The sequence below is a fragment of the Propionivibrio dicarboxylicus genome (assembly GCF_900099695.1).
GTDB classification, from domain to species: Bacteria; Pseudomonadota; Gammaproteobacteria; order Burkholderiales; family Rhodocyclaceae; genus Propionivibrio; species Propionivibrio dicarboxylicus.
In genome coordinates this window covers 1-57,671 of record NZ_FNCY01000019.1, presented here as the reverse complement: position 1 = coordinate 57,671, position 57,671 = coordinate 1, and the positions used below count along the sequence as shown (strand labels likewise).

Here is a 57,671-nt window from a genome sequence, read left to right as displayed (position 1 = left end):
CGCTTTTTCGAAGGCCTTGTCATTGGAGAGGATCAGGCTGCGGATCGAACGCGCCATGATCAGCAGGTTTTCACGAATTTCCGACGACATTTCGATCTTCGGCATGCGGTCGTCGACGATGTCGACGGTGTCTTTGTTGATGGTACTGATGCGTTCGATCGAGAGACTCGACAGCACGACCAGCAGGAGCAGGACGACGCCGAAGCCAAGGCCGAGCCGGAGGCCGATTTTAAGATTCTTGAACATGGTTTATCTCCCCGATGGAATCGCAGTGGAATTGGTGGAAGAGGACGCGAGCGCGAGCGTGTGCCGGTGTGGCAGCAGACGCTCTTCCTCGGCGCGGGTGACGAGATTGACGAGGGCGCCGACATCGAGGATGAGGGCGACCTCGCCGCTGCCCAGGATGGTCGAGCCGCCGATGCCACGCAGGTGCGCGAACATGCGCCCGAGCGGCTTGATCACCGTCTGGAATTCGCCCATCAGGTGATCGACGACGATGCCGGCACGGCGTCCGTTGGACTGGACGACGACGATGCTTTCGCGGGCCGGTGCCTCGCCCGGGATTTCAAAGATATCGCGCAGGCGTATGAAGGGCAGCGCCTCGCCGCGCAGGTTGAGGAAGTTGCGGTCGCCGGTCAGGTTCTTCTGTTCGATGCATTCGACGACCGAGTCGAGCGGGATGACGTAGGCGGCTTTTTCGATGCCGACGAGGAAGCCGTCGATGATGGCGAGCGTCAGCGGTAGCCGGATGGTGAAGGTCGAACCCTGGCCTTCGACCGATTCGACATCGACGGTGCCGCGCAGCGCCAGGATGTTGCGCCGCACGACGTCCATGCCGACGCCGCGTCCGGAGAGATTCGAGACCTTGTCGACGGTCGAGAAGCCGGGTTCGAAGATGAGGTTGATGATTTCCTTGTCGCCAAGGTTGTCGCCCGGCTGGATCAGCTCGCGTTCGATCGCCTTGGCCCGGATTTTCTCGCGGTTGAGTCCGCCGCCGTCGTCCGAGACCTGGATGACGATGATGCCGGAATCATGGTAAGCGTTGAGCGAGACACGGCCGCAGGCGCGTTTGCCGCGTTCGAGACGGACAGCGACCGGTTCGATGCCGTGATCGAGCGAGTTGCGCACGAGGTGCATGAGCGGGTCGCCGATCTTCTCGACGACGGTCTTGTCGAGTTCGGTGTCGGCACCGCTGATCGACAGTTCGATTTCCTTGCCGAGTTCCTTCGAGACGTCGCGGACGACGCGATTGAAACGGTTGAAGGTGTCGCCGATCTGCACCATGCGGAGTTGCAGCGCCGAATCGCGGATGCTTTCGACGAGGCGCGAGAGGATCGAAGTGGCTTCGACGAGGTCCGACTGGTTGCTCTTGAGCGCCAGCAGGTTGGCCGAGGCGCCGGCAATGACGAGCTCGCCGACGAGGTCGATGAGTTGGTCGAGCTTGTCGGCATGGACGCGGACAAGCTGGGCTTCGCGCGCTTTCTTGTCGACGATCTGCGTCTGGCGATTGACGGCGGCATCGACGATTTCCTTGTGCACCATGCGGCTTTCGACGAGGATCTCGCCGAGCGGCGGCGCCGTCGCTTCGGCCGCCGGCGTGTCTTCGGCGGCATGCTGGGCCTTGAGACCGGCGTCGACTTCGGCCTGCGTCAGCGCGCCGCAGCGCACCAGCATTTCGCCCAGCCGCAGGTTGTCTTCAGGCAGTTCGTTGATCAGGCGGATGTAGTCGGTGACCGTGCTTTGCGGCGGCAGGATGCGCAGGTCGCAGTCGTCGCGGACGAAATCGAAGACGCGTTCGATCTCGGATTTCGAGGCGCGCGTCTGCAGGCGGATCTCGAAGCCCATGTAGCAGGATTCCGGATCCATGTCGGCGGCGGCCGGCATCGCGTCGGTGATGGTTTCGGTGCCGATGATCTCGCCGAGATTGCCGAGATAGCGCAGGAAGGAGAGCGGGTCCATGCCGCCGCGCATGACGTTGCGACCGAAGCGCACCGAGATGTGCCAGCTGTCGGTATTGACGACGCCGTTGCCGAGGTTCTCGACTTCGACCGTGTCGTCGGTCACGGTCAGGCTCGACGAGCCGCCCCGGCCCGGTTCGGCGGCGATGATGTCCTTCAGGCGTCCGGTCAGTGCCTCGCCGTCGGCGCAGAGGGTCGGGTCGGGCTCGGGGGTGCCGGCAGCGAGCGTGTCGACCAGGTGTCCCATATGATCGCAGCATTCAAGCAGCAGCGTCGTGATGGCACTCGACAGTTCGATTTCGTCATTGCGCAGCGCGTCGAGGAGATTCTCGACGAGGTGGGTGAAGTGCTCGATGAAGTGGCATTCGATGACGCCGGAGCCGCCCTTGATGGTGTGGGCGGCGCGGAACACGGCGTTGATCGTGTCGCGGTCGTCGGGCGTCTGCTCGAGCCGCAGCAGGCCGGCTTCCATCTCGGCCAGCTGTTCCCGGCTTTCCTGCACATACACGCTGGTCAGTTCGTCCATGGTGTTCTCCGAAGTCGTTTTCCGCTATGCCGCCTGCGCTGCCGGAATGAGCAGCGGGTCGCCGAGTTCGGCGGCCAGGTTGCAGAAGTCGATGACCGATTGCACCGCCTGGCTGTGCGCGACGATCGCCACGCGCTTGCCGGTGCGCTGCGCCTCTTTCTTCAACATGATGAGCAGTTGCAGGCCGGCGGTGTCGATGTCGCCGACCTGCAGCAGATCGAGTTCGAGCACGTCGCAGGTCAGGAGCGCGTCGAGCAGCAGGTTTTTCTGGTCGAGCGCATGGTAGATCGTCATCTCTTCGGTCACGCTCAGTCGTTGTGTCATTGGCATGGCGCTTGTCTCCTAGAACAACTCGATCCGGCTATTTGCCGGAGCGTCCTGACGACGCGGTGTGGCGCGGCCGAGCGCCCGGTCGTGAATGTCACGCTGGTTTTCCATGACGTAGCTCGCATACAGCGCGTCCATCCGCTGCTTGAGCGACGGCAGTTCGCTCGGCGGGCGGTCGCAGGCACCGGGCGCGCAGGCGTCGGCGACGGCGCCGGTATGCGTGCCGACGGCCTTGAGCCCTTCGATGACGTGCTCGATCTGTTGTCGGGTGACGTCCTGGAATTGCACGCTGGCCAGCGCGCTGACGAACATCTGCGCGAGCTCTTCGCCGCTCTCGGCGATGCGGGCGATGACATCGTGCTCCTTGTCGACCATCTGCCGGTAGTTCTGGTCGAGCGATTCGAGCTGTTGCGCGAAGGCTTCGAGCGTCTTCTGCTCTTCGTCGATGCGCTGGTGGCTGACCTTTGTCCGGTGCTGGCTTTCGATGATCGTCGAGACGGCGCCGATGCCTTCGTTGATCTTGTCGACGGCGGTATCGGTGTTTTCGGACAACTGGCGGACCTCGTCGGCGACGACGGCGAAGCCGCGTCCGGTTTCGCCGGCGCGTGCCGCCTCGATGGCGGCGTTGAGCGCGAGCAGCTTGGTTTGCGCCGAAATGGCGCGGACAAGCTCGACGAGCTTCTTGAGCGATTCGGTGCGGGTGATGACGTCCTTGCTTTCGGCGGCTTCGCGCTGCGTGTCGTCAAGACGCTGGTGGATGAAGTTCTTCAGGCGCTCGATCAGTTGCTGGTTCTGCGTCGACCGGCTTTCCGAGCTCTGCGCGATACCGATCGTTTCGACGCTGGCGGCGGTGACGACCTTCTGCAGCTCGCCGATGACGGCGTCAACGGCGTGCAGGCGTTCGGTGATGTCGAAGGCGGCTTTTTCGGTCTGCGCAACGACGTTGTGCAGCTGGTCGATGAGCAGATTGTTGACCGGCGCGATCTCGCGCAGCTCTGGGACGATCATGCGGTCGCACAGGCGATCGGTGTTGCAGCGCGGGCGCGGATCCTCGATCGTCTCGCGCAAGCCGAAATAGGCGTCGTTGAAATATAGCGTCGAGATGACGCGCTGCAGCGCGATGAAGAAGAGCACGACGCCGAGCGTGCCGAGCGTGTCGATGAGCTGCGCCCCGAGGCCGAGCAAGGGGGCCAGGGTGCCGTGGAACCAGCCGTGCAGCGCATAGACCAGCGCGGCGACCAGAACAGCCGCCGAAATCTGTACCGCCAGTGTACGGGCGGCAATCTGCCGGCGCGGCGAACTCGCCAACGGCGTCATCTCACATCCTTATTTGAGGACCAGCTTGATGGTGTTGAGCAGCTCGTCGGCGGTCGCCGGTTTGACGATCCAGCCCGAAGCCCCGGCTTCCTTGGCTTCGAGTTTGCGGCTCTGCTGCGATTCCGTCGTCAGGAAGAGGATCGGCATGAACTTGTAGGCCGGTAGCTTACGGACCTCGCGGATCAGTTCGATGCCGTTCATTCCCGGCATGTTGAGGTCGGTGATGAGCAGGTCGACCTTGACGCCGGCGGTGAATTTCTGCAGCGCCAGTTCGGCGTTGGCCGCCTTTTCGACACCATAGCCGGCTTTGCTCAGAATGCTCGAAATGCTCAGCAGAATGGTGGCGGAGTCATCCACCAGCATGATTGTGCGCATGTTGTTCCTTTTTCAATGTTGCCGACGGCGGTGCGGCTCCGTCGTTGCAGATCGCGTGGTCTGCGGGTTTCGCCATGACCGGTAGATGCTCTCAAATGCCGATCGGTTTGTGCATCCGTGGAAACCGCAAGAATTTGCGGGAACTACGTAGTATTACGGGTCTCCTGCGTCAGGCCAGCGCCTGGCGCAGGGACTGCACTTCGTCGGCCGATTCGGCCAGAATCGACGTTAGTGTTTCGTCATTGATGAGGAGTTCGAGTTCGACCGGCATCCCCTTGCGGCTCATGCTTTCAAGGGCGTCGAGCGGCGACTCGACCGGCGCCAGTTCGTTGGCGAGCAGCAGGGTGTCGCCGAGCGAGGACGGCGGCATGGCGAGATAGCCGCCCCAGAGCACCTCCATGGCGTCGGCGACCGATGCCGGCGCGTCGAGCGCCTTGAGCACGGCGCGTCCGACCAGCGCCTCGCCGTCGCCGCACCAGGCTTCCAGCGTGTGGTCGCCTTCGAGCAGGCCGGGGTAGGCGGCGGCGCGCGAGATCAGGTAGAAGCTGCCGACTTCATGCACGATGCCGGCAAAAAAGGCGGCGTCCGGGTTCTGCCGGGTGACGCGGCGGGCCAGCAGGCGGGCGAGCGAGGCGACGTGCGTGGTGTGCTCCCAGAGGCGGGCGGCGATGGCGCGGTGCGCCGGATTGCCCGACATGCCCTGCATCTGACGGACGACGATCGAGGCGGTCAGCGCGCGCAGGGCGGCGTAACCGATGCGCGCGATAGCGTTCTTGAGGTCGGCGATGCTGCGGCCGCCCGGATTGTAGGCGGTCGAGTTGGCGAGCGAGAGCACGCGCGCCGAGAGCAGCGGTTCGGCTGCCAGCAGCTTGACGAGCGATTCGCTGCTGCAGTCGGGATCGTCGAGCTGGCGCTGTACGCGCAAGGCGATGTCGGTGTGGGTCGGGAAGACGATGTCGCCGCGCGCCGCGTCGGCAGCGATCCGTTCCAGGGCAGACGGGGCGTCCATCAGCTGTCTCCTTTGAGATGGCGGGCCGAGTGGCCGATGATCGCGGCCGGGATCTGGTCGAGCGGGATGACCTGGTCGACGGCACCGAGCTTGATCGCTTCCTTCGGCATGCCGAAGACGACGCAGCTGGCTTCGTCCTGGGCGATGGTGCGTGCGCCGGCGTCATGCATTTCGCGCATGCCGCGCGCGCCGTCGTCGCCCATGCCGGTCATGATGATGCCAAGCGCATTGGCACCGGCGATCTTGGCGACCGAGCGGAAGAGCACGTCGACCGAAGGCTTGTGCCGGTTGATGAGCGGCCCGTCGGCGACGTCGACGACGTATTGGGCGCCGTTGCGACGCAGCGTCATATGCTTTCCGCCTGGGGCGATCAGGGCGCGGCCGGGGATGACGCGGTCGCCGTGGCGGGCTTCGCGCACTTCGATCTGGCAGAGGTCGTTGAGGCGTTCGGAGAACATCGCGGTGAACATCGCCGGCATGTGCTGGACGATGACGATGCCGAGCGTGGTGGCGGGGAGTTGGGTGAGCACCGATTCGAGTGCGATGGTGCCGCCGGTCGAGGTGCCGATGGCGATCACCTGGTCGGTGGTGCGCTCGAGCGCAAGGTTGCGCTCGGAGGGCGCTGCCGCTACCGCGACCGGTTTGCGCACTGCGCTCAGAACGCGCGGATTGGCGCGGGCGGCGCTGCGCACGGCCTGGACGATGTCATTGGCCGAGTCTTCGAGAAAGCTCTTGAGACCGAGCTTCGGCTTGGTGATGACCGAGACCGCGCCGGCTTCGAGCGCGGCAAAGGTGGCGCTGGCGCCGCGTTCGGCGAGCGAGGAGCAGATGATTGTCGGCGTCGGACGTTCGGCCATGAGCTTCTTGAGGAAGGTGATGCCGTCCATGCGCGGCATCTCGATGTCGAGGATGATCACGTCGGGCCAGACAGTCTGCATCCGGCTCATTGCGAAGACCGGGTCGGACGCGGCGCCGACGACCTCGATGCCCGAGTCGGCGGCGAGTGCCTGGGTCACCACCTGGCGGACGACGGCCGAGTCGTCGATGATCATGACCTTGATGCGTTCAGCCATGGTCGCGCTTGCCTCGATGCGTGTGGACGTGGGCGCCTTCGCCTTCCGGGAAGGCCAGCCAGACGTCGCCGGTCCAGAGGTCGAAATGGAGCTTGCGCCGGCCGCTGCCGCCGACATGGGAGGAAATCAGCGGAATGTTGTGGTCGGCGAGGAACTGCTTGCCGCATTCGATGTTGCGGGCGCCGATTTCCGGGCTCTTGCCGCGTTCTGCGTTGAACATGTTGCCGCCGCCGAAGAGCTTGGCCTGGTAGTCGCCGGGTTGCGTGGCGGTGCGGGTGATGTGCTGCAGGAACATCAGGAAGGCTTCGCTGCCGTAGCGGCCGTCGAGCGTTTCGTCGCTGGGGCGCGGGCGCGCTTCCATCATGTAGTGGCACATGCCGCCGATGCGCAGGCGCGGGTGCCACAAGGCGATCGAGACGCAGGAGCCGAGCAGGGTCGAGATGCGCGTGCGTCCGCCACCGAAGTAGAAATCGCCGGCGTGCAGGACGACGGTCTCGAAATCGGCGTTGGGAATCGTCTTCATGGTTTTCGGTAAATCGTCGGTTCGACGCTCTGGACCCGGTCGGTGATGCCGTTGAGTGTTTCGGAATGGCCGATGAACAGGTAACCGCCCGACTTGAGCCGCGGTAGCAGGTTATGCACGACCCGCGTCTTCGTATCCGGATCGAAGTAGATCATAACATTGCGCAGGAATATGACGTCGAATTCGCCGATGTCGGCGTCGACGTGCAGCGTCAGGTTGATCTGGTGGAAGCTGACACGCTGGCGGAGTTCCGGGGCGATGAGCAGCGTGCCTTCGTTGGCGCGCACGCCGCGCAGGCAATAGCGCTTGAGAAATTCGCTCGGGATACCTTCGGTGCGGGCCAGAGAGTAGTGGCCGGCGGCGGCCCGGCGCAGCACTTGCGTGCTGATGTCGGAGCCGACGATCTCCCAGTTCTTGCCCTGCATCGAATCGGCCAGCGTCATGGCGATCGAGTAGGCTTCCTCGCCGCTCGAGCTGGCGGCGCTCCAGACCCGGAAGGTCGTCGGGCTGTTGCGTCGGGCGACGATCTCGTCGCGCAGGAACTCGAAGTGCTTGGGTTCGCGGAAGAAATAGGTCTCGTTGGTGGTGAGCAGGTCCACCATGGTCTGCAGTTCTTCCGGCTGCTCGCCGCTTTGCAGCAGGCGGTAGTACTGGCTGAAGGTCTCGAGTCCGTGGTGCTTGAGACGACGCGTCAGCCGGCCGACGAGCAACACGCGCTTGGCATCGCTCAGGCTGATCCCGGCGATCTTGTAGATAAGGCGCTGGAACAGCGCGAATTCCTGGGCAGTGATGGGGGCGTCGGACATCAGAATAGCTCGATCTTCTTGTCGGTGGCGGCAGGCTTCTGCAGCAGCGTCTGCGCGTAGGCCTTTTCTTCGCGGGCAATGACCTCGGCTGTGGCCATGTTGGTTACCATCCGCTTGCAGAAGGCGTCGCCGGTAGTCGGAAGAAAAATGATCTTGCGCGACCAGGGGCCGAGGAAATCAGAAGATGTCAGCGGAATGCTCTCGCGTTCGAGCCATTCCTTGGCGAAATTGGCGTTGCGCATGCCGATGCTGAGCGAACCGCCGTCGGTATCGATGATGGTGCCGCCGCCGAAGGCCTTGGCCTGCAGCCGGACCTTCTTGGCGCCCTTGCCGAGCAGGGCGTTGAGCAAGGCTTCCATGGCGAAGTTGCCGGACAGCAGGCTATCGACGTCGCCGTGCCGGCTGCGGGCGAGGTCGGGCAGCATGAAATGGTTGATGCCGCCGACCCGGAGCAGCGGATCGTAGAGGCAGACGGCGACGCAGGAACCGAGCAGCGTCGCCAGCGGCTGCGACGAATCGATGGTCCAGGCGCCCGGATGCACGTTGCGCGCAAGGCGCTCGATTTCCCGGGCCGGCATTTTCGCGTAGTCCATCCGCGTCTCCACGCGTCACTGACCGCGCAGTTCCCCCAGCTTCGCCAGCAGGCGCTGCAGCGTTTCGCGCGTCTCGACCCCGCTGTTGAGTTGAGCCGCCATGCGCGCCATGAATTCGCCGACGAGTTCCTGCAGGAATTTTTCCTGGTTGTCGGTCAGACCGAGGCGGTAGAAGGAGTCGATCAAGGTCTTCTGCAGTTCGACGATCAGGGACGAACTGGTCGTCGACTTGACGTCCTCGGCCGCCTGCAACTCGCGCAGGCTCTCGCCGATGCTGTCGAGCGCGCCGAGCAGCGCTATTTGTGCCCGTCGGCTGCTTTGCTCTGCCTGCATGGCCTTGAGGCGCGAATCGGCGCCCTGGGCGGCGACCGAAAGGTGGTCGCGCAGGCGTCCGCAATAGTCCGGATCCTCGATCGGCAGGTTGTTGATCATCAGGGTGACGCGTTCGAAGTTGTGCACGCTGCGGCGGCGGAATTCGAAAATGCGCCCCTGGTCGCGCACATGCTCGATGATCGAGACTTCGAGCGGCATGTTCTTGCCGCTGCTGCTGAGTGTTTCCGTGACACCGTCGAAGCGGGTCTGGACGACGCCGTCGAGCCGGTAGCGGCGCAGCAGTTCGAGCAGTTCGCCGGCGATTTCCTCGCAGCTTTCCATGCCGATCAGCTTGCTCATGAACTGGAGCAGGATGCCCGTCTCATCCATGCTGGCCATGATCAGCGAGGACAGCATCTCGGCTTCCTCGATCTGGCCGGCAAGCGCCTTGTGGTCGGCGATCAGGGCTTGCGCCACCTTGACCTTGCGCCGCAGTTCCTCGGGGGCGAAGGGCTTGACGATGAAATCCTCGCCGCCGGCGTCGTAGCCCTGCAGGCGCTCCTCGATGGTGTCCTTCGAGGAGACGAAGATGACCGGGATCCGGTGCGTCGGGAAGTCGTCCTTGAGCGCGCGGCAGAAGGTGTAGCCGTCGAGGCCGGGCAAATTGACGTCGAGCAGGAAGAGATCCGGCTTTTCGTCGGCCAGCTTCACCTGGCAGTCTTCGACGCTGGTAAAGGTGCTGATGCGGCAGTCGTCCTTCAGGATGGTACCAATGACCTCGAGCACGACTGGGTCATCATCGACGACGTAGACGGAAAAGGATGTGGGCATAGTGTCGGGAAGGCCTTCTGCGTTGATCGGTTCGGGTCAGCGCCCCGGTCCGAGTGCCGTCGTGATCTGCGCGCGCATTTCGTCGACGGCGGTTTCCAGTTCTTCCAGCCACATCAGGGGCGGGTCGCCGCTGCGCAAGGCCAGTTCGAGCGTCTGGCAGATGGCGTGCAATTCGCCCATGCCGAGCATGCCGGTCCGGCCCTTGAGCGCGTGGGCAAGCTTGGTCGCGGCGTCGATGGTGCCGTTGGTGATTGCCTGCCGGATCTGCGCCGCGGCATTCGGGCCATGCTCGGTGAATTCGATCAGCCAGTGGATGTAGCGTTCCTGGTCGCCACCGAAACGGGCAAGCGCCTCGTCGATACGAATCCGGCGCAGCGATGCCAGCGCGGATGATGTCGATGTCGTGCCGGCGCTCTCCTGCTGCCGGACGGCGGCGTCCTGTTTGACTTCGTTCATTTCATTCTCCAGCGATGCGTGCAAAAAGGATGTTGCGACGGTGTCGCGCGTATGCGCAGAGCACCCGTGCCTCCCCGCACGTTTTGATCCTCTCCCGACATGCTCCCAGAGTCGCCGTTCCCTGTGCATCCGTAATTTCTGCAACTTTTTGCGGAAACTACGTAGTTGGCCCGCCAAAGCAGTTGACTCCTGACGCTCCTTGCATAAAGTAGGCGTTTTGATTAAATGATGACGTGATGATTCGATGCCCGCTGCCCTGGCCTTTCCCAACCGGTCCCGTGCGGTGAGCGGCTGATGGACTCGACAGCCGTTCTCATCGTCGATGACAACAGCGACAATCTTGTCCTGCTGCAGTCCATCCTGGAACAGGACGGCTTTCGGGTCTGGAGCGCGCAATCCGGTCCGGCCGCGCTGGAGATCGTGGCGCGGGAAACGCTCGATCTCATCATGCTCGACGTATATATGCCGGTCATGGACGGCTATGAGGTCTGCCGGCGGCTCAAGGCCGACCCAAAGACCGGCGACATACCGGTGATCTTTGTCAGTGCGTCCGACAGTCAGGCCGATCGCATTGCCGCGTTCGATGCCGGCGGTGTGGACTATGTCGGCAAGCCATTTTTCGTCGGCGAGGTGCTTGGCCGGGCGCGTGCCCACGCCAATCTGTTCCGCATTCGCCGCCATCTCGAACAGCGGGTCGCCCAGCGGACGCGCGAACTTGAGGCGAGCGAAGCGCATCTGCGCCGCCTGTCGGAGTTCCTGTTGCGCGTGCGCGAGGAAGACCGGCGCCGCTTCGCCCGCGAATTGCACGACGAACTGGGCCAGAGCCTGACGGCGCTGCGCATCGATTTCAACGCGCTGACGACCAGTTTGTCCACGCGCGATCCGATGATCGCCGAACGCCTGGCGACGATCGACACGATGCTCAACACGACGGTCGATTCGGTGCGGCGCATCTGCGAGGACCTGCGGCCCGGCATGCTCGACGATCTCGGCCTCGAGGCGGCGTTGGCGAGCTATGCGCGGCGCTTCTCGCGGCAGTTCGGGATCCTCTGCGATCTGTCCCTGTCGTGTGAGGATTTCGGCCTCGACGAGCCGATGTCGACGGCGATCTTCCGCATCGTGCAGGAGGCGCTGACCAATATCGCCCGCCATGCCGAGGCGAGTCACGCGATGGTCGCGCTCGACGAGCGCGACGGCGATCTCCTCGTGACGATTGCCGATGACGGGCGCGGGCTGCCGCCGGAACCGACCGAGACGCGCCAGTCGTTCGGCATCGTCGGCATCCGCGAACGCGTCAGCCTGCTGCGCGGGACGGTGACGATCGACAGCGCGCCGGGACGCGGCACGCATATCGAGGTGCGTCTCCCGAGGTCGGGCGGGGGGGCGGCATGATCCGGATCCTGATTGCCGATGACCACACGCTTGTGCGCGAGGGGCTGAAGCAGATTCTCGCGGCCAGCCGCGACATGGCGGTGAAAGGCGAGGCGGGCGACGGTTTCGAGACGCTGGCGCGGGTGCGCGAAGGCGGCTGGGACATCCTGCTGCTCGACATGTCGATGCCGGGACGCAGCGGCGTCGATCTGATCCGGCAGATTCGCGCCGAGGCGCCGCGACTGCCGATCCTCATCCTCAGCATGTACAAGGAAGACGAGTATGCGATCCGCACGATTCGCGCCGGTGCGGCGGGCTATCTGTGCAAGGACAGCGCCTCGGCCCAATTGATCAGCGCCATCCGCAAGGTCGCCGCCGGCGGCCATTTCATCAGCCCGGAAGTGGCCGGCGAACTGGCCTACGGCCTCATCGTCAAGGATGACCGGGCGCCGCACGAAAGCTTGTCCGACCGCGAGTTCCAGATCTTTCGCCAGCTGGCGGCCGGTGACGGCGTCGTCGAGATCGCCCAGCGCCTCAACCTGAGCCCGAAAACGGTGAGCACCTACAAGACGCGCCTGTTTCAGAAGATGGGCATGACCAGCGTCGCCGAACTGGTGCGCTACGGTGTCCGCCACGCGCTCTTCGAGGATGTGCCGCCAGGCTGAACCCCGGCCGGTTCCCGTGCTGTAGTCCGATTCCTACACGCCGGCCGGCGGGGGCCGACAGGCGCTGTCGCCGCCGGCCGGTTTCGTCGCGTGCGCTCGCCCGGCACACTGCTCCCATCGTGTCGAAAGGTGTTGGCGGGTGCAAGCATGAAACTCTTACTTGTCGAGGATTCGAGACTGCTCCGGGAGCGGCTGCGTGGCATGATCCGCGCCATCCCGGGCTGTGAGATCGTGGCTGAGGCCGATACGGAGCTTGATGCCCGTTTGCGCGTCGATCAGCAGCGTCCGGATGTCGTCGTGCTGGACCTGCGCTTGCGCGGCGGCAGCGGTCTGTCAGTTCTGGATTACGTCAAGGCGCGGCTGCCCGATGTGATCATCATCGTTCTCACCAATTACGGCGATGCCGAATATCGCGCCCGTTGCCTGGACCTGGGCGCCGATTATTTCTTCGATAAATCGCGCGATATCGATACCTTTCTCGGGGTGCTGGGTGAGCTTCAGCTGCGCCTGTTCGCGCCGGCCGAGGAAGCCGCCGGCGCGACGCGGACGACGATCGGTGCGGCCGAAGAACGGGAGGCGACATGAACGAGCCTGAATCGCTGTTGAAGCGGGTGCGCTGGGGGTCGATGGCCGTCGCGGTGGCAGGCGGCGGCCTGCTGGTGTGGAGCCAGGCGTCCTTGACGCTCGGCCTGGCGCTCGCCGCCGGGCTCGTCGGCGCCATGGCCGTGGTGTCGGTGCTGGAGCATCGCCCGACGCAGGCGGCGGCGCCGGAGGCCGGCACGCCGGGCGATGCTCCCGATCTGCTGCCGTATGTCAGCAGCTTGCACGCGGCGTCGGAAGCGTCGATGGTGCGCTGGGCCAAACACGTCGATATCGCCCGCCTGCAGACTGAAACGGCCGGTAGCGAACTGACGCAGGGCTTCGGTGCGATCCTGGCGGAACTGCGCCAGATGCTCGACCGGCACCAGACCGAGTCCGAGCAGGGCGTGGTCGGTGTGCTCGACGGCGCCCGCGGCGAACTCGTGCATATGCTCGAACGTCTGGAGCAGGCCTTCGCGGCGCAAAAGCCGATGTTCGACCAGTTCAACGCGCTGTCGGGCGTCAATGAGGATCTCAAGCGCATGGCCGAAGGCGTCGCCGACATCGCCAAGCAGACCAATCTGCTGGCGCTCAACGCCGCCATCGAAGCGGCGCGCGCCGGTGAGGCCGGGCGGGGGTTCGCGGTGGTGGCCGATGAGGTGCGCAAGCTGTCGAGCCAGTCCGGGAAGCTCGGGCAGGAAATCCAGGTCAAGGTCAATGCCGTCAGCCAGGCGACGCTGGCGGCGCTGACCACGGCGTCGAACTTGTCGGCACAGAACACCGCGCTGATGAACGATTCCGGCACGACGATCCACTCGGTACTCGAACGCATCGGCGGTCTGGTCCGTCAGCTCAGCGAGGATGCCGAACGGATGAGTGCCGGTAGCCTGCAAGTACGCGAGCATATCGAGGCGGTGATGGTGCATCTGCAGTTCCAGGATCGCGTCAGCCAGATTCTTCATGCCGTCGTCTCCGGTATTCACCGGCTCCGGGAACGGGTCGAGCGCGACGAAGCGAGCGTGTCCGCTGCCGGTGTTCCGGTGCCGATCGACGTGTCGGCGTGGATTGCCGAGATCGAGCGCATGTACACCACGATCGAGCAGCACGACCACGCCCATCCGGGTGCGCATGGCGCAGTCGCCGAGTCCGAAGTCACATTCTTCTGATTGATGGAATTTTTAGCAGGGGGGAACACGCATGAACAAGACCATTCTGATTGTCGATGACTCGACCTCGATGCGGCAGGTCGTCAGCATGGCGCTGAAGGGCAACAGCTACGACGTGATCGAAGCCGTCGATGGCAAGGATGCCCTGGCCAAGCTCGATGGACGCAAGATTCATCTCGTCATCAGCGACGTCAATATGCCGAATATGGACGGCATCACCTTCGTCCGGGAAATGAAGAAACTGCCGGCCTACAAGTTCGTGCCGGTGGTCATGCTGACGACCGAAGGGGCCGAGGAAAAGAAGAAGGCCGGGCAGGAGGCCGGCGCCAAGGCCTGGGTCGTCAAGCCCTTCCAGCCGCAGCAGATGCTGGCGGTGGTCTCCAAACTGTTGATGTGAGGCGATCATGGGACTCGAGTTTCAGAGGGATGGGACACAGTCGTCGGCCAGGCTGACGGGCGAACTGACGATCTATACCGTCGGCGAACTCAAGACGGCGCTGGCCAGCGAACTGGTCGCGGTCGATGCACTGGAAATCGATCTGACCGGGGTCACCGAGATGGATACGGCCGGGCTGCAACTGATGTTGATTGCCAAGCGCTATCCGGGCAAGACGGTGCAGTTCGTCAATCATCCGCCGGCGGTGCTGCGGCTTGTCGATCTCGCCAATCTTGGCAGCGCGCTCGGCGATCCGCTGTACCTCGCTGCCGTCGAATCCTGAGGAGAACGCCATGGCGGATTCCAGCATTGACCTGTCGCAAGCGCTCGGCGCCTTCATGGAGGAGGCGCGGGAACTGCTCGATCAGATGGAGGCGATCCTGCTGCGGGCCGAGGAGGCTGCCTGCGACGAGGAAGACCTCAACGCGCTGTTCCGTTGTGCCCATACGATCAAGGGCTCGGGCGGCCTGTTCGGACTCGACGAGGTGGTCCGCTTCACCCACGTCGTCGAGAACGTGCTCGACCGCCTGCGCAAGGGCAGCCTGCAGTTCGACAGCGCCCTGATCACCTTGCTGCTCGAATGCCAGGACCATATCTCGAACCTGATCGTGGCGGTCGCCGAGCACAGCGAGATGCCGGTGGCGCGCAGCGACGCCCTGATCGTCGAATTGCAGGGCGTGCTGGGCCAGGCACCTGGCGGCCCGGCGCCCGGCGGCCCGGTGGCGACGACGCCGGCGCCGGCGCAGGAGACTGCGGCCGAACCGGAGCGGGACGAGGACGGCAGCGCCGTGATGGCCGCCGATCACTGGCACCTGTCCCTGCGTTTCGGCGAGGGCGTGTTGCAGGATGGCATGGACCCGCTGGCCTTCATCAATTACCTCAACCAGTACGGCAAGATCGCCCATATCGAGACGATCACCGACCAGTTGCCCGATTTCGACGGCGCCGATCCGGAGATCTGTTATCTCGGCTTCGAGGTGTCGCTGATCAGTTCGGCGAGCAAGGCCGAGATCGAGGGTGTCTTCGAGTTCGTCCAGGACAATTCGCAGATTCTCATCCTGCCGCCGCAGAGTCGCATCGCCGAATTCCTCAACCAGATCGAGGCCCTGCACGGCGACGTTTCGCGCATCGGCGAAATTCTCGTGGCCTGCGGGTCGGTTACCGCCAAGGAGCTCGAACAGGCGCTGGCCGAGCAGCGGCGCGCCGAGACGCCGGCGCGTATCGGCGAAATCCTGGTCGAACAGGGTGCCGTGCCGCCGACGGTGGTCGAGGCGGCCGTCAAGAAGCAGATCCACGCCGAGGAACGGCGCAATGTCGAGTCGAAGAGCGTCAAGGTCCCGGCCGAACGTCTCGACGCGCTGATCGACCGCGTCGGCGAGCTGGTCATCGCCGGCGTTGGCACGCACGCCCAGATCGGCCGGCTCGACAAGCCCGACCTGCTCGAATCGGCCGATCTCCTGCTCTCGCTCGTCGAGGATATTCGCGACATGGCGCTGCGCCTGCGCATGGTCGCGATCGGCGAGGTGTTCTCGCGCTTCCCGCGCGTCGTCCGCGATGTCTCGAAGGAACTGGGCAAACAGATCGAGCTGCGCATCCACGGCGCCGAGGCCGAACTCGACAAGTCGATGGTCGAGAAGATCGGCGATCCGCTCATGCATCTGGTGCGCAATTCGATGGATCACGGCATCGAGTCGGCCGAGGTCCGCCGCGCCCGCGGCAAGCCCGAGGTCGGCACGGTCGAACTCAACGCCTACCACGAGTCCGGCAGCATCAACATTGAAGTCAAGGACGACGGCGGCGGGCTCGACCGCGAGCGCATCTTCAAGAAGGCGGTGGAGCAGGGATTGATCTCGCCCGAGGCGATTCTCTCCGATCAGGATGTCTATCGGCTGATCCTGGCGCCGGGATTCTCGACGGCAGAAAAGATCACCAACCTGTCGGGGCGGGGCGTCGGCATGGACGTCGTGCGCAGCAACATCGAGGCGCTGCGCGGCACGCTCGATATCGAGTCGGTGCCCGGCCAGAGCACGACGATGCGCCTGTGCCTGCCGCTGACGCTGGCGATCATCGATGGCTTCCATGTCGGCGTCGGCAGTTCGCACTTCATCATCCCGCTCGACATGGTCGTCGAGTGCATCGAACTGCCGCCCGACATCGGCGATTCAGCCTACTTCGAGCAGCGCGGCGAGCCTCTGCCCTTCATCCGCCTGCGCGATGTCTTCGGCGAGGAAGGCCCGGCGCATCCGCGTCCGCGCATCATCGTCGTGCGTTTCGGCAGTCGGCGCGCCGGGCTCGTCGTCGATCGCATCTACGGCAAGTGCCAGACGGTCATCAAGCCGCTCGGGCCCTTGTTCGCGGAGGTGCCGGCGGTGTCGGGGTCGACGATCATCGGCAACGGCGATGTCGGCATGATTCTCGACATTCCGGCGCTGATCCGGCACTGCAGCGATATCGAGCGTTCCTATTTGCGCCTGGCCCGGCCGGTAGCGGCCTGAGGCGCATGCAAGACGAATAGCGGAAACCGCAGCATTTAACCATGGGGTGTACTCGGAGGGATTGACATGTTCTCAACCATCAAAGCCAAACTGATCACGCTGACGGCGGTTGCCACGCTGGCGATCATCATTGCGTCGGGTTCCGGCATCATCGGCATGCGCGACGGCAGCGACGCCGTCCGCCAACTCGGCTTCAACTTCCTTCCCTCGGTGATCGGGCTGATGGAAATCAGCCGCGGGCAGCTGGAGGCGCGCGTCGTCAACCGGGAAGTCTCGCTGCTCGAGTTCGACGACGAGGCGCCGGCCAAGGCGGCCAAGCTCGTCGAACGCAAGGTGGCGGCTTACGCCCAGATGGACAAGGGGCGCAAGGCGTACGAGGGGTTGCCGATGTCGCCCGAGGAAGACAAGATCTGGAAACAGTTTGTCGTCGATTACAACGAGTGGAAGAAGCTCAACGACGAACTCAACGTCATGGTCGCCAACGTCGGCAAGGCCAAGTCCAAGGCCGAGGTGACCGAAATCTTCCATGAGATCCGGGGGCACACCAAGCGCGTCGGGCCAAGCGCCGGTGCGACCAAGGCGGCGATTGACAAGCTGGTCGAGATCAATGCCAAGCTCGGTGAAGAATATTACGCGAGCAGCTCGGCGCAAATGGCGCGCATGTCGATGATCATGAACACGGTTGCGTTCATCGCGGTCATCGCCATCCTGTCACTCGGCTGGTTCGTCTTCCGCAGCACGATGCGGCAGCTTGGCGGTGAACCGGCGCTGGCGGCCGACGTGGCCAACCATATTGCCGTCGGCGATCTGTCGGGGCGCATCGAAATCAGGGACGGCGACACGACGAGCCTGATGGCGGCCATGCGCAAGATGAGCGCGACGATCGGCACCTTGGTAGAGGATGCCAATGCCCTGTCGACCTCGGCACGGCAGGGAGCGCTGGAAGCGCGGGCGGATGCGGCGAAGCATCAGGGCGAATTCCGGGCGATCATCGACGGCATCAACGCGACGATGGACGCGGTGGTGGCGCCGATCAACGAAGTGCGCGAGGTGATGGCGGCGGTCGAGCAGGGCGACCTGACGCGGCGGGTGAGCGGCCACTACCAGGGCGATTTCGGCGGTCTGCAGGCGAGCGTGAACAACACGGTCGATCGTCTGTCGTCGATCATCGCGCAGGTGCGGGCCTCGGCGACCGAGCTGACGAGCGCCTCGTCGCAGGTGTCGGCGACCTCGCAGGCGCTGTCGCAGGCGACCTCGGAACAGGCGGCGAGCCTGGAAGAGACGACGGCGGCGATCGAGGAAATGTCGGCGTCGATCTCGCAGAACACCGACAACGCCAAGACGACCGACGGCATCGCGCGCAAGGCCTCGCAGGACGCGCTGTCGGGTGGCGAAGCGGTGAAGTCGACGGTCGAGGCGATGAAGTCGATCGCCGGACGTATCTCGATCATCGACGACATCGCCTATCGCACCGACCTCCTGGCGCTCAACGCGGCGATCGAAGCGGCGCGGGCGGGCGAGCACGGCAAGGGCTTCGCGGTGGTGGCGGCGGAAGTGCGCAAGCTGGCCGAGCGCTCGCAGATCGCGGCGCAGGAAATCGGCGAACTGGCGACGAGCAGCGTCGATACGGCCGAACAGGCGGGCAGCCTGCTCGAGACGATGTTGCCGTCGATCCGCAAGACCGCCGACCTGGTGCGTGAAATTACGGCGGCATCGGAAGAGCAGAGCGCCGGGACAAGCCAGATCAGCAACGCGATGGCGCAACTCAACAGCGTGACGCAGCAGAACGCCTCGTCCTCGGAAGAACTGTCGGCGACGGCCGAGGAAATGAACGCGCAAGCGGAGAACCTGAAGGACCTGATGGCGCAATTCACGGTGGCGTCCGACGAACATGCCGCCAGCAAGCAGGCCAAGGCGCCGAAAAAGGCGCCCGCCAAAGTAACGATGCCGGCCGCCGACGAATTGAAGGACTTCGTCAAGTTCTGAGCAGGGGAACACGGTCGCCGGGAAGTGATGCAGAACTCATGAACAGGGAAGGAGAATTATCGTGAAATGGCTCAGATCGTTCCGGGTGAGTACGCGCACACAGGTGCTGAGCGTGCTGACGGCGCTAGGCCTGCTACTGGTCTGTGCGGTGTCGCTCTTTGCCATCCGCGACAGCATGCTCGATGATCGCAAGCTGCGGATCAAGAGCCTGGTCGAAGTCGGCGTCGGCGTGATGGAGCATTACCATCAACTCGCCGTTGCCGGGAAGATGCCGGAGAAAGAGGCGCGGGAGACGGCGATCGAAACCCTGCGCGTCATGCGCTTCGAAAACGGCAACTACCTGTTCGGCTTCGATACGCAAGGCGTGTATTACCTGCTGCCGCCGAACCGCGATTTCGAGGGCAAGAACAAGCTCGACATGAAGGATTCGAACGGCAAGTTCCTGCTCAAGGAATTGATCGGCGTGGCGATGGTCGGCGGCGGCTACGTCGCTTATGAATTCCCCAAGCCCGATACGCAGCGGGTGACGCCGAAGCTGGGCTACGCAACGCTGTTCAAGCCCTGGAATCTGGTGCTCGGCACCGGTATCTACATCGATGACGTCGATGCCGCGTTCCAGCGCTCGCTACTGATGATGGGCTCGATCTCGCTCGGTCTGATGGTGATCCTGTCCTTCCTCGGCTGGATGATCTCGCGCTCGATCGCCAGGCCGCTCGCCGATGTCGTCACGGTATCGGGCAGGATGGCGGCAGGCGACTTCGATTTCAGCCTCGATACGCAGGCGAAGGACGAGGCCGGCGATGTCTTCCGCGCCGTCATGACGGTGAAATCGTCGGTGCAGGCGATGATTGCCGATGCCAATGTGCTGTCGTCTGCGGCGGCGGCCGGCAAGCTCGATGCGCGGGCCGATGCGGCGAAGCACCAGGGCGAGTTCCGCAGCATCGTCGAGGGGATCAACAACACGATGGTGGCGGTGGCCGGGCCGATCGACGAGGTCAAGCGCGTCATGGTCGCGGTCGAGAAGGGCGATCTGTCGCAACGTTCCGATACCGAGTATCGGGGCGAGTTCGGCACGTTGATGGCGGCGGTCAAGGGCATGAGCGCGACGGTCAGGACGCTGGTCGACGATGCCAACATCCTTTCGTCCTCGGCGCAGCAGGGCAAGCTCACGGTGCGTGCCGACGCGGCAAAGCACCAGGGCGAATTCCGGGCGATCATCGACGGTATCAACGCGACGATGGACGCGGTGGTGGCGCCGATCGACGAAGTGCGCGAGGTGATGGCGGCGGTCGAGCAGGGCGATCTGACGCGGCGCGTGAGCGGCAATTACCAGGGCGATTTCGGCGGCTTGCAGGCGAGCGTGAACAACACGGTCGATCGTCTGTCGTCGATCATCGCGCAGGTGCGGGCGTCGGCGACCGAACTGACGAGCGCCTCGTCGCAGGTGTCGGCGACCTCGCAGTCCTTGTCGCAGGCGACGTCGGAACAGGCGGCGAGCCTGGAGGAAACGACATCGGCGATCGAGGAAATGTCGGCGTCGATCTCGCAGAACACCGACAACGCCAAGACGACCGACGGGATCGCGCGCAAGGCGTCGCAGGACGCGCTGTCGGGTGGCGAAGCGGTGAAGTCGACGGTCGAGGCGATGAAGTCGATCGCCGGAAAGATCTCGATCATCGACGACATCGCCTATCGCACCGACCTCCTGGCGCTCAACGCGGCGATCGAAGCGGCGCGGGCGGGCGAGCACGGCAAGGGCTTCGCGGTAGTGGCGGCGGAGGTGCGCAAGCTGGCCGAGCGTTCGCAGGTGGCGGCGCAGGAAATCGGCGAGCTGGCGACGAGCAGCGTCGACACGGCCGAGCAGGCCGGGAAGCTGCTCGAGACGATGCTGCCGTCGATCCGCAAGACTGCCGACCTGGTGCGTGAAATTACGGCGGCATCGGAAGAACAGAGCACCGGGACGAACCAGATCAGCCACGCCATGGCGCAGCTCAACAGCGTGACGCAGCAGAACGCTTCGGCCTCGGAAGAACTGTCGGCGACGGCCGAGGAAATGAACGCGCAAGCCGAGAACCTGAAGGACCTGATGGCGCAATTCACGGTGGCGTCGGAGGTGCCGGCCGCCGGAAAGGCGGTCGCGAAAGCGGTGCAGAAAGTGCCGGCCCGGGTCGCGCCGACGACGGCCGATGCGTTGAAGGATTTCGTCAAATTCTGAGGAGATATCATGACTACGGATGTTGCTGTTGCGGGCGCGGTGTCGTCCCCCGTGCCGTCGAATCCGGGTGGAAAACTGGCCATCGAGGGTTTTGCCGCCGAGCAGTTGTACCTGGCGTTCCGCCTGTCCGACGAGGTGTTCGCGATCGATATCCTGCGCATTCGGGAAATCATCGAGTACAGCGTGCCGACCAGCGTTCCGATGATGCCGCCGTCGGTGCGCGGCGTCATCAACCTGCGCGGTTCGGTGGTGCCGGTGATCGATCTCGCCATCCGCTTCGGTCGTGAAGCGACCGGCGTCGGCAAGCGTACCTGCATCGTCATCGTCGAGGTGCAGCACGAAGGCGCGACGCATGTGCTCGGGCTGATGGTCGATGGCGTCAATGCGGTAATGGAGATCGATGCCGCCAACGTCGAACCGGCGCCGAGCTTCGGAACCCGGGTCAATACCGAGTTCATCGAGGGCATGGCGCGGGTCAATGGCAAGTTCATCATCATTCTCGACGTCGGCCGGGCGCTGTCGATCGAGGAGATGGCGGCGATCAAGGCCGTCGATGCGCAGAATTCCTGAAGGGATCGATGCATTTGTAATACGCCTGAGGGGGCTATGGTGAAAAGGGGAATCGGGTCATGAGGGTCAGGAACAGTCTGCTGCTGCGTTTCATCGTGCCGGTATCGGTGCTGGTCGTGCTGCTGGTGGCGGCCGGCGCCACGGTCTTTTCCTTGAGCGAGGCGCAGCGCATCGACCGCGAGATCGCGGCGCAGGCGCGGCAGCAGATGCGCGGCGTCAATGACTTGATGGGCGTGACCGATGCGCTGATGAACCAGCAGACGCGGGCGGCCATGAACATCCTGATCGAACGCAGCCGGGCTTTGGGCGCGGCGACCCTGGGGCCGGCGGTGGCGGTCAAGGGCAAGACGGTGCCCGGCCTGATGTTCGGCGGCAAGCCGCAGAACCTCCACTACGAACTGGTCGACGGCGTCGTCCGCGCGATGGGCGGAACGGCGACGCTGTTCGTCCGTCACGGTGACGAATTCGTGCGCGTGTCGACGAACGTGAAGACCGAGGGAGAACGCGCCATCGGCACCGTCCTCGATCCGGCCGGCAAGGCGATCGCCGCCATCCTCAAGGGGCAGGCCTTCTACGGCAAGGTCGATATTCTGGGCACTCCCTATATCACCGGCTACGAGCCGATCCGCGACGCACAGGGGCAGACGATCGGCATCTGGTATGTCGGCTACAAGGTCGACATGGCGGTGCTGAAGGATATCGTCGGCGCCACGCGGCTCCTGGCCAGCGGCTTCGTCGCCATCGTCGACGAGCATGACAAGGTGCGTTTCCGCTCGGGGCATGTCGACGATGACAACGTCGTCAAGACGGTCAAAGTTGGCAGCACGGGCTGGAACGTGCTCAAGGAGGATTTCCCGGCCTGGGGCTTCCGCATTCTCGCTGCGTATCCCGAACGCGAGGTCGCCGACATCAGCCGCGAGCGCATCGGTGAGATTGCTGCGGTTGGCGTACTGTCCTGCGCCCTGCTGATCGCCCTGCTGGTCGTTCTCCTGCGGCGGCAGGTCATTGCGCCGGTGCAGGCGGCGATGCAAGCGGCATTGCAGATCGCCGAAGGGGACCTGACGGTGGACATCGCGGTGACCTCGTCCGACGAGACCGGGCGCCTGATGAGCGCGATGAAGAACATGGTGCTGCGCCTGCGCCAGATCGTCGATGAAATCCGCATCTCGGCCAACGAATTGACGAGCGCCTCGTCGCAAGTGGCGGCGACTTCGCAGGGCTTGTCGCAAGCGACCTCGCAACAGGCGGCGAGCCTGGAGGAGACGACGGCGGCGGTCGAGGAGATGTCGGCGTCGATCGCGCAGAATACCGACAACGCCAAGGCGACCGACGGCATCGCGCACCAGGCCTCGCAGGACGCGCTGTCGGGTGGCGAAGCGGTGAAATCGACGGTCGAGGCAATGAAATCGATCGCCGGACGTATCTCGATCATCGACGACATCGCTTATCGCACCGATCTCCTGGCGCTGAACGCGGCGATCGAAGCGGCGCGGGCGGGCGAGCACGGCAAGGGCTTCGCGGTGGTGGCGGCGGAAGTGCGCAAGCTGGCCGAGCGCTCGCAGGTGGCGGCACAGGAAATCGGCGAACTGGCGGCGAGCAGCGTCGATCAGGCCGAGCAGGCCGGGAAGCTGCTGGAGACGATGTTGCCGTCGATCCGCAAGACCGCCGACCTGGTGCGCGAAATTACGGCAGCATCGGAAGAACAGACGACCGGCGCCGGCCAGATCAGCCAGGCGATGACGCAACTCAACAGCGTGACGCAGCAGAATGCAGCGGCCTCGGAAGAGCTGTCGGCAACCGCCGAGGAAATGAATGCACAGGCCGAAAGTCTCAAGCAGTTGATGGCGCGTTTCAAGGTCTCCGGTTATGAAGGATTTGCCGGGCTGGCGGCCGTCGATGCGGCGATCGTCGCGCCACGGGCAGCGCCCGTCGCGGGGAAAACGCCGCAAGCCGTGGAATTGAAGGATTTCGTCAAATATTGAAACGGTGGCGCGGGCTGCGAGGCCGGGAACAATCGACGAGAAAAGCTTGTCTGGCAGCATGAATCAAAAGGTTTTGAACAAGATCGACAAACGGAGTGAATGATGGGTACACCAATCCGCGTCATGGTGGTGGATGATTCAGCGGTTGTTCGCAAGGTGATGACTTCGGTGCTGGAACGCGATCCGGATATCAAGGTCATCGGGACGGCGCCGGACCCGCTCTTCGCCATCGACAAGATGCGTCGGGATTGGCCCGACGTCATCACGCTCGACATCGAAATGCCGCGCATGGACGGCGTCACCTTTCTCGGCCAGCTCATGGCCGAGCGGCCGACGCCGGTGGTGGTCTGCTCGTCGCTGACCACCGAAGGCGCCGAGACGACCTTGCAGGCGCTGGCCGCCGGTGCCGTCAGCATCATCACCAAGCCGACGCTGGGGGTCGAGGGCTTCCTGCAGAACGCCGCCGACGACCTGATCGTTGCCGTCAAGTCGGCCGCGCGCGCCAACATGGGCGCGGTGCGCCGCGGCACGCAACTGTGCCGGCAACCACACGCGCGGCCGGCGGCTACCACGGCGATGGCGCAGACGACCGAACGCATCGTCGCTGTCGGCACCTCGACCGGCGGCACCGTCGCGCTCGAAGTCCTGCTGACCGAGTTGCCGCGCGTCTGTCCTGGCCTCGTCATCGTCCAGCATATGCCGGAGCGCTATACGGCGTCGTTCGCGGCGCGTCTCGACAAGCTCTGCGAGATCTCGGTCTTCGAGGCCAAGCACGGGCAGCGCGTCCTGCCGGGGCAGGCGCTCATCGCGCCGGGCGGCAAGCACATGCAGCTCGTGCGCAGCGGCGCGCAATACCAGGTCGAGATCAAGGACGGGCCGCTCGTCAATCGCTTCCGGCCCTCGGTCGATGTGCTCTTTCGTTCGGTCGCGAAGTATGCCGGAAAAAATGCCATGGGCGTAATCATGACCGGCATGGGCGACGACGGCGCGCGCGGGATGAAGGAAATGCACGATGCCGGCGCCTACACGCTGGCGCAGGACGAGGCCAGCTGCGTCGTCTATGGCATGCCGCGCGAGGCGGTCAAGCATGGCGGCGTCGATCGCAGCCTGCCGCTGACCTCGCTGGCCGGTGCCATCATGAAGGGGCCGGGAGCGCTCTGAATGGATGATCGCGCCGACATCCTCGTGGTTGATGACAATCCCATCAACCTGCAGGTGCTGAGCGATATCCTCAGGCGCGAACCTTTCCGCGTCCATGCGGCGCTGTCGGGCGAGGTCGCCTTGCGCGCGGTCGCCAAGCGGCGGCCGGATCTCATCCTGCTCGACGTCAAGATGCCGGAGATGAGCGGTTTCGACGTTTGTCGTCAGCTCAAGTCCGACGAAGCCACCCGCGACATCCCGGTCATCTTCATCAGCGCGATGAACGACATCGAGGACAAGGTCATGGCCTTCGGTGCCGGCGGCATCGATTACGTGACCAAACCCTTCCAGGCGGAAGAAGTGCTGGTGCGGGTGCGAACCCATCTCGAACTCAACGGCATCAAGCGCGATCTCGAACGCCGCGTGGCCGAGCGCACACGGGCGCTCGAAGAGAGCGAGGCGCGTTACCGCGTGCTGTTCGAGGACAGTCCGCTCGCCGTCATCGTCTATGACGCCGACACCTGGAAGATCGTCGAGGTCAATGGCGCCTGCACCCGCATGCTCGGCTATCCCCGCCAGCGCTGGGTCGGCAGTTCGCTCGGCTTCATGTTCGAGCGCGGCCAGCGCGATGCGATGCGGGCCTTGTCGCGAAACCTGACCGAACATTCCGAGGAAGCGGTGCTGACCGGGCATCTGCGTCTTTCGCATGCCGACGGCTGTCTGGTCGAGACCGAGGGCATCGTCCAATGCGTCGCCTACCCGGGTTGCCGGGCGCATATCCTGATGCTGCAGGACATCACAGAGCGCCGCAAGATCGAGGAACAGCTGCGGCTGGAAGCGCGCGAACATCGGCAGAAGCTGGAATTTTCGCTGCATTACGACGCGCTGACCGGCTTGCCGAATCGCATGCTGCTGACCGAGCGCATTCGTCAGGGCGTGTCGCAGGCGAAGCAGACGGGTTGCTGGATGGCCGTCTGCTATATCGATCTCGACGGCTTCGCAACGCTTAACGAGGCGCATGGCCAGGAAATCAGCGACCACCTGCTGATCAATACGGCCGAATGCCTGAGAAGCTGCCTGCGCGGCGGCGACACGCTGGCGCGCGTCGGCGGCGACGAATTCGTGCTGCTCGTGCTCGGCATCAATAGCCATATGGAATTGACGGCCTTCCTCGAGAACGTCAGCGCGCGGCTGTCGGAGCCCTTCGTCTCCGATACCGCCGTCATTACCCTGAGCGCCAGCATCGGCGTGACGATCTTTCCGCAGGACAGCGCCGACGCCGACACGCTGCTGCGCCATGCCGACCAGTCGATGATGCGTGCCAAGCAGCTCGGCAAGGGGCGGCACGAGCTTTTCGACGCCGAAGGCGAGCGCCGCGTGCGGGCTCAGTACGAAAGCATCGAACTGATGCGCGCCGCCTTGTCGCGGCGGGAATTCGTTCTTTATTACCAGCCCAAGGTCGACCTCGAAACGCGCGCGATCACCGGCGTCGAAGCGCTGATCCGCTGGAGCCACCCGGAGCGCGGCCTGCTGCCGCCCGGCGCATTCCTGCCGGCCATCGAAGAAGACGCCTTCGCCGTCGATCTCGGCGACTGGGTAATCGGCGAAGCGTTGGCGCAGATCACGCGTTGGCACGCGCTGGGGCTGGAATTGGGCATCAGCGTCAATATCGCCGCACAGCACCTGCTCCAGGGCGATTTCATCGAGCGCTTGCAGGCCTTGCTCGCCGCGCATCCCGAGGTGCCGCGCGGCAGTCTCGAGATCGAGGTGCTGGAAAGTTCGCGCCTCGACAACATCGAAAATGTCGAGCGGGTCATCGTCGCCTGCCGCGCGCTGGGTGTCGGCTTCTCGCTTGACGATTTCGGCACCGGCTATTCCTCGCTCACCTATTTGCGCGCGCTGTCGGCCGATACGCTGAAGATCGACCAGTCCTTCATCCGCAACATGATGGAGGACAAGGGCGACCTCGCCATCGTCTCCGGCGTGATCGGACTGGCCAGTGCCTTCGATCGCCGGGTCGTCGCCGAAGGGGTGGAAACGCTCGAACATGCCAGGCTGCTTCTCAGTCTCGGCTGTCATCAGTTCCAGGGCTACGGCATTGCCCGGCCGATGCCGGCGGAAGATGTGCCGGGCTGGGTCGCACGCTGGCCCGATCCCTCCTGGGCGACCCTCGCCGAAGGGCTGTGAATCTCTGCGAATCGCATTCCCGGTGAATTTCTCCGGCGGTAATTTCGGTCTGACCACTTGACAGGGTTTGGCCAGCTTCTATACTCCCCCGATAAGTGATTTCAAGCGTGGCAGGGCTTGGTTCTGCCATACAAATAAACCGGGTCGAAGAAAGGGGAAAGCAATGAAGAAATTTGCGTTGACCATGCTCATGGTCTGGGGCACGAGCACAGCGCTCGCCGCCGTCGAACTGAAGCTGGGGCATTTCGCCTCCGATACGCATCCCTGCGGCATCGCGGCGGTGCAATTCAAGAAGAACGTCGAGCAGCGCACCAACGGCGAAGTGAAAATTTCGCTGTTCGGCAACAATGCGCTCGGTTCGCCACCCGAAGTGCTCGAGCAGGTCATGCTCGGCGCCGTGGATATGAGCTTGTCGGGGCAGGACCAGTTGGCCAAGCACCTGCCGTTCTATGACGTCATCAGCACGCCGTTCGCCTTCAAGGACTACGCCATGGCCGACAAGGTCATCGACGGCGAGTTCAAGAAGTGGGCCGAGCCGGAACTGCTCAAGAAGGGCCTGGTGCACGTTTCCGACTGGGAATGGGGCTTCCGTCAGCTGACCAACTCGAAGAAGCCGGTCAACACGCCAGCCGACCTCAAGGGCATGAAGATCCGCACGCCGCCGGCCTTCGCCTACCAGGCCTTCGTCGAAGCCGCGGGCGGTAATGCGGTGACGATCGCCTTCGCCGAGCTCGTCATGGCGATGAAGCAGGGCGTCGTCGATGGCCAGGAAAATCCGGTCGGCACGATCTACGACCTCAAGCTCTACGAGACGCAGAAGTACATGTCGATCCTCAACTACACCTACAGCTCGATGGTGCATGTGGTCAACAAGAAGAGCTGGGACAAGCTGACGCCGGCGCAACAGAAGATCGTCACCGAAGAGTCGATCACGGCCGCCAAGGCGGCACGCAAGGCCTTGCGCGATGCCGAAGCGGCGCAGCTCAAGGATCTCGAGACAAGCAAGGGCATCGTCATTGCGCGTCCGGACCTCGGTCCGTGGAAGGCCGCGATGGGTCCGGCCTGGGACAAGGTCAAGGCGCGTGTCGGCGCCGATAACTTCAAGCGCTTCATGGACATCGTCGAGAAGAGCGCGAAGTAATGTGAGGTCGTTGGGAAGCGGGAGGGCCGGGATGGCCTCCCGCTTTTTTTGTACGCGCTGCCGACATTGAATTTTTGCCGGAAGAGCGCCGTTTCAGGGTTTTCCACATGCTGACACTTTCGATTTTTGCCGTCCTGCTGCTGATGCTGCTGATCGATATTCCTATCGCTGTCGCCATCGGGCTGACCGCTGTCGTTTTCTTCGTCGCGCAGGGGCAGTCCAGTTTTCTGGCCATGCTGCCGCAGCGGATGTATTCCGGCACGACCGGGTTTACACTGCTGGCGATCCCCTTCTTCATTCTCGCCGGCAACCTGATGAATTGCGGCGGCACGACGCAGCGCCTGTTCCGTTTCGCGCGTGCGCTGGTCGGGCATGTGCCCGGCGGAGTGGGCCAAGTAAGCGTCGTCTCGTCAATGATTTTTTCCGGGATGTCGGGGTCGGCGGTTGCCGATGCGGCCGGTCTCGGACAGATCCAGCATCGCGCCATGGTCGATGCCGGCTACAAGCCGACGATTTCGGCGGCGATCGTTGCTGGCGCCTCGACGATCGGCCCGGTCATTCCGCCGTCGATTCCCTTCGTGTTGTACGGCGCGATCACCTCGGTCTCGGTCAGCCGCCTGTTCCTTGCCGGCGCGATTCCCGGTGCGGTGATGGGGTTGGCGATGATGCTTGCCATCTGGTTGATGGCCAAACCGCGCAACCTGCCCAAGGACCCGCGCGCGAATCTCCACGAAATCTGGGACAGCTTCACGGCGGCGTTCCTGCCGTTGATGGCACCGGTCATCATCATCGGTGGCATTACCACCGGTTTTTTTACACCGACAGAAGCCTCGGTCATTGCCAGCCTCTATGCGTTAGCGCTCGGCTTTCTCTACCGTGACCTGACCTGGAAGGAAATCCCGGCCATTCTCTTTACGTCGTTGAAACAGACGTGCGGATTGATGTTCATCATCGCCACAGCCAATTTCTTTGGCTGGTTTACGATTTTCGAGCGGATTCCGGATGCATTGATTACCCAGCTGGCAGCCTTCGGAACGACGGCCACCGGGTTCATCTGGATTGTTATTGCCATCGTCCTGGTGCTGGGTTGCTTTATCGACGGTAATGCGATCTTCCTGATCACGCTGCCGATTTTCATGAAGCTCTGCCCGCTGTATGGCGTCGACATGGTCAACTTCGGGGTCGTCATGACGCTGCTGATCATGATCGGAAACCTGACGCCGCCGGTCGGAATGTGCCTGTTCGCCGTCGAGAGTTTTGCCAAGGTCGGAATCTGGAGTCTCGCCTACGAGTGTTTTCCGTATCTGATCGCCATCCTGGCGGTGACGATCCTCTGCGCATTCGTTCCGGAAATCGCGCTGTGGTTGCCGAATTATGTGATGGGCGCCGCCGGTTGAGCCGCCGTCAATGTCTAGGGAAATGTCATGAAAAACTTTTTTGTCATGGTGGCCGGTTTCGATCGCAAGCTGGTCTGGATTCTCGAATGGATCTGCATCGCGTTGTTCGCGGCGATTACCTTCATCCTGACGCTCAATATCGTCGTGCGGTTCGTGCCGGTGATGTCGATGCACTGGTTCGATGAGATCCTCGAGCTCCTGTACGGCGCCCTGATTTTCTACGGCGCGGCCGCCGTCTGGGTCGTGCACGGGCATTTCAGCATCGGCGACTGGATCTCGAAGCACCTGCCGAGCGTGCGTGCGCGTTTCGTTTATCGCCTGATTGTCGAGCTGGCGTCGCTCGTCTTCATCGCCATCTTCTTCTGGTATGCCTTTGAATTGCTGATGAAGACCGAGGAGCAGACGACGGCGTTCGCGATGTCGAAGAAGTGGTTATATGCCTGCATGCCGATCACCGGCAGCATCATGATCCTGTATTCGCTCAAGAACATGTATTTCGAATTGGCTCGGATCGTCAATCCCGATCTGCAGGTCGAGGAGCTCGCCAACGAGGACTAGTTGCGCCTGGTAGGACTGTTGCATGCGATGACGTCGGCGCTTTGCCAGCGTCGATGCCGAAGGAAGAAAGCCGCGGACATGGGTTCCTGCGGCTTTTTTTTTGCCCGCCGATCATTCGGCCGGCGACCCCGCTCGCCTTGATTCGCGTCCTGGCGATGTGATTTTCGTCCATCGTCATTGGGCGTCGATTTCCTGTTGCCAAGCCAGAGATGGCGAAGAGTCCCGTCCTTTCGGAACTTTGCGTGCGGTGATGTTACTCAGTGCGCAGCACAGACGACGCAACGTCGATCAACAAGCTGTCCAGTATGCCGTTTCATCGGCTGAGACCAACGCCACGCCTGTCGTGACGTCGCCGTTCTTCTGACCACGAAGCATCCTTGCAAGGAAGCAACATGCGAATCGATGAATACAAGCGCATCCTGAAAGAACTGGGCGAGGATGATCTGGATAAGGTCGTCGTCAGACGATCGGGCGACACGCTGATGCTGGAATGCCCGATTAACCCGCCGCCGGGCTGGGAAAAATTGCAGGGGGCGCTGAGCCGGCCGCCTTGCCCGCCACAGAGAGTTCCGCAAGAAAGCCCGGCGACGCAGATCTCCGGCCAGGATCCGCTGCCGACGAATGCTTTTCTCACCGGTTTGATGGCAGACCTGACCGCAGCCTTTGGCGAAGCGATCGCCGGCGACTGCCTCCGCCCCGACCTTCTCCGCGGCACGCAACTGACCGCGCGTCAGGTCATGACCATCATCGGTCAGGCCGAAGCGAAGGAGGCCATGATTCGCCAACAGAACGACGCCGCGATCACGAATCTTTTCAGGGATGTAGTGTGGGTAAATTACGCCAGGAACTATTTGCCAGCCGAGGCCGATACCTTTGTCAGGAAACTCGCTGCCGGAATGATCCGGAGCTCACCGGAACATGCGCGACACCCCCTTTCCGATGATGACGTCGTGAGCACGGTCGATGCGGCACTGGCCGTCTACGACGTTCTTGTGGCTAACATCGAGGATGGCATCCCCGAAATACTGGGAAAGGTCCTGTCGCTCATTGCGGCACACGCGGGAAATGCGGGCTCGGACGCTCTTGCAAGATTCTGGCCGGAATACGCCATGGCCGCCTGGCTGAGTTCGAATCTTGATCCGGCCGAAGAAGGTATTTTGGCGAGCGCGCTGGATGCGTTCGATACAAATTCTGCCTGTTCCCAACGTTTCCTGGGCAACATGAAATCTTATATTGCCGAGCTATTCATCGCTCGGACAACCCGATCTTTCGCCCCCGACGCCGGCGTTCCCGATTGTCGCGACAATTCTGTGAAGATCATCGATGCGCAAGGCGCCGCTACCGAAATCGTCAATCAGATCATCGAGCAGCACGTAAAACAACTGTTACTTGTCGATAGGCATTCTTCACTGACCGATTGGCAAAAAATATTCGTGAAATCACTCCTCGACGGCATGCCACCCGATGACAGGCTATTTGACGCAGTGATCAATTTCGACACGTCGTATGTCAATTCCATTATCGCTCGGCGGGACTACGCTGAAGCCACCCGCTCGCTCCTCCTGGACATCCTCGGTGTGGCCGGAAAATTCGCGGAACAGGATACGGTCGATTCGCCGTTTCACGGCGAACGACTGCTTGTAACCCTGATGTCATTTTTTGCCGAAAGCATCACTCCCGCCGAGGCGCGTCTTCTAGTCGATGCACTGGAAGAAGGGGATGCCAGCGGGGTAAAGATGATCAGGCAGATCGTGACGCGAAATTCCGACGAGGAGAATGCCTATGACATGCTTGCGGCCGTCCTCAAAGAACGTAGCGGCGAGGCGGGACCGACCTTCCAGCTTGCTTTTGCGGAGGCACTTGGAAAAGGCAGACTCTGCTCAGGTGCTCTCGTCGAACACCGTCTCGATACGTTGCGCAACGCCTGCCAGGCGATGAATCGGACGGATAACAAACAAATTGTCGATTGGCAGTATCTGCAAAGCCTCAACGAGGATGGACAGTCCAGATACCTGGAGACCGCCCTGCTCAACCTGCTGAGACCATCATCCAAGCGCCGAACCAGCGCTGACAGAATCACGGACGCCGAATCTCTGTTTGTCAGAAAGTTCTTGTCGCTGTTTTACGATATCCGTGACGCCTTTACGTTTGCCTGTCAATCGTCGATATGTCGACCCGCGGGTGGAAATGACCTCACGGGGATCGGCAAGTCTGAAGAAGCGATCTTTCTTCCGGGCGGCAAGCCGATTATGACGGTGTCGCACTCTGAGGTGGCGGAGATCTCCATCTCGCTAATCGATACCTCGGCCGGGCCGATACTGATGTCATGTCAGTACACCGTGCCGACGCTCGACGCGGTGTCGGACATGCACGGCAATCTCCATCGGGTGAACAGCCAATCCAGTCAACTTCGCTTCAACGCCGACTTCACGATACTTTCCGATCAAGACTTCATCGAGATGGACAAGCCGATTCGCTGCGAAGCGACGCTGGTCTTCCCCAAATGGCCAGGCAGCAAAGGCTATCCGGCACCGATCGGCAAGGATTTTGGCGGAAAGCTGAGGACAATTGATCGGCAGAGTGCGGAATATCTGCACTTGCATGCGGATCTGATCGCTTACGCCAAAGCCAGCGAAAACTCCGAGATCATCACCTTGCTCGATGCACTCAATGCCATTCGGGAGTTCCGGGAGAATCGGTCACGAGAAAATGCGTATGGCATTTATGAAAAATTCCTCCAGAGCAACGCACTCACCTTTATCGGCACCGACGCCGTGGGAGAAACGCTCGAACGCATATACCCCAAGTTCGCTGTCGATGCGATCGTCCAGGCGCTGCTTGATTTGACCGAGGCGCTTGTTGCCAAACTCGATCCGATCGCCATCGAAAGCAACGCTACGATCAGCGATTTTTTTGAACTGGCCAACCGCATCTTGAATGCGAAGAGTCACAAAAATCGCAGCGAATTTTTCATTCTGACCAAACAGGTTTTCTTTGACCTGGATCTCTCCATCACGTTTTCCCTTGTGTCTCCGGCATTGGGCGCCGCACTCAAGGCGGCGTTGGAGGTGTTTATAGCCCCTCCCGAACCGGCCATGTTCGACGCCTTGGAGGACGCAATCATCAGATACCTCGACAGGACGATATTGCCGGACTTCATCAATTACCAAATTGAACGGTCCGGGGATTAGCACTCGAACCCGCAGCCCTTCGCGCCGGCGCCCACCATCGGCGTGGTGCTTTCCGCGAAGAACGCGAACAACGAAGCGCCGGCCGACACGCCGACGGGGCTTTGCCTGCTGCGGTGTTGCTCGGAGCGGCGCAGAAGATGCCTCGGAGCGTCAACAGACTTTCCAGCATTCCGCGAGCGCGACGCCGCCAGGGGCGGGTCCGTCGTCGCGTCGCCAACGCCGGACGGCGCGCTTGAGCGGTTCGTTTGGGAGCCATTCGAATTTTCTCGTCCATGAAACAATCTTGAGAGGAGTGAAACATGCGAATCGATGAATACAAGCGCGTCCTGAAAGAACTGGGCGAAGATGATCTGGATAAGATCGTCGTCAGACGATCGGGCGACTCGCTGATGCTGGAATGCCCGATTAATCCGCCGCCGGGCTGGGAAAAATTGCAGGGGGCGCTGAGCCGGCCGCCTTCGCCAACGCAGAGAGTCCCGCACGGAAACCCGGCGACGCAGACTCCGGGCCAGGAACCGCTGCCGACGAATGCATTTCTCACCGGTTTGATGGCAGACCTGACCGCAGCCTTTGGCGAAGCGATCGCCGTCGACTGCCTCCGCTCCGACCTTCTCCGCGGCACGCAACTGACCGCGCGTCAGGTCATGACCATCATCGGTCAGGCCGAAGCGAAGGAGGCCCGGGTTCGTCAGCAGAACGATGGCGCGATTTCGACCTATTTCAGGGACGTAGAGTGGGCAAATTTTGCCAAGAGCAATTTGTCCGTCGAGGCCGCAAGCTTTGTCAGGAAGCTCGCTGCCGCGCTGATCCAGAACACGCCGGAATATGGGCGAGAATCGCTCTCCCGCAGTCACTTTCACGATGCGGAAGCTCGGGCGCTGTCCGTCTATTTTGCGATCGAGGCCATGCTGACGAAATATGTACGAGCACCGGAAGCCGCACTGTCGCTCATCCTGGACCGCATGAGAAAGACTGACGCACAAGTCGTTCTTCAGTCCTGGCCGGGCTACGTTATCGCTGCGTACCTTTACGAAAAGCTCGACCCGACCGCGAGAAATTCCCATGAGAAACAACTGTTGAGCAAGCTCTGCAACGCGAGCCCGGTGTCAGCCGATTCCAGCAAGGCCATCGCTTCGCGCTTTATAGCGCTTTTTATCCACCAAATCGAGGAAGCCCAGAGGCCTGAAGTCCCCCCGGGCGATGACGATGCCGTCGACCTCGCGGTCAGGGAAGCGTATACCTTCGCTGTCGAACTGCTTGGAACAATAGCCGACGAGCATGCGCAACAATTGACCTTGATCGCGCAAGATGCGGGGATCAGCGACTGGACGAAAGACTTCCTGATGACGCAAATCGACGGCGTACCGATCGACTGGCCACGTTTTGGGGCCATTGTCTCGCTTTCAAGCCTGGATTTGTCGTCCGTGTCGACGCGACTCTTCGATCTGCTGGGAATGATTTGCGATACCGCCATCCAATTCGCCGAGCTGAGCGAGATCGAATCGCCTTTTCACGGCGAGCAACTTCTCCCAACCTTGCTGACCGTTGGCTTCGGCCGCCTGACGCCGGCTGAGGTGCGCGTCGTTCTCGACGCATTGGACAGCGGCTCGGGCCAAGCGATGCCAAATGACGTAAGCGTCGCCGACCAGCGGATGTTGAAGGAGGCTTACGAAATTGTCACCTGTCAGTTTCGCTCTCGCACCGGCGAAGCGGGGCCGGATTTTCAGCTCTACTTCAAGGCAAAACTGGCATCAGAGCGAAGTTCATATTACGACATCATGGAAAATCGTCCGTTTCATGTGAGTTTCATCGACGATCTTTGCGACGCAGTCATAACGATCAAAGATCCTGGCGGCCGAGCTATCATCGACAAGGCTTTGCTAAAGCGCCTCGATAGCGACCGGCAGTATGACTACGTTATGACTTCGCTGCTCGACACCCTTGCTCCACTGCTCGATCGCCATGGCCTGGCGAGGCCGATTGAACTCACAAAGCATGAACTGATTGAGCGTTTCGTATGCAGTCTCAATGACCTTGACAAGGCCTTTGCCGATACCTGCATGCAGACGCTTTTCGGTCAGTCAGACAAGGGCCCGGCAGAGGTGCTGTCATTATCGGACGGCACGCCGATCGTGAAGGTGGATAACTCCTGGAAGAACACCGCGACCGTCACCCTGATCAGCGTCGCCGAAGACTCTGTCCGGTTGAGCTATCACTATTGCATTTCGCAGCTGAAATCGGCCTTTGACGCGACTGGCAAGAGCATTGCGCTGGACAGCAAACGGAGCCAGATCCGCATTAGTGCCGACATTACGATAAGTCGCGACATGTTCGCCAGGAAGCTTGCAACGCCGGTTCTCTGCGATGCAACGCTGGTGCCGTCGCAGTGGCCGGCGGATAAGTCGTATCGGGAGCCGACAGGCATCGACTTGCAGCGGTGGAAAGACGAACACCACGCGGCGCGGCGCAAGGATCTGATCGCTTTCGCTACCGCCACGGGTATGCAGGAGATCGTCACGACCGCCCTCGATACGTTCGAGGCGATTGAGGCGTTCCAGGAAAACCCGTCGCGCGAGGCGGCATTCGCGATCTATGCGCTCATCCAGAATGACGCCTTTGCCTTCCTCAGCGACCGCAAACCTCTGGCACGGGTGCTCGACACGATTTACCCGATGCTTGAAACCTTTCCGGTGGTCGATGCGCTGAACCTCTTCACTGACGCGCTCGCGCATCTCGATTCGGCCAGCATGGCGCATGGAAAAGCGATCAGTGCCATCCTCGAGCTGGCCGATCGCATCCGGAGTACCGACGAGCATCAGGATTTCCGGGACTTTGTCGCGTTGCGCAATTTGCTCTCGGTGAGCGATAAAGCGCTCTCCGAAGTGCTCAACAGTGACCAGAAAAAACTGCTGGGTCGATTGCGCCTCGCCCTGAGGGAACTCTTGGTCGAACCTGATCCGATCCTGTTTTTTCAGCTGGAGAAAGCAATCAGCGACTATCTCGAAGAGAACGTATTGCGCGATTTTATTGAGCACGAGATCGCGCAGAGCATGCGTGAGGGCGCCAACCAGTAAACGCCCGGCGCCCGCCGCCGGCGGGCGCTTTTCGCCAATGACGGCAATCGCGTTCGCGCTGATGTCAATGTCTTGGGCAGCTAAGAATCCCCGCGGTTTTCGAGCGAAGTCGTGAGACTTCGCCCGATGCGGGTCTCACGACAGCTTGAGAATGTTCCGGTGCTGTTCCATCAGTTCCGCCAGATTGGCGATGCCGCGTTTCCGGTGCTGCTCCAGGGCTTCCCGGGCCAGGCTCGGGTTGCCGTCGCGGATGGCCTTGAGCAAGCGTGTGTGTTCGATGGTCGATTCCTCGGTGCTCTTGCGCAGCGAGAGCATGGTCAGTCGCGCGCGTTGGGCACGGCCCCAGAAGTTGTCGACGACTTCGGTCAGGATGCGGTTGCCGGACAGGCTGACCAGGGCGCAGTGGAAATCCTCATCGGCTTCGGCCCAGGCCTTGATGTCGCCGCTCGCGTGCGCGATTTCCATGCGTCGCGTTGTCTTTTCGAGCAGTTTCAGGTCGCTGTCGGACAAATTGCGGGCGGCGGCGAGTTCGACGGCGAGCGCCTCGAGACTGGTCAGGATCTGATGGATCTCCTGGATGTCCTTGAGCGAGATCGGCAAGACGCGCATGCCGTGCCGTGGCACGACCTTGACCAGGCCATCGCGCTGCAGGCGGATCAGTGCTTCGCGCACCGGCGTCCGGCTGACGCCCAGCTCTTCGGCAAGCTCCTGTTCGAGGGCCTGGTGGCCCGTTCCCCAGATGTTGTACAGGATCCGGTTGAGGATCTCGTGATAGACATGATCAACCAAAGTCTGCGGCTTGGCGTCGGCGGCTTTTGTCGATTTCTTGGTCATGGTGATGGTTTCCAGTGTTCAGCGTCGGTCGCTGTGGCCGTGTGCCGGTCGGTGCCGACGGGGTGATTCCTCGCGCTTCGATGCCATGGCCATGGCGCCGGGAACGATAACGAATACGTTGATTATACTGGCCTCATCCGCTGGCATGCGATTCCTCCGGGAAATGGCAGGGCAGCAGGCGTCCTTGCAGGATGCGGACGGTGATGCCGGCGCTCAGGTAGGGCTTGATCTGCTGCCGGAAGGCGAGGCAATGCGGCATCTGCAGATGGCGGTGAAAATCGTCGAGCGATCGCCATTGTTCGACAACCAGGATTTCGTCCGGGGCGTGCTCCTGATTGGCGAGACCCTGGTCGAGGTCGGCGGTCGGTTCGTAGGCGAGGCATCCCGGCTCCGCCGCCAGAACCTGCGGAACCAGTTGCCGATAACAGTCGAGCGCGAGCGGCATGCAGCCGGGGCGGACGCGGGCGCGGGCGAGTACATAAATCATTCGGTGTCCCTCTGAAATGGCGCGTTGAAAGACGTCCTGCATACGATAGCGAATACAACAACGTATCCGTTGACAAATAATTATACATACTTTAACGTATGCATTAACGCATTGCGCACGTCGTGCAGAAAAGGGCGGTTCCAGTCAGATGCAGCGGCACTATCGACCGCGTCGCATCAATCATTCGAACAGGAGAGGCAGATGAAGCAAGGTGTCATCATCGCGTTCATGGGTAAGACGCAAGATCGATTCTGCGAATACAACAGCCCGAAAACGACGCTGGAAAAGCTGCAGATGGTGCAGCGGGTGAAGGGCTTCGACGGCGTCGAGATGGTCTTCCCGCACGAAACGACAACGCCGGCCGGGATCAATCAGATGATGAGCGATCTGGGGCTTCACTGGGCCGCGATCAACGTCAATGTGAAAAAAGATCCGCAGTTCGTGCCGGGCAGCCTGTCGCGACCGGTGAAGCAGATTCGCGAGGATGCCGTGGCGATGATCAAGAGCGCCAAGGATTTCGCCAAGGCGGTCGGAGCGCCGCTGGTGACGTGCTGCCCCTTGTCCGATGGTTACGACATGCTGTTCCAGATCGATTACCAGACGGCGTGGAAGTACATGATCGAAACGATCGGCGAGGCGGCGGATTATCTCCCGGAAATTCCGCTTTTCCTGGAGCCGAAGTATTCCGAGGTGCGCGTGCACTGCCAACTCGACAGCACCTCCAAGGCCTTGCTGCTGCTCAAGGAAGTCGGCAACCCGAACACCGGTATCACCCTCGATCTCGGCCATTCCATCCAGAGCCAGGAAAATCCGGCGCAGATGTTGGTAACGACGATCGAAAGCGGTTTCGACGCCTATATTCATACCAATGACAATGACACGAAAGCCGATTGGGATCTGGTCGGCGGCAGCCGCCATTTCCTGAATTACGTCGAACTGCTGTTCTGGGCGAAAGAATGCGGCTACAACAAGTATTTCACGACCGATGCTTCGCCGCGGATATTCAACATCATCGATTTCTTCGAGCGGCACGCGGAAGTGAGTCTGGGGATCTGGAATCTCGTCAATAAACTCGATCCCAAGAAGTACCGCCGCCTGATGGCGGAGGAGAATTACAACGAATTGATGTCGCTGGTGACGCGCGAGATCTATCGGGTGCAGTGAATTGAATCACAGCGGTAATCGGTAACAGGAAATGCTTTTCAACAGTGCGGGGATGTTTCGACCAATAACGATGTGAGGCCAAGGAGGTTGTATGAACACCATCAAGCAACTTTTTCGTATTTCCGTTCTTGCTGCCGGGTTCGCTGTCGCATTCAGTGCCGGCGCCCAGACAGTCCTGAAGTTCAGCCACACCGACCAGCAGCAAGGCGCCCGGCAGGCGGGCGCGCAGATCTTCGCCAAGAAGGTCGCCGAGTACACCAACAACCGCTACAAGGTGAATGTCTTTTGCTGCAGCCAGTTGGGCAACGATCCGAAGAACATCGAACAGCTCGTTGCCGGCGGGATCGACTTCACCGTTTCCGCCACCGGTTCCTACGCGCCCCATCTCGATTCACTGAATCTGACGATGCTGCCTTTCCTCTTCGACAGCTATGAGCAGGGCTGGAAGTTCTACGACACGTCGGCCTGGCTCAAGGCCCAGTTCGACAAGGCGCCGGCCAAGGGTTTCCGTTTCCTGGCGACGTGGGAAGCCGGTTTCCGCAGCATGACGACCAAGGACGTGCTGAATTCGCCGGCCGATGCCAAGGGCAAGAAACTGCGGACCTTCCCGAACGAAATGATGCGCTGGTTGCTTGAAGACGTCGGCTTCGGCGTGCAGATCATGCCGCTGCCGGAGGTCTATCTCGCCATTCAGCAGGGCGTCGTCGCCGGTCAGGAAAATCCGGTCGATACGATCTATTCGAACAAGTTCTACGAAGTGGCGCCGCACGTGACGCTGACGAAACACGTCTATAGCCCGATCCCCCTGGCGATTTCGGAAAAGACCTGGCAGAAGCTGTCGCCCGAAGACCAGAAGGCGATTACGCGCGCCGCTCAGGAAGCTGCCGACTGGAACCGCGCCAAGGTCAAGGAAGACGAGGAAGGGCAATTGGCTGAAATGGCCAAGAAGGGGGCCAAGATCAACAGTCCGAACCTGACGCCGTTCCGCGATGCCGTCAAGCCGACCTACGAGCGGGCGAAGGCCAAGTGGGGCGCCGATGTTGACGCCGTGCTTGCCGAAGCCGCTTCGATCCGTAAAGCGCTGCCGGTCAAGAAATAAAGCGCGGGGTGCTTGGGGTGATGGGGGTGTTCACAATCAACCGCAATCAAGGCTTGATAGTGAACACCCCCGGGAGAAAGGGGAACGGTGTGTCAAACGTAGCGATTAAGGAAATTCTGCCGCGCGGGCCGCAGCAAGCATGGCCGATCCACCTGCTGGCGCGGGTGGTCGACTGGCTGCTGGTCCTGGCGGCGGCGGTGATGATCGTCCTGGTGTTCTTCAATGTCTGTGCGCATGCCGCCGGCCATGACATTGCCGCGACGACGGAAGCCTGCGAACTGATGATGGTCTGGGTCTCGTTCCTCGGCGGCGCGTCGATCATCCGGCGCGCCGGCCACATGACCATCACCGAGTTCATCGACAAACTCGGCGAGCGGCCGCGCCGCTATGCCGATTTCATCGTCCAGTTGTTCGCGCTCGGCGTGCTGTGGATTCTGCTCCGCAACGGACTCATCATCATCGACAACAACTGGGGCAACATCCTCACGGTACTGGGCATTCCGATGTCGGTCCAATACATGCCGCTCTCGATCGCCAGCGGGATCGGCATGGTTTTCGTGCTGTATGACCTTTACCAGATTCTTTGCGGAATATCGCGCGAAGAGCGTTATGGAGCGGACGAATAATGCTGACCATCCAGGTTTTTGGCGTCTTCTTCATCATCGCGCTCGCCGGTATTCCGCTTTTTTATGCGCTGATCGCGACGACCGCAGGCATGGTCTATTTCAAAGACCTGCCGTATCAGATGGATTCCTTGTTGCTGAATCTGATCGCCGGCGTCGAGCCCTTCATCCTGATCGCCGTGCCGCTCTTCATCTTCGCCGGTGAGTTGCTCTCCCGCGGCGGGGTCGGCAAGCGTATCGTCGCTTTCGCCAGCGCCCTGTTCGGTTGGATGCCGGGTGGCATGGGCGTCGTCACCATCGTTTCCTGCCTGATGTTCGGTGGCGTTTCGGGGTCGGCGATCGCTGATACCGCGGCGATCGGCTCGCTCGTTGCGCCGACGATGAAGGAAAAGGGCTATCACCCGGACTTCACCGCCGCGCTGCTGTCGGTGGCCGGAACGCTCGCCCTGCTGATGCCCTTGTCGATTCCCTTCCTGGTCTTCGCCTTCATTTCCGGCGCTTCGATGCGCATCCTGTCGATGTCCGGCGTGATCCCGGGACTGATCTGCGCGGTGGCGCTGGCGATCGTCTGCATACGCTACGGCAAGAAGACGGGCTGTGACAACGGATCGCAGCGCGCCTCGCTCAAGGAAATCTGGGTCGTGACCAAGGACGCCGGCCCGGCGCTCTTGATGCCGGTGATCATCGTCGGCGGTATCTGGACGGGCGTCTTTACCCCGACCGAAGCCGCGGCGGTGGCCGTGGCCTATGGCCTTGTCATTTCGCTGTTCCTCTACAAGGATCTCAAGTTCCGCGATCTGCCGGCGCTCGCGCTCAAGGCTTTCCAGACCAGCGCCTCGGTGCTGCTGGTGATCGGCGCGACCGGCGTGCTGTCCTGGCTGCTGACGGCGGAAATGGTCGCGATGCAGCTGGCCGAATGGATCCAGTCGGTGGCGAGCCAGCCCTGGCAGTTCCTGCTCTTGCTCAATATCGTGCTGCTGCTGCTCGGAATCTTCATCGAACCGCTGCCGGCGATGCTGCTGACGGCGCCGCTGTTCCTGCCGATGGCCCAGGCCATGCAGATCGACCTGGTGCTGATGGGCGTCATCATGGTGATGAATCTCTCGATCGCGCTCTACACGCCGCCCGTCGGGGGGACGCTGTTTGTCGCCGCCAAGCTCGCCAAGGCGAGCATCGGCGGGATGTCGAAACACATCATGCCGCTGATGGCGATGAATATCGCTGTGTTGTTCCTGACCTCCTATGTGCCGTGGTTGTCGAAGATCCTGCCGCGGCTGCTTTTCGGTGTGGGCTAGGCGAGGCGCGATGATGCAACGAATCCTTTCCGTTTCCGCCGCCCCGTATGACGGGTATGCCTTTCCCGAGGTGCTCGACAGCCTGGCAAGCTGTGGCGTCAGCCATGTCGAGCCCGCCTTCATCGTCGGCTACACCGAGCCGTTCGACGAGGATGCCTTCACCGCGGCGCAGGCGCGTCGTTATGTCGAATGGATGAGAGCGAGCGGCCTGCATTGCTACGCCTTTTCGTCGCACATCGATCTCGGGCGTCCGGACGCCGTCGAGGTTTTCAGCCGCCGCATGGATTTCGTCGCCGGCGTCGGGGCGACGGTCATCAATACCAATGCCTCGGCGCGCCCGGACAGCGCCCGTTTTTTTCGCAACATCGAAACGCTGATTCCTTATGCCGAACGCTTGGACCTGGTGATCTGCCTGGAAAATCTCGGCGACGGTAGCGACAATTTGCTCAGCACGGCGCAAGACGGCATCGAGCTGATCCAGCGCATCGGCAGTCCGCGCGTGCGCTTGAACTATGACGCCGCCAACACCGCCTCGCATCGGCCCGAAGACGGCTTCGACGGCGTCAATCCGGCCGATGACGCCATTCTCGCCCTGCCGTATTGCGGCCACGTCCACATCAAGGACATCCGGATAAGCCCGGAGGGCTATTTCTTCACGCCGATCGGGGAGGGCGACATCGGCTGTGGTCGCATCCTCGACGCGTTGGCGGCGACGGCGCTCAACCTGTCGATCGAGTTGCCGCTGCGCCTGCATCGCGGCGCTGACGCGTTGCCGCGGCGACGTCTGCAGCCGGTGCCGCGCGCCGAGATCGAATCGGCCGTGCGGGCCTCGCTGGCCTTCGTTCGTCAACACCTCGCTGCGTCTTAGTTGCGCTTAGCTGCATTTCTCAGGAGAGATCATGAATCGTGTCATCAATCATCCCGACCTGGTGGTCGAGGACATGCTCAAGGGTATCGTCGCCGCGCATCCGGAACTGCAGGCCACGCCCGATAATCCCCGCGTCATCAAGCGCAGCTGCGCGCCGGTGGCCGGAAAAGTCGGCATCGTTACCGGCGGCGGATCGGGGCACGAGCCGGCATTCCTCGGCTATGTCGGCGAAAACCTGGTCGACGCGGTCGCCGTTGGCGAGATCTTTTCGTCACCGACGGCCAAGAGCTTCTTCGATGCGATGAAAGCGGCCGACGGCGGCCAGGGCGTCGCCTGTCTCTACGGCAACTATGCCGGCGACAACATGAACGTCAAGATGGCGATCAAGATGGCCGAACGTGCCGGTATGACGGTCAGGACCGTCGTCGCCAACGACGACGTGCCGTCCGCGCCCAAGGGCGACGAAGCCAAGCGGCGCGGCGTCGCCGGTGAAATCCTGATGTGGAAGACAGCCGGCGCCTGCGCCGCGCTGGGCGGATCGCTCGACGAGGTCATCGCCGTCGCGCAGAAGACCATCGACCGCACGCGCAGCATCGGCATCGGCCTGTCGTCCTGCGTGATTCCGGCGGCCGGGAAAGCCAATTTTCATATCGAGGACGGCAAGATGGAGGTCGGCATCGGCCACCACGGCGAGCCCGGCACGAACGTCGCCGATACGGTGAGCGCCGAGCAGATGGCGAAGATCATGGTCGGGACGGTGCTGCCGGACTTGCCCTTTGGCCGCGGCGACCGCGTCGCGGTGCTGATTTCCGGCCTCGGCGCGACGCCCCTGATGGAGCAGTACATCTTGTACTCGGGGGTCGAAAAAGCCCTGAGCGAGGCGGGGGTGACGGTGGCGGTGCCGCTGGTCGGCAATTTCTTCACTTCGCTCGAAATGATGGGCGTCACGCTCTCCGTGCTCCAGCTCGACGAGGAACTCGAGAAACTCATCACGCATCCGTGCGCGTCGATCGGCTTCAACCGGAAATAGCACTTTCGCATAGGGAACGAGAACACCATGAATCAAGGCATCGACCTGAAATCATCCGGCGCCATCGTCCTGGCGCTGATCGACATCATCAACGAGAACCGCGCCTATCTGTCGGAAATCGACGGCGCGATTGGCGATGGCGACCATGGCATCAACATGAGCAAGGGCTTCTCGCAGTGCCGGGAGGCGCTGCTCGCCAAAGCGGAACTGCCGGGGTTGGCGGAAGCGCTCGACACGCTGGCGATGACGCTGCTTGAAGGCATCGGCGGCTCGATGGGGCCGCTTTACGGCAGCTTCTTCATGGGGCTGTCGGAAGCGCTGGCGGGGCATGCGCAGCTCGACGCGGCGCTGTTCGGGAAGGCGCTGGCGCAAGGCGTCGAGGCGGTCGAAAGCGTCGGCAACGCCAAGGTCGGCGACAAGACGCTGATGGATACGCTGATTCCGGCGCGCGACGCCTATCAGGCGGCGATTGCCGGTGGCGCCGATTTCCCGGCCGCCATTGCGGCGATGCTCGAGGCCGCCGAAGCCGGATGGCGCTCGACCAAGGATCTGCAAGCCCGGATCGGCCGCGCCGCCCGCCTCGGCGAGCGTTCCATCGGCGTGCTGGATGCTGGGGCGACCTCCTGTTTCCTGTTGCTGCAGGGACTGGGCAAAGGCGTCGTTTCCCGTTTGGCATAGCGCGGCGGCGGTCAGGACGGATTCAGGGGCTTGATCGGCTTGTTGTGACGATGAGGATGAGAAATTGAAAATCGCGATTGCGGGTGACTCTGTCGGTATCGAACTTGCCAAAGTGCTGTGTGCGCATGTGGCGGCACTGCCGGGGATGTCGGTGACACACCTGAGCCTGGCGCCCGATGGCCGCGAAGAGCGGTATGCGGAGATCGCCGAGCGCGTCTGCCGGGCGATTCTGGCTGGCGAATTCGAGCGCGGCATCCTCTGTTGCGGCACCGGCATCGGCATGGCGATGTCGGCCAACAAGGTGCCCGGCATTCGGGCTGCCCAGACGCACGACAGCTTTTCGGCCGAACGCGCGGCGAAAAGCAACGATGCGCATGTCGTGACGCTGGGCGCGCGCGTGGTCGGGACGGAGTTGGCAAAAACGATCGTGAGCGTCTGGCTGGCCTCGCATTTCGATCCGGCGGGACCTTCGGCCGGCAATGTCGAGGCGATCACGACGCTCGAACGGAAATATCGGTCGATCATATGAACTCGCCGGCGTCCCCCAATTCGTCTTCGCTGGTGCCGGCGATCAACGGGGCGGCGTTCGATTTTGTCGGCCGGGGTCTGCATCGTCCGGAATGCGTCCTCTGCACCGCGCGCGGCGATGTGTTTGCCTCCGATTGGCGCGGCGGCGTTTCGCATCTCCTGCCGGACGGAAGCCAGGGTGCCTATCTCGGGCGCCTGCCCGACGGCGGCGCATTGCGGCCGAATGGCATCAGCCTGGAAGAGGATGGCTCCTTTCTCATCGCCCATCTCGGCGACACCACCGGGGGCGTCTATCGGCTGACCCGCGGCGGCGGCGTCAGCGTCTTTCTCGACCGTGTCGACGGCGATCCCTTGCCGCCGACCAATTACGTCTTCACCGATCGCGTCGGACGACGCTGGATCACCGTCAGTACGCGGCATGTCCCTCGGGCCGCGGCGTATCGCGGCGATGTTGCCGATGGCTTCGTCGTCCTGGTCGATGACAAAGGCGCGCGGATCGTCGCCGATGCGCTGGGCTACACGAACGAGGCCTACGTTTCTCCCGATGGAAATGCGCTGTACATCAATGAAACCTTCGGGCGCCGCTTGCTGCGTTACGCGATTCTGCCCAATGGCGATCTGGGGCGGCGTGAGGTCGTCACCGAATTCGGCACGGGCGTCTTCCCGGACGGGCTGGCCTTTGACCAGGACGGTTGCGTCTGGATCACCAGCATCATCAGCAACCGGGTGATCCGGGTCTTCCCCGACGGCAGCCAGCAACTGATGATCGAGGATGCCGATACGGACCATGTCGATTGGGTCGAGGATGCATTCCGGAGTGGCACGCTTGGCCGCCCCCATCTCGACAACGCCGGCAACACCGTCCTGAAAAATGTCTCCAGCATCGCCTTCGGTGGCGCCGGTTTGCGCACGTTGCATCTGGGCTGCCTGCTTGGAGACCGCATCGCGTGCCTGCGGCAGGATGTCGCCGGGTACCCGCCGGTGCATTGGGAATACCGCTAGAAGTCATGCATGAACGCACCAAAGCCCAGCCTTGTTGACCGTGCGTACCATGAACTCCAGGACAGAATCCTGTACTGCAAATGGGGGGAGGGCTTTCACGCGCTCGAACGCGATGTCGTCGAGGAGTTGGGGCTGAGCCGGACCACGGTCCGTCAGGCGCTCGACCGGCTGCAGGGCGACGGGCTCATCAAGCTGGTGCCGCGGCACGGATTTCATGTCCTGCCGGTATCCAGAATCGATCTCCAGGAAACCTATCAGGTATTCACACGCCTGGAGTCGCTGGCGGTGGACCTGGCGTCGGCGCGCTCGGTGCCGGACGACGAATTGGCAGCGCTGGACAGCCTGAACGAGGCCATGGATTCGGCATACGGTCGGGCCGATTACGGGGCCTGGATACGTGTCGACGAGGGATTTCACAATCAACTCGTCGCTGTGTCCGGCAACCAGGCCTTGGTCGATATTCACCGGCGCTTCTGGGCGCAGTTGCAACGCGCGCGACTGAAGATGCTTTCCCTCACGTCGATTCCGGCCGAGTCGACCGGGCAGCATGAGCGGATCGTCACGGCCATTCGCGCACGTGACCGCGCGGCGGCGCGCGAAGCACTCGAAGGACATTTTGCCCACATCGTCGATTACCTGGCCCGTATGCCGGCGCCATGTTTCGACATGCTGGAAAGCTTTTCACGGGAGCATCATGATGAGTGTCGCGGCTGAATTAAGAGCCTATTTCGGTAGGGCCGCCGGCGCGGCCCGCGAGCCCTACCGAAATAGGCTCTAAACATCGCGGTATTGCCGGGAGACGGGATCGGCGATGAGGTCATGGCCTGCGCCGAGCGCGTTCTCGATCGAGCTTGGCGGCAGTCACGATTCCGACGCGATGACGATGAAATTTGTCGATGGCATTGGCGGGTGAAAGCGGCCTCTGCGTCACGGGGTGTCGGGCCGCTTCCTATTGACAGGGCGGACCTGGGGCGGGATGCTGGCTCGCAGTCAAGAATTGGAGGAACGATGAGGGTTGAGCCTGGGAGGCTTCCGGATGTGTCGCGCGGCGTGCTCATGGTCATGAGCGCCGTGGCCATTCTCGCCGTCTGCGATTTCGTCACGAAATATCTCACGCGCTACTATCCGATTCCCCTGATTGTCTGGGCGCGCTTCACGTTTCATCTGCTCCTGATCGTGGCGACACTTGGGCCGCGCCTTGGATTCGCGCTGGTCAAAACGCATCATCCGTTCATCCAGCTTGGGCGGGGCTTGTCGCTGGTGATGGCGTCGGCATTCTTTGTCAGCGCGCTGAAGTACATGCCTTTGGCCGAAGCGACCGCCGTCGCCTATCTGGCCCCGATTCTCGTGACGCTGATGTCGGTCCTGTTTCTGCGCGAGACCGTCGATCCCGGGCGATGGCTTGCGGTGTTCTTCGGCTTCGCCGGCGTACTGACGATCATCCGGCCTGGCAGCGACGTCTTCACGTGGGCAGTCCTGCTGCCGGTCGGCAATGCTGTTTCGTATGCGTCGTATCAGATATTGACGCGTCGCCTTGCCGGCATCGACAGCCCGCATGCGTCGATTTTCTATGCCGGATTGGTGGGTTCGATGCTTTCGTCCTTGCTGTTGCCCGGCGTTTGGGTGATGCCGCAAACGCCCTTGCATGCCGCCGCATTGGTGGGGGTCGGTGCGGTCAGCGGTATCGCGCATCTGGTCCTGATCCGGGCGTACGAACTTGCGCCGGCATCACGGCTTGCACCCTTTGGATATTCGCAACTCATCTGGGTTGCGGCGATCGGCTTTTTCGCGTTCGGCGATTTCCCGGATTTCTGGTCGCTTGTCGGGATCGGCGTCCTGGTGTGCAGCGGACTCTATCTTGCCGTGTGCGAGCGCAAACGATAGTGCGGTTTCCTGTATGCAAAAAAATGCCTCGCCGGAAAACCGGCGAGGCCAAGCGTCATGGAATATCGATTTGTCTTACTTGGCGGCTTTACCCTTGTCGACCGAGAACTTGTAGACGATCTTGCCGCTGTACCATTCACCCGGCTTGATTTCGGTGGTCGGGAAACCGGAGTGGTTGACCGAATCCGGGAAGCGCGAGGGTTCGAGACAGAAGGCACTGCGGAAGTTGTACACCGTCGAGCCCTTGCCGAGATCGCGCGGCAGCTTGCCTTCGAGGAAGTTACCCGAGTAAACCTGGACGCCGGGTTCGGTCGACCAGACTTCAAGTACGCGGCCCGATTTCGGGTCCATTATCTTGGCATTGAGGCCGAGGTCGCTCGGCTGCTTCAGGCTGATGACATAGTGGTTGTCGTAACCGTTGCCGGCCTTGAGCAGGTCGTAGTCGGCCTTGATGTCCTTGCCGAGCGCCTTGGGCTTGCGGAAGTCCATCGGCGTGCCGGTGACGTCGCGGAAGTTGCCATTCGGCACCAACGCGGCCGACACTTCGAGCACCTTGTCGGACGGCACCGTCAGGATGTGATCCTCGATCGAGCTACCGAGATCGCCGGAGAGGTTGAAGAAAGTGTGGCCGGTGAAGTTGGCGACGGTCTTCTTGTTGGCGGCGACGGCGTCGTAGCTGATGACGAGTTCGTTGGCGTCGCTCACCGAGTAGACCACCTTGACCGGCAGGTCGCCCGGGAAGCCTTCTTCGCCGTCCTTGAACAGGATCGTCATCTGAACGGCATTTTCGGACAGTTGCTTGGCGTCGAAGACGACGAAGCGCGAGCCCTTCTTGCCGCCGTGCAACGTGTTCTGGCGCGGTGCCGCGGGCGGTGTCGACAAGTCGTTGATGGCGAGCTTGTATTCGGTGCCGTCGAGCGAGAACGTGCCGTTGGCGATCCGGTTGGCATAGCGTCCGATGAAGGCCCCCATCGAGCCCTGGCCGCCGAGGACCTGGTCGATCGTCTCGTAACCCTGGGCGACGTCGCCGAGCTTGCCGTTGCGGTCGGGGACCAGGATCTGTTCGACGCGGGCGCCGTAGTTGGTGACCTTGACGACCATGCCCTTCTTGTTCTTGATCGTGTAGAGGCCAACTTGCTTGCCATCGACTTCTTTTTGGAAGTCGACGTCGCGCAGTTCGACGAATGCCGGCGCCTTGGGTGCGGCAGTCTTGCCGGCGGCGAACACGGCGGCGGGTGCCAGCAGCAGTGCGCTGGCCGCGCACAGGGTCAATGCGGTTGTTGCCTTTTTCATTGGACTCCTCCTGGTTTGTCGTGATTATTGCTTTGGCTTCAGAACCACGCTCGAGCGGACGTCGTACCGTCTGGTTTGGCTTGGTGGCCTGACCAAAGCGATTATAGGACGCTGTTCTGCGCCCGTGCAATAAATTGTTGTTTCGACAGGAGGAGGATGCCTGGGAGTCTGTTTCGGCGGGGCTTGCGGCCCACGATGCCAGCCGAAACAGGCGCTTAGTTGTCGGTGAAGTAGTCCGGGTATTGGCTAACCACTCTTGGCAAGGTGGCCAGGATGCCGCGCAGATGCTTTTCCATCAGCTGGGCCGCCAGGTCGGCGTTGCCGGCTTCGATCGCATCGACGATGGCAGCATGTTCGCCGGCCAGTTCGAACTTCGATTGGGCGAAGTCGAAGGAGAGGAAGCGGACGCGATTCATCTGTGCCTTGATGCTTTCGGTGACGCGCCAGGCATATTCGCGGCCGGCATGCAGGGCGATCGTGCGGTGCATTTCCTCGTCGAGTTCGAGGAAAGCGTGAGCATCGCCGGGCGCCGTCTCTTTCTGCTGGGTGATCAGCTGGCGCAGCCGGTTGATGAGTTCGGCGTCATGTTTCGCGCTGACTTCACGCACGATCGAGACCTCGATGATCTCGCGCAGATGGCGGGCATCCAGCACTTCCTTGACCGAGATCTTGCGCACGAAGGTGCCGCGCTGCGGACGCACTTCGACGAGTCGTTCCTCGGCGAGCTTGATGAAGGCTTCGCGCACCGGCTGCCGGCTGATGTCAAATCGCTTGCTCATCTCGATTTCCGAAATGATCTGGCCCGGCAGCAGTTCGCCTTCGATGATCGCCGCGCGCAGCAGGCGATGCAGCTGGCTGCCGATCGATTGCGATTCCTGCGGCAGGAAATTTTGGATTTTGACTTCTGGGCTATTCTTCATGAGGAGTTCCCTGGGGCCGAGTCTTGTGATTCGTCGACGGCAATGATACACTTTCTGCTATACAAGTATAGCATTTGTATTATGTGTGGTCTCTCGGTGCGGTGCCGCGAATTTCGTTTCGAGGCGCATTCTATCGATAAAGCGGAAAAAGAGGAGAGTAGTGTGGCTACAAGAATTTGCGAAGCGAGTCTGTCGAGCTTGCCGGCTGGCGTCAATCGCCCGACCTATGATCGTCGCCAGGTGACGGCGTCGATCGTCCATCTCGGTCTCGGCGCCTTCCACCGCGCGCACCAGGCCTTCTTTACCGAAGCCGTGCTGGCGTCGGGCGACCTCGCCTGGGGCATCGTCGGCGCCGGTATGCAGTCCTCCGGCATGCGCGATGCGCTGGCGCCGCAGGACAATCTCTATGTGCTGTCGGAAGTCGGTGCCGATTCGGAGCGCCTGAGCGTGATCGGTGCGATCGTCGATGTCGTCGGCGGCGCCGAGGACAGCGAGAAGGCCCGCCTGCTGGCGAAAATGAGCGACGCGAGCACGCGCATCGTCAGCCTGACGGTGACCGAGAAGGGCTATTACCTCGACATGTCGACCGGCCAGTTGCAACCGCAGAATCCGGCGATCGCCGCCGATCTCGCCGATCCCTCGCATCCCAAGACGATCCTCGGCCTGATCGCCGAATCGCTGCGTCAACGCCGTGCCGCGGGCGTCCTGCCGTTTACGGTGCTGAGCTGCGACAACCTGCCGAACAACGGCAAGCTCGCCCGCGCCGCGGTGCTCGCCTATGCGCGCCAGCTCGACGCGGACCTCGCCGCCTGGATCGAGGCCGAAGTGTGCTTTCCGTGCACGATGGTCGACCGCATCACGCCGGCGACGACCGACGCCGACCGCGCGCAGATTGCCGCCAAGCTCGGCGTCGAGGATGCCTGGCCGGTGATGACGGAGCAGTTCGTGCAATGGGTCATCGAGGATAAATTCACGATGGGTCGTCCGGACTGGACGATCGGCGGCGCGGTCTTCTCCGACGAGATCGAGCGCTGGGAAAGCATGAAGCTGCGCTGCCTCAACGGCGCGCACTCGACGCTCTCCTATCTCGGCCAGCTGACCGGCCGTGAGACGGTGGCCGAGGCGATGGACAGCGCGCTGATCTGCGACGTGCTCGACCGCCTGTGGCGCGAGAACCGCGATGTGCTGAAGGCGCCGAAGGGCGTCGATCCGGCGAGTTACATCGAGCAGCTCAAGCGGCGTTTCCGCAATCCGGCGCTCAAGCACAAGACGGCGCAGATCGCCTCGGACGGTTCGCAGAAGTTGCCGCAACGGCTGCTGGCCCCGCTGCGCGAACGCATGGCGCTGGGTCTGGCGTCGCCGGCCATCGCCACGGCGATCGCGGCCTGGATGCATTTTGTCCTCAAGGTGGCGCAGACGCCGGGCGGCGTGCTGAGCGACCCGATGTCGGCGGCGGTCCTCGAGCGCGCGCGTCAGGCGAACGATGCGGCCGGCATCGTCGATAGCCTGCTCGGCCTGGAAAAAATCTTCGGTCAGGATCTGCCGGGCAACGCCGTCTTCCGCAAGGAATTGCTGGCTGCGTTTGCCGAATTGGCGGCGAACCCCGACGTGGCGACGGCGACGATCGGCGCCTGAACGGTTTGAACTTTTTTGTAACACGACTCTGGAAATGGTGAAGCTATGAAAATGACGTTCCGCTGGTACGGGGAATCCGATCCCGTCACCCTGGAAAATATCCGTCAGATCCCCGGCATGGTCGGGATCGTCTCGGCCATCTACGATGTGCCGGTGGGTGAAGTGTGGCCGGTCGAGAAGCTGCAGGCGCTGCGCGATCGCATCGAACGCGCCGGGCTCAAGTTCGAAGTCGTCGAGAGCGTGCCGACGCACGAGGACATCAAGCTCGGCAAGCCGAGCCGCGATCGCCTGATCGCCAACTTCCAGCAGAACATCCGCAACTGCGCCGCGGTCGGCGTCAAGGTGATCTGCTACAACTTCATGCCGGTCTTCGACTGGACGCGGACCGAGATGGCCAAGGAACTGCCCGACGGCTCGACGACCTTGTCGTTCGACGCGGCCGAGGTCGCCAAGATCGATCCCGAGAAGGGCATTTCCCTGCCCGGCTGGGACGCCAGCTACAAGCCCGAGGAACTCAAGGCGCTGCTCGAGGAATACAAGTCGGTCGATGAGCAGAAACTGTGGGCCAACCTGGAATATTTCCTCAAGGCGATCATCCCGGTGGCCGAGGAAGTCGGCGTCAAGATGGCGATGCATCCGGACGATCCGCCCCGGCCGATCTTCGGCCTGCCGCGCATCATGAAGAACCGCGACGATTATGCGCGTCTCATCGGTATCGTCGATTCGCCGTCGAACGGCATCACGCTGTGCTCGGGTTCGCTCGGCGCCGACCTGTGCAATAGCGTCGAATCGATGGTGCGCGAATTCGGCGCCAAGGGCCGCATCCACTTCGGCCACCTGCGCAACGTCAAGGTCGAGGCCGACGGCAGCTTCTACGAATCGACGCACCGTTCCTGCGACGGCTCGCTCGACATGGCGGCGATCGTCAAGGCCTACTACGACACCGGCTTCGACGGTTACTGGCGTCCCGACCACGGTCGCATGATCTGGGGAGAAACCGGCAAGCCCGGCTACGGCCTCTACGACCGCGCACTCGGTGCCGTGTATCTGAACGGCTTGTGGGAAGCCGTCAGCAAGTACGGCCGCGCCTAAGCGCTTCGGAAAACGGCGGCAGGCGCAAACGCTGCGTCAGCCGCCGAGTTCCTGTGAAATCTTTTGCGCCGTCGCGATGACTTTTGCGGCGACGGCCTTTTCGCCGAGTTCCTTCAGCTTGGCCGTCGTCAAGGACACCGAGACCGAGTACGGCATATTGCCCATGACGTCGAAGATCGGTGCGGCGACGCAGCAGATGCCCATCTCGTTTTCCTCGCGGTCGACCGCATAGCCGCACTTTTCGATCGCGGCGATTTCCTTGTGCATGGCGGCAAGGTCGGTGATCGTGTTGCGCGTCAGCGTGGTAATCTCGTCGCGATGCGATTCCCAGTAGGCGTCGATCTTGCCCTTGAAGGCATGGGTCAGGAACAGCTTGCCCATCGCCGAGCAATACAGCGATATATGCTGTCCGACATAGGCGCGGGTGCGGATCATGCCGCGGTTCGCTTCCAGCTTGTAGATCATGATCGCCCGGCCGTCCTCGAGCGAGGACAGGTTGACGGTTTCACCGGTATCGAGGTTCAGCGCTTCCACGTGCCGCGCGGCGACGTGGATGACGTTCAGCGAGGATAGTGCCTTTTGCCCGACCGCGACGCACTTCGTCGTCAGGCGGTAACTGCCATGCGTTGGCGCCGCCGTGACGTAGCCGGCGCTCTGCAGTCCCTGCAACAGACGATGGGCCGTGCTCTTGCTCAGTCCGGTCTCCTCGGCCAGGCGGGCGAGCGGACAGCCGTTCGGATAGTTGCTCAATTCTTCCATCAGTTGCAGCCCGCGGAACAGGCTCTGCGTGCCCGACGGGCTTTCGTTGTCGTTATTTGCCACCAGAGGGCTCCTGCGAGTGGTGTGGTCGATGGTCGTCGAAACCGGAATCCTGCCGTATTCCGGCGCTAAATCAAAGCGGTCGGCAGTTTCTTGTTGCCAGCGATATCGGGTTCCGGAATGGTCTGCGACGCGAAAATGGCTTGACAGCGCCGACCTGCTTTTATATTCTAACAAGCAGAACGCAATTCCGAAAGATAGAATTTGATCCGGTCGGTGGTGCGCTGCGGCAGCGAATGCGCTGTGGCATTTTCCGGGCCTGGAAATCCGACGGTATTGGCGTATCAGTGCAGGCTTTGTTCGTGCCGGGAAAGCCGCGCGACGGCGGCGCCTCACCTCCTCGAGGGTGCCGCCGTCGCGCGACGGCACATGCGGAAACGCATGCCGGTGCGGACGTTTTTATTCAAGGAAAACGCGATGATATTCGGACACGTCAATGATCTTGAGTCGGCCTTTGGCTGGCTTCCCCGTCCTCTCAAAACTGCCGTCGAACATTTGCACAAGACCGACTTCCTGTCGCTTCCGGCGGGCAACTACGATCTCGAGGGCAAGGACATCTATGTCCAGGTCATCGACATGACGACCAAGCCTTTCGCCGAGACGCGCGCCGAAGTGCACCGCCAGTACATCGACGTGCAGTTTCTCGCACGCGGACGCGAAAAAATCGGCGTCGCCGCCGACACCGGTAACAACGCCGTGGCCGAAGACCTGCTTGCGCAGCGCGACCTGCTGTTCTATAGCGGTATGGAAAACGAATCGACGCTGACGATGACGCCCGGCAGCTTCGCCGTTTTCATGCCGACCGACGTGCATCGTCCGGGCTGTGCGTTCGACGCGCCCGAGGCGATCCGCAAGGTCGTCGTCAAGGTGCGTCTGTCTTTGCTCGAAGGAGTTTGATGATGGCAACGATCCAGTGGGGGATGATCGGCTGCGGCGCGGTCGCCGAGGTCAAGAGCGGGCCGGGATTCTACAAGTCGAACAATTCGGCGCTCGTCGCCGTGACCAGTGCCGATGTGGCGATGACGCGCTCCTTCGCCGAGCGCCATGGCGTCGCCAAGGCCTATGACACGACGGCCGAACTGCTCGCCGATCCGGCGGTGCAGGCCGTCTATGTGGCGACGCCGCCGTCGTCGCACAAGCCGCTCGCGCTCGACGTCGCCAAAGCCGGCAAGCATGTGTATGTCGAAAAGCCCATGGCCATGCGTTTCGAAGAGTGCCGCGAGATCGTCGAGGTCTGCGAGCAGCGTGGTGTGCGCCTGTTCGTCGCCTTCTATCGTCGCGCCATGCCGCGTTTTCTTCAGATCAAGCAGTGGATCGATGCCGGTGTCATCGGCGAGGTGCGCACCGTGCGCGCCGTCCAGCACCAGCGCCCGGCGCCCGAGGATCTCTCGCGTGCGACGCTGCCGTGGCGGCTGATTCCCGCGGTGTCGGGGGGCGGCAAGTTCCTTGACATGGGCATCCACGAACTCGACCTGTTCGACTTCCTCTTTGGCGCGATCGAAGAGGTGCATGGCATCGCCAGCAACCAGGCCGGACTCTATGACGTCGAGGACACCGTCACGGCGACCTGGCGCCATGCCAGCGGCGTGCAGGGCTTCGGCTCGTGGTGTTATGTCTGCGGCAACGACGAGGACTACGTCGAGATCGTCGGCTCGAAGGGGCGGATCTCCTTCGAGTTCTTCTCCGACAAGCCGCTGAAGCTTGTCACCGACACCCAATCGGTCGACATGGATATCCCGAATCCGGCCCACGTCCAGCAACCCTTCATTCAGAGCATCGTCGACGATCTCAATGGCGTCGCGCCGTGTCCGGGCAACGTCGAGAGCGCCGTGCGCTCGACCTGGGTGGCCGACGAAGTGCTCAAGGGCTACCGCGCGCAAAAGGGTTATTGATCCTGGCGAACCCGCCGGATCCCGCCGCAACGAATTGAATGCAAGAACCGAGAGGAGTTAGCAAGACATGCCACGCATTACGTTTGACGAATTGAAGGCCGAATTCCAGCGCGTCCTGATCAAGAAGGGCTGCGATGCAGAAAGCGCCGAGTTGTCGGCGCGCTTGATGGCGGAAACCACCTGCGACGGGGTCTATTCCCACGGCGTCAATCGGTTCCCCCGCGTCGTCGAGTACATCGACAAGGGCTATATCGATCTCAAGGCCAAGCCCACCTGCGTCGCCGCCATGGGCGCCTTCGAGCGCTGGGACGGCAACCTCGGTCTTGGCAACGTCAATGCCAAGCGTTCCATGGATCGCGCCATCGAACTGGCGCGCGAACACGGCATCGGCTGCGTCGCGCTGGCCAACACCAACCACTGGCTGCGCGGCGGTACCTACGGCTGGCAAGCGGCCGATGCCGGCTGCGTCGGCATCTGCTGGACCAACACCCAGCCGAACATGCCCGCCTGGGGCGCCAAGGACCGGCGTATCGGCAACAACCCGTTCGTCATGGCGGTGCCGCGTGCCGAAGGGCACGTCGTCGTCGACATCGCGATGGCGCAATTCTCCTACGGTCAGATGGAAAACAAGGCCTCGCGCGGCGAATTGCTGCCGGTCCCCGGTGGTTATGACGAACAGGGCCAGCTCTCCTGCGATCCGCGCGAGATCTCCAAGACCTGGCGCGTGCTGCCGATCGGCTACTGGAAGGGCTCGGCGATGTCGATCGTGCTCGACCTCGTCGCCGCCGTGCTCTCGGGCGGACGCTCGACGCATGGGGTCGGCAAGCTCGGCGCCGATGAGTACGGCCTGTCGCAGATGTTTCTCGCCATCGATGCCACGCGCATCGCCGGCGACGATTATCTGGCCGCAGCGGTCAACGAAGCGCTCGACAATCTGCACGGCTCGGTGCCGGTCGATGCCGGCAAACCCGTGCTGTTCCCGGGCGAGAATTCGGCGGCGATCCGTGCTGCCAATCTTGCCAACGGCATTCCCGTCGATGACGGCGTCTGGGCCAAGATCCAGGCATTCTGAGCCGTTTTCGGGAGCGAATCATGGAAACGCGCGCATGTGTCTTGTACGGGCAGGAAGACGTCCGCATTGAAACCCGCGAGGTCGGCGAGGTCGGGCCGACGCAGGTGTTGATCCGCATCGGTGCGGGCGGCGTTTGCGGGTCGGACATCCACTACTACTGGGAAGGCGGCATCGGCACGATCCGTGTGACCGAACCGATCGTCATGGGCCACGAGGTGGCGGGCACGGTGGAAGCGGTCGGCGAGCGCGTCACGCGTGTGCGTCCCGGCGACCGCGTTGCGGTCAGCCCGAGCCGTCCCTGCGGGCGCTGCAAGTTCTGCCTGGCTGGGGAACCGCAGCATTGCCTCGACATGCAGTTCTTCGGCAGCGCCATGCGCAAGCCGCATACGCACGGCGGATTCCGCGACCGACTGGTCGCCGAGGACGTCCAGTGCGAACCGATGGGCAACGAGGTTTCGCTCGGCGAGGCAGCCTGTACCGAACCGCTCGCGGTGGGGGTGCATGCCGTCAAGCAGGCCGGCAGCCTGCTCGGCAAACGCGTGCTGGTGACCGGGGCCGGACCGATCGGCGCCTTGCTGATCGGCGCGGCACGGGTGGCGGGCGCGCAGGAAATCGTCGCCATGGATATTTCCGAAGCGCCGCTCAAGGCGGCGCTGCAGATGGGCGCCAATGTCGCCATCAACGCGGCGCAGGAACCCGATCGTCTTTCGGCCGAATATTCCGCTGACAAAGGCTATTTCGACGTAGTATTCGAATGTACTGGCGTGGGCGGCGTGCTGAAACAGGCGTTTCCGGTGATTCGTCCGCGCGGCACCATCGTTCAGGTCGGTGTCACGGGCAGTGCCGACATTCCGATCAATGCGCTGGTCGGCAAGGAAATCCGTCTGGTCGGCACGCATCGCTTCCACCCGGAATACGCGGTGGCGGCGCGGCTGATCCGTGAAAAGCGGATCGATGTGCGGCCGGTGATCACGACGACGCTGCCGATGGAACGGATCGCCGAGGCGTTTGCGATCGCCCGGGACCGGTCGTCGCAGATGAAGGTTCAACTGTCGTTCGGCTGATCCGGCCGGACGCTTTGCAAGCAAAAGGGGAGTAAAGGGATGTTTTCAAGGCTGTTGCTGAAGTCGCTCGAATGGCTGCTGATCTGCATATTCGGGCTGATGGTATTGCTGGTATTCGGGAACGTGGTGCTGC

At 62.3% G+C, this 57,671-nt stretch carries 51 protein-coding genes and 1 pseudogene (1 of these 52 running past the window's edge); 35 read left to right on the top strand and 17 right to left on the bottom strand.

Going from position 1 to position 57,671, the window contains the following annotated elements:
* The 12 genes from BLR25_RS17465 to BLR25_RS17410 all read right to left on the bottom strand — a co-directional run.
* Positions 1 to 246: the beginning of a methyl-accepting chemotaxis protein gene (locus BLR25_RS17465; protein ID WP_091939471.1), read on the bottom strand. It extends 2,202 nt beyond the left edge of the window; only the first 246 of its 2,448 coding nucleotides appear in the window; the start codon lies at positions 244 to 246; its stop codon lies beyond the left edge, outside the window.
* A 3-nt stretch (positions 247 to 249) separates the two neighbouring features.
* Positions 250 to 2,484 (bottom strand): chemotaxis protein CheA, encoded by a 2,235-nt coding sequence (locus tag BLR25_RS17460; RefSeq protein ID WP_091939469.1) that lies wholly within the window; start codon positions 2,482 to 2,484, stop codon positions 250 to 252.
* A 24-nt stretch (positions 2,485 to 2,508) separates the two neighbouring features.
* Entirely contained in the window at positions 2,509 to 2,814 is a 306-nt protein-coding gene (locus BLR25_RS17455; protein WP_218122798.1) for an STAS domain-containing protein, read from the bottom strand.
* A 12-nt stretch (positions 2,815 to 2,826) separates the two neighbouring features.
* A complete protein-coding gene (locus tag BLR25_RS17450) occupies positions 2,827 to 4,128 on the bottom strand; it encodes a methyl-accepting chemotaxis protein (protein WP_091939465.1) in 1,302 nt (433 codons plus the stop codon).
* A gap of 9 nt (positions 4,129 to 4,137) precedes the next feature.
* Positions 4,138 to 4,503, bottom strand: coding sequence for a response regulator (locus tag BLR25_RS17445; protein ID WP_091939463.1), 366 nt, complete (start codon positions 4,501 to 4,503; stop codon positions 4,138 to 4,140).
* Positions 4,504 to 4,672: 169 nt separating this feature from the next.
* Positions 4,673 to 5,512, bottom strand: coding sequence for an HDOD domain-containing protein (locus tag BLR25_RS17440; RefSeq protein WP_091939461.1), 840 nt, complete (start codon positions 5,510 to 5,512; stop codon positions 4,673 to 4,675).
* Positions 5,512 to 6,585, bottom strand: coding sequence for a protein-glutamate methylesterase/protein-glutamine glutaminase (locus tag BLR25_RS17435; RefSeq protein ID WP_091939460.1), 1,074 nt, complete (start codon positions 6,583 to 6,585; stop codon positions 5,512 to 5,514). The genes BLR25_RS17440 and BLR25_RS17435 overlap by 1 nt, the downstream gene beginning before the upstream one ends.
* Positions 6,578 to 7,108, bottom strand: coding sequence for a chemotaxis protein CheD (locus BLR25_RS17430; RefSeq protein WP_091939458.1), 531 nt, complete (start codon positions 7,106 to 7,108; stop codon positions 6,578 to 6,580). Before BLR25_RS17430 ends, BLR25_RS17435 begins: the two co-directional genes overlap by 8 nt.
* A complete protein-coding gene (locus BLR25_RS17425; RefSeq protein WP_091939456.1) occupies positions 7,105 to 7,914 on the bottom strand; it encodes a CheR family methyltransferase in 810 nt (269 codons plus the stop codon). The genes BLR25_RS17430 and BLR25_RS17425 overlap by 4 nt, the downstream gene beginning before the upstream one ends.
* Positions 7,914 to 8,507, bottom strand: a complete 594-nt coding sequence (locus BLR25_RS17420) for a chemotaxis protein CheD (RefSeq protein WP_091939454.1) — start codon at positions 8,505 to 8,507, stop codon at positions 7,914 to 7,916. The genes BLR25_RS17425 and BLR25_RS17420 overlap by 1 nt, the downstream gene beginning before the upstream one ends.
* Before the next feature lie 15 nt (positions 8,508 to 8,522).
* Positions 8,523 to 9,650: a response regulator gene (locus BLR25_RS17415; RefSeq protein WP_091939452.1), complete on the bottom strand. Its 1,128-nt coding sequence runs from the start codon at positions 9,648 to 9,650 to the stop codon at positions 8,523 to 8,525.
* Positions 9,651 to 9,686: 36 nt separating this feature from the next.
* A complete protein-coding gene (locus tag BLR25_RS17410; RefSeq protein ID WP_176785969.1) occupies positions 9,687 to 10,106 on the bottom strand; it encodes an Hpt domain-containing protein in 420 nt (139 codons plus the stop codon).
* Between the two features lie 294 nt (positions 10,107 to 10,400).
* Between BLR25_RS17410 and BLR25_RS17405 the strand changes: the two genes are divergently transcribed.
* From BLR25_RS17405 to BLR25_RS17320, 18 genes and pseudogenes are all read left to right on the top strand, one after another.
* Entirely contained in the window at positions 10,401 to 11,498 is a 1,098-nt protein-coding gene (locus tag BLR25_RS17405; protein WP_091939448.1) for an ATP-binding response regulator, read from the top strand.
* The gene (locus BLR25_RS17400) at positions 11,495 to 12,142 is read left to right on the top strand and encodes a response regulator (RefSeq protein WP_091939446.1); all 648 of its coding nucleotides are present in this window, start codon (positions 11,495 to 11,497) and stop codon (positions 12,140 to 12,142) included. The genes BLR25_RS17405 and BLR25_RS17400 overlap by 4 nt, the downstream gene beginning before the upstream one ends.
* A gap of 147 nt (positions 12,143 to 12,289) precedes the next feature.
* A complete protein-coding gene (locus BLR25_RS17395; RefSeq protein ID WP_091939444.1) occupies positions 12,290 to 12,727 on the top strand; it encodes a response regulator transcription factor in 438 nt (145 codons plus the stop codon).
* A 548-nt stretch (positions 12,728 to 13,275) separates the two neighbouring features.
* Positions 13,276 to 13,887: pseudogene (locus BLR25_RS22005) on the top strand (methyl-accepting chemotaxis protein); the annotation flags it as partial.
* 31 nt (positions 13,888 to 13,918) lie between these two features.
* Complete coding sequence (locus BLR25_RS17385; RefSeq protein WP_091939441.1) at positions 13,919 to 14,284, top strand: response regulator; 366 nt, start codon at positions 13,919 to 13,921, stop codon at positions 14,282 to 14,284.
* Between the two features lie 7 nt (positions 14,285 to 14,291).
* On the top strand, positions 14,292 to 14,606 hold the full coding sequence (locus BLR25_RS17380) for an STAS domain-containing protein (protein WP_091939439.1): 315 nt from the start codon (positions 14,292 to 14,294) through the stop codon (positions 14,604 to 14,606).
* A 10-nt stretch (positions 14,607 to 14,616) separates the two neighbouring features.
* A complete protein-coding gene (locus BLR25_RS17375) occupies positions 14,617 to 16,818 on the top strand; it encodes a chemotaxis protein CheA (protein WP_176785968.1) in 2,202 nt (733 codons plus the stop codon).
* Positions 16,819 to 16,884: 66 nt separating this feature from the next.
* A complete protein-coding gene (locus BLR25_RS17370) occupies positions 16,885 to 18,804 on the top strand; it encodes a HAMP domain-containing methyl-accepting chemotaxis protein (RefSeq protein WP_091939437.1) in 1,920 nt (639 codons plus the stop codon).
* Between the two features lie 61 nt (positions 18,805 to 18,865).
* Entirely contained in the window at positions 18,866 to 21,019 is a 2,154-nt protein-coding gene (locus tag BLR25_RS17365; protein ID WP_143009907.1) for a methyl-accepting chemotaxis protein, read from the top strand.
* A gap of 9 nt (positions 21,020 to 21,028) precedes the next feature.
* A complete protein-coding gene (locus BLR25_RS17360; protein WP_091939433.1) occupies positions 21,029 to 21,589 on the top strand; it encodes a chemotaxis protein CheW in 561 nt (186 codons plus the stop codon).
* Between the two features lie 59 nt (positions 21,590 to 21,648).
* Entirely contained in the window at positions 21,649 to 23,571 is a 1,923-nt protein-coding gene (locus BLR25_RS17355; RefSeq protein WP_143009906.1) for a methyl-accepting chemotaxis protein, read from the top strand.
* A 102-nt stretch (positions 23,572 to 23,673) separates the two neighbouring features.
* Positions 23,674 to 24,732, top strand: coding sequence for a protein-glutamate methylesterase/protein-glutamine glutaminase (locus BLR25_RS17350; RefSeq protein ID WP_091939431.1), 1,059 nt, complete (start codon positions 23,674 to 23,676; stop codon positions 24,730 to 24,732).
* The gene (locus BLR25_RS17345; protein ID WP_091939430.1) at positions 24,733 to 26,898 is read left to right on the top strand and encodes a putative bifunctional diguanylate cyclase/phosphodiesterase; all 2,166 of its coding nucleotides are present in this window, start codon (positions 24,733 to 24,735) and stop codon (positions 26,896 to 26,898) included. It begins immediately after the preceding gene.
* Between the two features lie 163 nt (positions 26,899 to 27,061).
* The gene (locus BLR25_RS17340; RefSeq protein ID WP_091939428.1) at positions 27,062 to 28,039 is read left to right on the top strand and encodes a TRAP transporter substrate-binding protein; all 978 of its coding nucleotides are present in this window, start codon (positions 27,062 to 27,064) and stop codon (positions 28,037 to 28,039) included.
* Between the two features lie 107 nt (positions 28,040 to 28,146).
* A complete protein-coding gene (locus tag BLR25_RS17335; RefSeq protein WP_091939425.1) occupies positions 28,147 to 29,436 on the top strand; it encodes a TRAP transporter large permease in 1,290 nt (429 codons plus the stop codon).
* A gap of 27 nt (positions 29,437 to 29,463) precedes the next feature.
* On the top strand, positions 29,464 to 29,994 hold the full coding sequence (locus tag BLR25_RS17330) for a TRAP transporter small permease (RefSeq protein ID WP_091939423.1): 531 nt from the start codon (positions 29,464 to 29,466) through the stop codon (positions 29,992 to 29,994).
* 392 nt (positions 29,995 to 30,386) lie between these two features.
* A complete protein-coding gene (locus tag BLR25_RS17325) occupies positions 30,387 to 33,185 on the top strand; it encodes a hypothetical protein (RefSeq protein ID WP_091939421.1) in 2,799 nt (932 codons plus the stop codon).
* A 299-nt stretch (positions 33,186 to 33,484) separates the two neighbouring features.
* Positions 33,485 to 36,259, top strand: coding sequence for a hypothetical protein (locus tag BLR25_RS17320; RefSeq protein WP_091939419.1), 2,775 nt, complete (start codon positions 33,485 to 33,487; stop codon positions 36,257 to 36,259).
* A 135-nt stretch (positions 36,260 to 36,394) separates the two neighbouring features.
* On the opposite strand, the gene BLR25_RS17315 is transcribed toward BLR25_RS17320, so the two are convergent.
* Both BLR25_RS17315 and BLR25_RS17310 read right to left on the bottom strand, forming a co-directional pair.
* Positions 36,395 to 37,093, bottom strand: coding sequence for a GntR family transcriptional regulator (locus BLR25_RS17315; RefSeq protein WP_091939418.1), 699 nt, complete (start codon positions 37,091 to 37,093; stop codon positions 36,395 to 36,397).
* A gap of 133 nt (positions 37,094 to 37,226) precedes the next feature.
* The gene (locus tag BLR25_RS17310; RefSeq protein WP_176785967.1) at positions 37,227 to 37,580 is read right to left on the bottom strand and encodes a putative quinol monooxygenase; all 354 of its coding nucleotides are present in this window, start codon (positions 37,578 to 37,580) and stop codon (positions 37,227 to 37,229) included.
* 201 nt (positions 37,581 to 37,781) lie between these two features.
* Between BLR25_RS17310 and BLR25_RS17305 the strand changes: the two genes are divergently transcribed.
* The 11 genes from BLR25_RS17305 to BLR25_RS17260 all read left to right on the top strand — a co-directional run bounded on the left by BLR25_RS17305 (position 37,782) and on the right by BLR25_RS17260 (position 47,751).
* Positions 37,782 to 38,744: a sugar phosphate isomerase/epimerase family protein gene (locus BLR25_RS17305; protein WP_091939415.1), complete on the top strand. Its 963-nt coding sequence runs from the start codon at positions 37,782 to 37,784 to the stop codon at positions 38,742 to 38,744.
* Positions 38,745 to 38,835: 91 nt separating this feature from the next.
* Positions 38,836 to 39,843, top strand: a complete 1,008-nt coding sequence (locus BLR25_RS17300) for a TRAP transporter substrate-binding protein (protein ID WP_091939413.1) — start codon at positions 38,836 to 38,838, stop codon at positions 39,841 to 39,843.
* Between the two features lie 89 nt (positions 39,844 to 39,932).
* Positions 39,933 to 40,469 (top strand): TRAP transporter small permease, encoded by a 537-nt coding sequence (locus BLR25_RS17295; protein ID WP_143009905.1) that lies wholly within the window; start codon positions 39,933 to 39,935, stop codon positions 40,467 to 40,469.
* Entirely contained in the window at positions 40,469 to 41,761 is a 1,293-nt protein-coding gene (locus tag BLR25_RS17290; protein ID WP_091939409.1) for a TRAP transporter large permease, read from the top strand. Before BLR25_RS17295 ends, BLR25_RS17290 begins: the two co-directional genes overlap by 1 nt.
* Positions 41,762 to 41,771: 10 nt before the next feature.
* The gene (locus BLR25_RS17285) at positions 41,772 to 42,629 is read left to right on the top strand and encodes a sugar phosphate isomerase/epimerase family protein (protein WP_091939407.1); all 858 of its coding nucleotides are present in this window, start codon (positions 41,772 to 41,774) and stop codon (positions 42,627 to 42,629) included.
* A gap of 31 nt (positions 42,630 to 42,660) precedes the next feature.
* Positions 42,661 to 43,659 (top strand): dihydroxyacetone kinase subunit DhaK, encoded by a 999-nt coding sequence (locus tag BLR25_RS21400; protein WP_176785966.1) that lies wholly within the window; start codon positions 42,661 to 42,663, stop codon positions 43,657 to 43,659.
* 27 nt (positions 43,660 to 43,686) lie between these two features.
* Positions 43,687 to 44,337 carry a dihydroxyacetone kinase subunit DhaL gene (dhaL, locus tag BLR25_RS21395; RefSeq protein ID WP_176785965.1) on the top strand — a complete coding sequence of 217 codons (651 nt, stop codon included), beginning with the start codon at positions 43,687 to 43,689 and terminating at the stop codon, positions 44,335 to 44,337.
* Positions 44,338 to 44,401: 64 nt separating this feature from the next.
* Entirely contained in the window at positions 44,402 to 44,866 is a 465-nt protein-coding gene (locus BLR25_RS17275) for an RpiB/LacA/LacB family sugar-phosphate isomerase (RefSeq protein ID WP_091939405.1), read from the top strand.
* On the top strand, positions 44,863 to 45,867 hold the full coding sequence (locus BLR25_RS17270; RefSeq protein WP_091939403.1) for an SMP-30/gluconolactonase/LRE family protein: 1,005 nt from the start codon (positions 44,863 to 44,865) through the stop codon (positions 45,865 to 45,867). Before BLR25_RS17275 ends, BLR25_RS17270 begins: the two co-directional genes overlap by 4 nt.
* Positions 45,868 to 45,876: 9 nt before the next feature.
* The gene (locus BLR25_RS17265; RefSeq protein WP_091939401.1) at positions 45,877 to 46,581 is read left to right on the top strand and encodes a GntR family transcriptional regulator; all 705 of its coding nucleotides are present in this window, start codon (positions 45,877 to 45,879) and stop codon (positions 46,579 to 46,581) included.
* A gap of 294 nt (positions 46,582 to 46,875) precedes the next feature.
* Positions 46,876 to 47,751, top strand: coding sequence for a DMT family transporter (locus BLR25_RS17260; protein WP_176785964.1), 876 nt, complete (start codon positions 46,876 to 46,878; stop codon positions 47,749 to 47,751).
* A 75-nt stretch (positions 47,752 to 47,826) separates the two neighbouring features.
* Here the strand turns inward: BLR25_RS17260 and BLR25_RS17255 are convergent, their stop codons facing one another.
* Positions 47,827 to 49,044, bottom strand: coding sequence for an aldose epimerase family protein (locus tag BLR25_RS17255; protein ID WP_091939398.1), 1,218 nt, complete (start codon positions 49,042 to 49,044; stop codon positions 47,827 to 47,829).
* A 215-nt stretch (positions 49,045 to 49,259) separates the two neighbouring features.
* Positions 49,260 to 49,964 (bottom strand): GntR family transcriptional regulator, encoded by a 705-nt coding sequence (locus tag BLR25_RS17250; RefSeq protein WP_091939396.1) that lies wholly within the window; start codon positions 49,962 to 49,964, stop codon positions 49,260 to 49,262.
* Positions 49,965 to 50,126: 162 nt separating this feature from the next.
* On the opposite strand from BLR25_RS17250, the gene BLR25_RS17245 reads away from it, so the two are divergent.
* Both BLR25_RS17245 and uxuA read left to right on the top strand, forming a co-directional pair.
* Positions 50,127 to 51,599 (top strand): mannitol dehydrogenase family protein, encoded by a 1,473-nt coding sequence (locus BLR25_RS17245; protein ID WP_176785963.1) that lies wholly within the window; start codon positions 50,127 to 50,129, stop codon positions 51,597 to 51,599.
* Positions 51,600 to 51,644: 45 nt separating this feature from the next.
* Positions 51,645 to 52,691, top strand: a complete 1,047-nt coding sequence (gene uxuA, locus BLR25_RS17240) for a mannonate dehydratase (protein ID WP_091939392.1) — start codon at positions 51,645 to 51,647, stop codon at positions 52,689 to 52,691.
* 36 nt (positions 52,692 to 52,727) lie between these two features.
* Here the strand turns inward: uxuA and BLR25_RS17235 are convergent, their stop codons facing one another.
* Positions 52,728 to 53,513 (bottom strand): IclR family transcriptional regulator, encoded by a 786-nt coding sequence (locus BLR25_RS17235; RefSeq protein WP_245715597.1) that lies wholly within the window; start codon positions 53,511 to 53,513, stop codon positions 52,728 to 52,730.
* 414 nt (positions 53,514 to 53,927) lie between these two features.
* Here BLR25_RS17235 and BLR25_RS17230 point away from each other — a divergent pair, with 414 nt between their 5' ends.
* The 4 genes from BLR25_RS17230 (at position 53,928) to BLR25_RS17215 (ending at position 57,538) form a co-directional block, all read left to right on the top strand.
* Positions 53,928 to 54,407 (top strand): NanQ anomerase/TabA/YiaL family protein, encoded by a 480-nt coding sequence (locus tag BLR25_RS17230; RefSeq protein ID WP_091939522.1) that lies wholly within the window; start codon positions 53,928 to 53,930, stop codon positions 54,405 to 54,407.
* Positions 54,407 to 55,402: a Gfo/Idh/MocA family protein gene (locus BLR25_RS17225; RefSeq protein WP_245715596.1), complete on the top strand. Its 996-nt coding sequence runs from the start codon at positions 54,407 to 54,409 to the stop codon at positions 55,400 to 55,402. Before BLR25_RS17230 ends, BLR25_RS17225 begins: the two co-directional genes overlap by 1 nt.
* Positions 55,403 to 55,469: 67 nt before the next feature.
* Positions 55,470 to 56,474, top strand: a complete 1,005-nt coding sequence (gene yiaK / locus BLR25_RS17220) for a 3-dehydro-L-gulonate 2-dehydrogenase (protein ID WP_091939390.1) — start codon at positions 55,470 to 55,472, stop codon at positions 56,472 to 56,474.
* Positions 56,475 to 56,494: 20 nt separating this feature from the next.
* Complete coding sequence (locus BLR25_RS17215; protein ID WP_091939388.1) at positions 56,495 to 57,538, top strand: L-idonate 5-dehydrogenase; 1,044 nt, start codon at positions 56,495 to 56,497, stop codon at positions 57,536 to 57,538.
* Positions 57,539 to 57,671: the final 133 nt, after the last annotated feature.

Excerpts from the sequence above, each read along its gene's own strand:
- BLR25_RS17415 (WP_091939452.1), bottom strand. The coding sequence starts at position 9,650 with ATGCCCACATCCTTTTCCGTCTACGTCGTCGATGATGACCCAGTCGTG.
- BLR25_RS17325 (WP_091939421.1), top strand. The coding sequence starts at position 30,387 with ATGCGAATCGATGAATACAAGCGCATCCTGAAAGAACTGGGCGAGGAT.
- BLR25_RS17380 (WP_091939439.1), top strand. The coding sequence starts at position 14,292 with ATGGGACTCGAGTTTCAGAGGGATGGGACACAGTCGTCGGCCAGGCTG.
- BLR25_RS17330 (WP_091939423.1), top strand. The coding sequence starts at position 29,464 with ATGAAAAACTTTTTTGTCATGGTGGCCGGTTTCGATCGCAAGCTGGTC.
- BLR25_RS17215 (WP_091939388.1), top strand. The coding sequence starts at position 56,495 with ATGGAAACGCGCGCATGTGTCTTGTACGGGCAGGAAGACGTCCGCATT.
- BLR25_RS17345 (WP_091939430.1), top strand. The coding sequence starts at position 24,733 with ATGGATGATCGCGCCGACATCCTCGTGGTTGATGACAATCCCATCAAC.
- BLR25_RS17450 (WP_091939465.1), bottom strand. The coding sequence starts at position 4,128 with ATGACGCCGTTGGCGAGTTCGCCGCGCCGGCAGATTGCCGCCCGTACA.
- BLR25_RS17405 (WP_091939448.1), top strand. The coding sequence starts at position 10,401 with ATGGACTCGACAGCCGTTCTCATCGTCGATGACAACAGCGACAATCTT.
- BLR25_RS17300 (WP_091939413.1), top strand. The coding sequence starts at position 38,836 with ATGAACACCATCAAGCAACTTTTTCGTATTTCCGTTCTTGCTGCCGGG.
- dhaL (WP_176785965.1), top strand. The coding sequence starts at position 43,687 with ATGAATCAAGGCATCGACCTGAAATCATCCGGCGCCATCGTCCTGGCG.
- BLR25_RS17400 (WP_091939446.1), top strand. The coding sequence starts at position 11,495 with ATGATCCGGATCCTGATTGCCGATGACCACACGCTTGTGCGCGAGGGG.
- BLR25_RS17370 (WP_091939437.1), top strand. The coding sequence starts at position 16,885 with ATGTTCTCAACCATCAAAGCCAAACTGATCACGCTGACGGCGGTTGCC.
- BLR25_RS17305 (WP_091939415.1), top strand. The coding sequence starts at position 37,782 with ATGAAGCAAGGTGTCATCATCGCGTTCATGGGTAAGACGCAAGATCGA.
- BLR25_RS17255 (WP_091939398.1), bottom strand. The coding sequence starts at position 49,044 with ATGAAAAAGGCAACAACCGCATTGACCCTGTGCGCGGCCAGCGCACTG.
- BLR25_RS17315 (WP_091939418.1), bottom strand. The coding sequence starts at position 37,093 with ATGACCAAGAAATCGACAAAAGCCGCCGACGCCAAGCCGCAGACTTTG.
- BLR25_RS17230 (WP_091939522.1), top strand. The coding sequence starts at position 53,928 with ATGATATTCGGACACGTCAATGATCTTGAGTCGGCCTTTGGCTGGCTT.
- BLR25_RS17435 (WP_091939460.1), bottom strand. The coding sequence starts at position 6,585 with ATGGCTGAACGCATCAAGGTCATGATCATCGACGACTCGGCCGTCGTC.
- BLR25_RS17385 (WP_091939441.1), top strand. The coding sequence starts at position 13,919 with ATGAACAAGACCATTCTGATTGTCGATGACTCGACCTCGATGCGGCAG.
- BLR25_RS17460 (WP_091939469.1), bottom strand. The coding sequence starts at position 2,484 with ATGGACGAACTGACCAGCGTGTATGTGCAGGAAAGCCGGGAACAGCTG.
- BLR25_RS17355 (WP_143009906.1), top strand. The coding sequence starts at position 21,649 with ATGAGGGTCAGGAACAGTCTGCTGCTGCGTTTCATCGTGCCGGTATCG.
- BLR25_RS17455 (WP_218122798.1), bottom strand. The coding sequence starts at position 2,814 with ATGCCAATGACACAACGACTGAGCGTGACCGAAGAGATGACGATCTAC.
- BLR25_RS17335 (WP_091939425.1), top strand. The coding sequence starts at position 28,147 with ATGCTGACACTTTCGATTTTTGCCGTCCTGCTGCTGATGCTGCTGATC.
- yiaK (WP_091939390.1), top strand. The coding sequence starts at position 55,470 with ATGCCACGCATTACGTTTGACGAATTGAAGGCCGAATTCCAGCGCGTC.
- BLR25_RS17285 (WP_091939407.1), top strand. The coding sequence starts at position 41,772 with ATGATGCAACGAATCCTTTCCGTTTCCGCCGCCCCGTATGACGGGTAT.
- BLR25_RS17410 (WP_176785969.1), bottom strand. The coding sequence starts at position 10,106 with ATGAACGAAGTCAAACAGGACGCCGCCGTCCGGCAGCAGGAGAGCGCC.
- BLR25_RS17310 (WP_176785967.1), bottom strand. The coding sequence starts at position 37,580 with ATGATTTATGTACTCGCCCGCGCCCGCGTCCGCCCCGGCTGCATGCCG.
- BLR25_RS21400 (WP_176785966.1), top strand. The coding sequence starts at position 42,661 with ATGAATCGTGTCATCAATCATCCCGACCTGGTGGTCGAGGACATGCTC.
- BLR25_RS17340 (WP_091939428.1), top strand. The coding sequence starts at position 27,062 with ATGAAGAAATTTGCGTTGACCATGCTCATGGTCTGGGGCACGAGCACA.
- uxuA (WP_091939392.1), top strand. The coding sequence starts at position 51,645 with ATGAAAATGACGTTCCGCTGGTACGGGGAATCCGATCCCGTCACCCTG.
- BLR25_RS17395 (WP_091939444.1), top strand. The coding sequence starts at position 12,290 with ATGAAACTCTTACTTGTCGAGGATTCGAGACTGCTCCGGGAGCGGCTG.
- BLR25_RS17360 (WP_091939433.1), top strand. The coding sequence starts at position 21,029 with ATGACTACGGATGTTGCTGTTGCGGGCGCGGTGTCGTCCCCCGTGCCG.
- BLR25_RS17420 (WP_091939454.1), bottom strand. The coding sequence starts at position 8,507 with ATGGACTACGCGAAAATGCCGGCCCGGGAAATCGAGCGCCTTGCGCGC.
- BLR25_RS17250 (WP_091939396.1), bottom strand. The coding sequence starts at position 49,964 with ATGAAGAATAGCCCAGAAGTCAAAATCCAAAATTTCCTGCCGCAGGAA.
- BLR25_RS17350 (WP_091939431.1), top strand. The coding sequence starts at position 23,674 with ATGGGTACACCAATCCGCGTCATGGTGGTGGATGATTCAGCGGTTGTT.
- BLR25_RS17425 (WP_091939456.1), bottom strand. The coding sequence starts at position 7,914 with ATGTCCGACGCCCCCATCACTGCCCAGGAATTCGCGCTGTTCCAGCGC.
- BLR25_RS17290 (WP_091939409.1), top strand. The coding sequence starts at position 40,469 with ATGCTGACCATCCAGGTTTTTGGCGTCTTCTTCATCATCGCGCTCGCC.
- BLR25_RS17320 (WP_091939419.1), top strand. The coding sequence starts at position 33,485 with ATGCGAATCGATGAATACAAGCGCGTCCTGAAAGAACTGGGCGAAGAT.
- BLR25_RS17445 (WP_091939463.1), bottom strand. The coding sequence starts at position 4,503 with ATGCGCACAATCATGCTGGTGGATGACTCCGCCACCATTCTGCTGAGC.
- BLR25_RS17375 (WP_176785968.1), top strand. The coding sequence starts at position 14,617 with ATGGCGGATTCCAGCATTGACCTGTCGCAAGCGCTCGGCGCCTTCATG.
- BLR25_RS17270 (WP_091939403.1), top strand. The coding sequence starts at position 44,863 with ATGAACTCGCCGGCGTCCCCCAATTCGTCTTCGCTGGTGCCGGCGATC.
- BLR25_RS17265 (WP_091939401.1), top strand. The coding sequence starts at position 45,877 with ATGAACGCACCAAAGCCCAGCCTTGTTGACCGTGCGTACCATGAACTC.
- BLR25_RS17260 (WP_176785964.1), top strand. The coding sequence starts at position 46,876 with ATGAGGGTTGAGCCTGGGAGGCTTCCGGATGTGTCGCGCGGCGTGCTC.
- BLR25_RS17225 (WP_245715596.1), top strand. The coding sequence starts at position 54,407 with ATGATGGCAACGATCCAGTGGGGGATGATCGGCTGCGGCGCGGTCGCC.
- BLR25_RS17440 (WP_091939461.1), bottom strand. The coding sequence starts at position 5,512 with ATGGACGCCCCGTCTGCCCTGGAACGGATCGCTGCCGACGCGGCGCGC.
- BLR25_RS17430 (WP_091939458.1), bottom strand. The coding sequence starts at position 7,108 with ATGAAGACGATTCCCAACGCCGATTTCGAGACCGTCGTCCTGCACGCC.